Source organism: Rhizobium sp. BK650, assembly GCF_014195325.1.
Taxonomy (GTDB): Bacteria; Pseudomonadota; Alphaproteobacteria; order Rhizobiales; family Rhizobiaceae; genus Rhizobium.
In genome coordinates this window covers 1-57,671 of sequence record NZ_JACIBK010000009.1, presented here as the reverse complement: position 1 = coordinate 57,671, position 57,671 = coordinate 1, and the positions used below count along the sequence as shown (strand labels likewise).

Annotated in this window: 47 protein-coding genes and 1 pseudogene (1 of these 48 running past the window's edge); 12 read left to right on the top strand and 36 right to left on the bottom strand. The window is 59.8% G+C overall.

What is annotated here, in order from left to right:
* Positions 1 to 1,543: the 3' portion of a DHA2 family efflux MFS transporter permease subunit gene (locus tag FHX15_RS21010; RefSeq protein ID WP_184400298.1), read on the top strand. Its footprint begins 41 nt before the window's first position; 1,543 of the gene's 1,584 nt are visible here — the last part of the coding sequence; its start codon lies off the left edge, out of view; its stop codon occupies positions 1,541 to 1,543.
* A 140-nt stretch (positions 1,544 to 1,683) separates the two neighbouring features.
* On the opposite strand, the pseudogene FHX15_RS21005 reads toward FHX15_RS21010, so the two are convergent.
* The 6 genes and pseudogenes from FHX15_RS21005 to FHX15_RS20980 all read right to left on the bottom strand — a co-directional run.
* A pseudogene (locus FHX15_RS21005) lies at positions 1,684 to 2,748 on the bottom strand (LLM class flavin-dependent oxidoreductase); the annotation flags it as partial.
* Positions 2,749 to 2,836: 88 nt separating this feature from the next.
* A complete protein-coding gene (locus FHX15_RS21000; protein WP_184400297.1) occupies positions 2,837 to 4,213 on the bottom strand; it encodes an LLM class flavin-dependent oxidoreductase in 1,377 nt (458 codons plus the stop codon).
* A 20-nt stretch (positions 4,214 to 4,233) separates the two neighbouring features.
* The gene (locus FHX15_RS20995; protein ID WP_184400296.1) at positions 4,234 to 4,974 is read right to left on the bottom strand and encodes an ABC transporter ATP-binding protein; all 741 of its coding nucleotides are present in this window, start codon (positions 4,972 to 4,974) and stop codon (positions 4,234 to 4,236) included.
* Entirely contained in the window at positions 4,950 to 5,828 is an 879-nt protein-coding gene (locus tag FHX15_RS20990; protein WP_184400295.1) for an ABC transporter permease, read from the bottom strand. Before FHX15_RS20990 ends, FHX15_RS20995 begins: the two co-directional genes overlap by 25 nt.
* 37 nt (positions 5,829 to 5,865) lie before the next feature.
* Positions 5,866 to 6,891 carry an ABC transporter substrate-binding protein gene (locus FHX15_RS20985; protein ID WP_184400294.1) on the bottom strand — a complete coding sequence of 342 codons (1,026 nt, stop codon included), beginning with the start codon at positions 6,889 to 6,891 and terminating at the stop codon, positions 5,866 to 5,868.
* A gap of 338 nt (positions 6,892 to 7,229) precedes the next feature.
* The gene (locus FHX15_RS20980) at positions 7,230 to 8,129 is read right to left on the bottom strand and encodes a LysR substrate-binding domain-containing protein (RefSeq protein WP_184400293.1); all 900 of its coding nucleotides are present in this window, start codon (positions 8,127 to 8,129) and stop codon (positions 7,230 to 7,232) included.
* 144 nt (positions 8,130 to 8,273) lie between these two features.
* Between FHX15_RS20980 and FHX15_RS20975 the strand changes: the two genes are divergently transcribed.
* The gene (locus tag FHX15_RS20975; RefSeq protein WP_184400292.1) at positions 8,274 to 9,131 is read left to right on the top strand and encodes an urea carboxylase-associated family protein; all 858 of its coding nucleotides are present in this window, start codon (positions 8,274 to 8,276) and stop codon (positions 9,129 to 9,131) included.
* Between the two features lie 35 nt (positions 9,132 to 9,166).
* Here FHX15_RS20975 and FHX15_RS20970 read toward each other — a convergent pair whose 3' ends face one another.
* Entirely contained in the window at positions 9,167 to 10,432 is a 1,266-nt protein-coding gene (locus FHX15_RS20970; protein ID WP_184400291.1) for a glycerate kinase, read from the bottom strand.
* Between the two features lie 173 nt (positions 10,433 to 10,605).
* Here FHX15_RS20970 and FHX15_RS20965 point away from each other — a divergent pair, with 173 nt between their 5' ends.
* On the top strand, positions 10,606 to 11,895 hold the full coding sequence (locus tag FHX15_RS20965; protein ID WP_184400290.1) for an MFS transporter: 1,290 nt from the start codon (positions 10,606 to 10,608) through the stop codon (positions 11,893 to 11,895).
* A 202-nt stretch (positions 11,896 to 12,097) separates the two neighbouring features.
* On the opposite strand, the gene FHX15_RS20960 is transcribed toward FHX15_RS20965, so the two are convergent.
* The 3 genes from FHX15_RS20960 to FHX15_RS20950 form a co-directional block, all read right to left on the bottom strand.
* Positions 12,098 to 12,400, bottom strand: coding sequence for a hypothetical protein (locus tag FHX15_RS20960; RefSeq protein ID WP_184400289.1), 303 nt, complete (start codon positions 12,398 to 12,400; stop codon positions 12,098 to 12,100).
* A 163-nt stretch (positions 12,401 to 12,563) separates the two neighbouring features.
* Positions 12,564 to 14,459, bottom strand: coding sequence for an ABC transporter ATP-binding protein (locus tag FHX15_RS20955; protein WP_184400288.1), 1,896 nt, complete (start codon positions 14,457 to 14,459; stop codon positions 12,564 to 12,566).
* A 24-nt stretch (positions 14,460 to 14,483) separates the two neighbouring features.
* Positions 14,484 to 16,337 (bottom strand): ABC transporter ATP-binding protein, encoded by a 1,854-nt coding sequence (locus FHX15_RS20950; RefSeq protein WP_184400287.1) that lies wholly within the window; start codon positions 16,335 to 16,337, stop codon positions 14,484 to 14,486.
* A gap of 306 nt (positions 16,338 to 16,643) precedes the next feature.
* On the opposite strand from FHX15_RS20950, the gene FHX15_RS20945 reads away from it, so the two are divergent.
* Together FHX15_RS20945 and FHX15_RS20940 are read left to right on the top strand one after the other, a co-directional pair.
* The gene (locus tag FHX15_RS20945) at positions 16,644 to 17,513 is read left to right on the top strand and encodes an aldose 1-epimerase family protein (protein ID WP_184400286.1); all 870 of its coding nucleotides are present in this window, start codon (positions 16,644 to 16,646) and stop codon (positions 17,511 to 17,513) included.
* 270 nt (positions 17,514 to 17,783) lie between these two features.
* Positions 17,784 to 19,190 (top strand): FAD/NAD(P)-binding protein, encoded by a 1,407-nt coding sequence (locus FHX15_RS20940; RefSeq protein WP_184400285.1) that lies wholly within the window; start codon positions 17,784 to 17,786, stop codon positions 19,188 to 19,190.
* A gap of 61 nt (positions 19,191 to 19,251) precedes the next feature.
* On the opposite strand, the gene FHX15_RS20935 is transcribed toward FHX15_RS20940, so the two are convergent.
* From FHX15_RS20935 to cyoA, 5 genes are read right to left on the bottom strand one after another with little or no spacing between them, the layout of a single operon-like run.
* On the bottom strand, positions 19,252 to 20,013 hold the full coding sequence (locus tag FHX15_RS20935) for an SURF1 family protein (protein WP_184400284.1): 762 nt from the start codon (positions 20,011 to 20,013) through the stop codon (positions 19,252 to 19,254).
* A 44-nt stretch (positions 20,014 to 20,057) separates the two neighbouring features.
* The gene (gene cyoD / locus FHX15_RS20930; RefSeq protein WP_184400283.1) at positions 20,058 to 20,459 is read right to left on the bottom strand and encodes a cytochrome o ubiquinol oxidase subunit IV; all 402 of its coding nucleotides are present in this window, start codon (positions 20,457 to 20,459) and stop codon (positions 20,058 to 20,060) included.
* Positions 20,456 to 21,076, bottom strand: coding sequence for a cytochrome o ubiquinol oxidase subunit III (gene cyoC / locus FHX15_RS20925; RefSeq protein ID WP_184400282.1), 621 nt, complete (start codon positions 21,074 to 21,076; stop codon positions 20,456 to 20,458). The genes cyoD and cyoC overlap by 4 nt, the downstream gene beginning before the upstream one ends.
* A gap of 6 nt (positions 21,077 to 21,082) precedes the next feature.
* The gene (cyoB, locus tag FHX15_RS20920) at positions 21,083 to 23,086 is read right to left on the bottom strand and encodes a cytochrome o ubiquinol oxidase subunit I (protein ID WP_184400281.1); all 2,004 of its coding nucleotides are present in this window, start codon (positions 23,084 to 23,086) and stop codon (positions 21,083 to 21,085) included.
* A gap of 42 nt (positions 23,087 to 23,128) precedes the next feature.
* Positions 23,129 to 24,301, bottom strand: coding sequence for a ubiquinol oxidase subunit II (cyoA, locus tag FHX15_RS20915; protein ID WP_184400280.1), 1,173 nt, complete (start codon positions 24,299 to 24,301; stop codon positions 23,129 to 23,131).
* Positions 24,302 to 24,673: 372 nt separating this feature from the next.
* On the opposite strand from cyoA, the gene FHX15_RS20910 reads away from it, so the two are divergent.
* Complete coding sequence (locus tag FHX15_RS20910; protein ID WP_184400279.1) at positions 24,674 to 26,005, top strand: MFS transporter; 1,332 nt, start codon at positions 24,674 to 24,676, stop codon at positions 26,003 to 26,005.
* A gap of 75 nt (positions 26,006 to 26,080) precedes the next feature.
* On the opposite strand, the gene FHX15_RS20905 is transcribed toward FHX15_RS20910, so the two are convergent.
* From FHX15_RS20905 to FHX15_RS20860, 10 genes are all read right to left on the bottom strand, one after another.
* Positions 26,081 to 26,548 carry a cyclic nucleotide-binding domain-containing protein gene (locus FHX15_RS20905; RefSeq protein ID WP_184400278.1) on the bottom strand — a complete coding sequence of 156 codons (468 nt, stop codon included), beginning with the start codon at positions 26,546 to 26,548 and terminating at the stop codon, positions 26,081 to 26,083.
* A gap of 94 nt (positions 26,549 to 26,642) precedes the next feature.
* Positions 26,643 to 29,357 carry an ABC transporter transmembrane domain-containing protein gene (locus FHX15_RS20900; protein WP_184400277.1) on the bottom strand — a complete coding sequence of 905 codons (2,715 nt, stop codon included), beginning with the start codon at positions 29,355 to 29,357 and terminating at the stop codon, positions 26,643 to 26,645.
* A 194-nt stretch (positions 29,358 to 29,551) separates the two neighbouring features.
* Positions 29,552 to 30,682, bottom strand: a complete 1,131-nt coding sequence (locus FHX15_RS20895) for a glycosyltransferase family protein (protein ID WP_184400276.1) — start codon at positions 30,680 to 30,682, stop codon at positions 29,552 to 29,554.
* Complete coding sequence (locus FHX15_RS20890; protein ID WP_184400275.1) at positions 30,679 to 31,926, bottom strand: glycosyltransferase family 4 protein; 1,248 nt, start codon at positions 31,924 to 31,926, stop codon at positions 30,679 to 30,681. The genes FHX15_RS20895 and FHX15_RS20890 overlap by 4 nt, the downstream gene beginning before the upstream one ends.
* A gap of 11 nt (positions 31,927 to 31,937) precedes the next feature.
* Positions 31,938 to 33,146 carry a glycosyltransferase family protein gene (locus tag FHX15_RS20885; RefSeq protein ID WP_184400274.1) on the bottom strand — a complete coding sequence of 403 codons (1,209 nt, stop codon included), beginning with the start codon at positions 33,144 to 33,146 and terminating at the stop codon, positions 31,938 to 31,940.
* A gap of 95 nt (positions 33,147 to 33,241) precedes the next feature.
* Positions 33,242 to 34,417: an ABC transporter permease gene (locus tag FHX15_RS20880; protein WP_184400273.1), complete on the bottom strand. Its 1,176-nt coding sequence runs from the start codon at positions 34,415 to 34,417 to the stop codon at positions 33,242 to 33,244.
* On the bottom strand, positions 34,417 to 35,415 hold the full coding sequence (locus FHX15_RS20875) for an ABC transporter permease (protein WP_184400272.1): 999 nt from the start codon (positions 35,413 to 35,415) through the stop codon (positions 34,417 to 34,419). Before FHX15_RS20875 ends, FHX15_RS20880 begins: the two co-directional genes overlap by 1 nt.
* A 3-nt stretch (positions 35,416 to 35,418) precedes the next feature.
* Positions 35,419 to 37,323: an ABC transporter substrate-binding protein gene (locus tag FHX15_RS20870; protein WP_184400271.1), complete on the bottom strand. Its 1,905-nt coding sequence runs from the start codon at positions 37,321 to 37,323 to the stop codon at positions 35,419 to 35,421.
* Positions 37,323 to 39,212 (bottom strand): ABC transporter ATP-binding protein, encoded by a 1,890-nt coding sequence (locus FHX15_RS20865; RefSeq protein ID WP_184400270.1) that lies wholly within the window; start codon positions 39,210 to 39,212, stop codon positions 37,323 to 37,325. Before FHX15_RS20865 ends, FHX15_RS20870 begins: the two co-directional genes overlap by 1 nt.
* Positions 39,213 to 39,396: 184 nt before the next feature.
* Positions 39,397 to 40,737, bottom strand: coding sequence for an adenylate/guanylate cyclase domain-containing protein (locus tag FHX15_RS20860; protein ID WP_184400269.1), 1,341 nt, complete (start codon positions 40,735 to 40,737; stop codon positions 39,397 to 39,399).
* A gap of 425 nt (positions 40,738 to 41,162) precedes the next feature.
* Here FHX15_RS20860 and FHX15_RS20855 point away from each other — a divergent pair, with 425 nt between their 5' ends.
* Positions 41,163 to 42,506: a nucleotide sugar dehydrogenase gene (locus tag FHX15_RS20855; RefSeq protein WP_184400268.1), complete on the top strand. Its 1,344-nt coding sequence runs from the start codon at positions 41,163 to 41,165 to the stop codon at positions 42,504 to 42,506.
* On the opposite strand, the gene FHX15_RS20850 is transcribed toward FHX15_RS20855, so the two are convergent.
* Positions 42,496 to 43,671, bottom strand: a complete 1,176-nt coding sequence (locus FHX15_RS20850) for a DUF3095 domain-containing protein (protein ID WP_184400267.1) — start codon at positions 43,669 to 43,671, stop codon at positions 42,496 to 42,498. The genes FHX15_RS20855 and FHX15_RS20850 overlap by 11 nt on opposite strands.
* Positions 43,672 to 43,792: 121 nt before the next feature.
* Here FHX15_RS20850 and FHX15_RS20845 point away from each other — a divergent pair, with 121 nt between their 5' ends.
* Positions 43,793 to 44,272, top strand: coding sequence for a class I SAM-dependent methyltransferase (locus tag FHX15_RS20845; protein ID WP_184400266.1), 480 nt, complete (start codon positions 43,793 to 43,795; stop codon positions 44,270 to 44,272).
* 7 nt (positions 44,273 to 44,279) lie between these two features.
* Here FHX15_RS20845 and FHX15_RS20840 read toward each other — a convergent pair whose 3' ends face one another.
* Entirely contained in the window at positions 44,280 to 44,735 is a 456-nt protein-coding gene (locus tag FHX15_RS20840) for an Rrf2 family transcriptional regulator (RefSeq protein ID WP_184400265.1), read from the bottom strand.
* Between the two features lie 136 nt (positions 44,736 to 44,871).
* On the opposite strand from FHX15_RS20840, the gene FHX15_RS20835 reads away from it, so the two are divergent.
* Positions 44,872 to 45,813 carry an NAD(P)/FAD-dependent oxidoreductase gene (locus FHX15_RS20835; protein WP_184400264.1) on the top strand — a complete coding sequence of 314 codons (942 nt, stop codon included), beginning with the start codon at positions 44,872 to 44,874 and terminating at the stop codon, positions 45,811 to 45,813.
* Positions 45,814 to 45,846: 33 nt separating this feature from the next.
* Here FHX15_RS20835 and FHX15_RS20830 read toward each other — a convergent pair whose 3' ends face one another.
* Entirely contained in the window at positions 45,847 to 46,725 is an 879-nt protein-coding gene (locus FHX15_RS20830) for an FkbM family methyltransferase (RefSeq protein ID WP_184400263.1), read from the bottom strand.
* Positions 46,725 to 48,440 (bottom strand): adenylate/guanylate cyclase domain-containing protein, encoded by a 1,716-nt coding sequence (locus tag FHX15_RS20825; RefSeq protein ID WP_184400262.1) that lies wholly within the window; start codon positions 48,438 to 48,440, stop codon positions 46,725 to 46,727. The genes FHX15_RS20830 and FHX15_RS20825 overlap by 1 nt, the downstream gene beginning before the upstream one ends.
* A gap of 192 nt (positions 48,441 to 48,632) precedes the next feature.
* Between FHX15_RS20825 and FHX15_RS20820 the strand changes: the two genes are divergently transcribed.
* Positions 48,633 to 49,724: a glycosyltransferase family 4 protein gene (locus FHX15_RS20820; RefSeq protein WP_184400261.1), complete on the top strand. Its 1,092-nt coding sequence runs from the start codon at positions 48,633 to 48,635 to the stop codon at positions 49,722 to 49,724.
* Positions 49,717 to 50,484, top strand: a complete 768-nt coding sequence (locus tag FHX15_RS20815; RefSeq protein WP_184400260.1) for a polysaccharide deacetylase family protein — start codon at positions 49,717 to 49,719, stop codon at positions 50,482 to 50,484. Before FHX15_RS20820 ends, FHX15_RS20815 begins: the two co-directional genes overlap by 8 nt.
* On the opposite strand, the gene FHX15_RS20810 is transcribed toward FHX15_RS20815, so the two are convergent.
* The 7 genes from FHX15_RS20810 to pcaD form a co-directional block, all read right to left on the bottom strand.
* A complete protein-coding gene (locus FHX15_RS20810) occupies positions 50,466 to 51,296 on the bottom strand; it encodes an MBL fold metallo-hydrolase (protein WP_184400259.1) in 831 nt (276 codons plus the stop codon). The genes FHX15_RS20815 and FHX15_RS20810 overlap by 19 nt on opposite strands.
* Before the next feature lie 683 nt (positions 51,297 to 51,979).
* On the bottom strand, positions 51,980 to 52,747 hold the full coding sequence (locus tag FHX15_RS20805) for an SDR family oxidoreductase (protein WP_184400258.1): 768 nt from the start codon (positions 52,745 to 52,747) through the stop codon (positions 51,980 to 51,982).
* A 63-nt stretch (positions 52,748 to 52,810) separates the two neighbouring features.
* The gene (locus FHX15_RS20800) at positions 52,811 to 53,857 is read right to left on the bottom strand and encodes a 3-carboxy-cis,cis-muconate cycloisomerase (RefSeq protein WP_184400257.1); all 1,047 of its coding nucleotides are present in this window, start codon (positions 53,855 to 53,857) and stop codon (positions 52,811 to 52,813) included.
* Positions 53,858 to 53,979: 122 nt separating this feature from the next.
* A complete protein-coding gene (pcaG, locus tag FHX15_RS20795) occupies positions 53,980 to 54,591 on the bottom strand; it encodes a protocatechuate 3,4-dioxygenase subunit alpha (RefSeq protein WP_184400256.1) in 612 nt (203 codons plus the stop codon).
* 1 nt (position 54,592) lies between these two features.
* Positions 54,593 to 55,342 (bottom strand): protocatechuate 3,4-dioxygenase subunit beta, encoded by a 750-nt coding sequence (pcaH, locus tag FHX15_RS20790; protein ID WP_184400255.1) that lies wholly within the window; start codon positions 55,340 to 55,342, stop codon positions 54,593 to 54,595.
* 10 nt (positions 55,343 to 55,352) lie between these two features.
* A complete protein-coding gene (gene pcaC / locus FHX15_RS20785) occupies positions 55,353 to 55,751 on the bottom strand; it encodes a 4-carboxymuconolactone decarboxylase (RefSeq protein ID WP_184400254.1) in 399 nt (132 codons plus the stop codon).
* On the bottom strand, positions 55,748 to 56,551 hold the full coding sequence (gene pcaD / locus FHX15_RS20780) for a 3-oxoadipate enol-lactonase (protein WP_184400253.1): 804 nt from the start codon (positions 56,549 to 56,551) through the stop codon (positions 55,748 to 55,750). Before pcaD ends, pcaC begins: the two co-directional genes overlap by 4 nt.
* Positions 56,552 to 56,644: 93 nt before the next feature.
* Here pcaD and pcaQ point away from each other — a divergent pair, with 93 nt between their 5' ends.
* Positions 56,645 to 57,583, top strand: coding sequence for a pca operon transcription factor PcaQ (gene pcaQ, locus FHX15_RS20775; RefSeq protein ID WP_184400458.1), 939 nt, complete (start codon positions 56,645 to 56,647; stop codon positions 57,581 to 57,583).
* The last annotated feature ends 88 nt before the right edge of the window (positions 57,584 to 57,671 follow it).

Genomic DNA, 57,671 nt, shown 5'->3' with positions numbered 1-57,671 from the left:
CCGCGCCAGCGCGAAAGAATGGATCGCCGTTCTCGCCGGTATGATCGGCGCCTTCATGGCGATCCTCAATATCCAGATCACCAATGCTTCGCTTCTCGATATCGAGGGCGGCATCGGGACGGGCGTCGACAACGGCGCCTGGATTTCCACATCATACCTGATCGGCGAGATCGTCGTCATTCCGCTGACGGCCTATTTCAGCAACGTCTTCTCGTTCCGCCGTTACATCCTCGTCAATTCCATCCTCTTCCCACTCTTTTCGATGGCCTGTGCCTTTGCCCACGATCTCGGAACGATGATTCTGCTGCGCGGGCTGCAGGGCTTTGCCGGCGGCGTTTTGATCCCGATGGCCTTCACCATGGTGCTGACCAAGCTGCCGAAGGGCCAGCAGCCGCTCGGCCTTGCCATCTTCGCCCTGTCGGTCACCTTCGCTCCGGCCATCGGCCCGACGATCGGCGGTTACCTGACGGAAAACTACGGATGGCAGACGATATTCTTCATCAACACGATCCCGAGCCTCATCATGGCGGCAGCTCTTGCCCTGACGCTCGACAAGCAGCCGATGCAGCTTCACCTCTTGAAGGAGGGCGATTGGGCCGGCATCATCACCATGGCGATCGGGCTTTCGGCGCTGCAGACCGTGTTGGAAGAAGGCAATAAGGACGACTGGTTCTCCTCGCCCTTCATCGTCAAGCTCAGCATCGTCGCCTTCGTCTTCCTTGCCGCTTTCATCTGGATCGAGCTGGCGGTGAAGAAGCCGCTGGTGAAGCTGCAGCTGCTGACGCAGCGCAATTTCGGCATCGGCGTGCTGGTCAATGTGCTGGTGGGTGTCGCACTCTTCGGCACGGTCTATATCCTGCCGCAATACCTTGGCCAGGTGCAGCGCTATAATGCCGAGCAGATCGGCAATGTGCTTGCCTGGACTGGCCTGCCGCAGTTGTTGCTCATCCCGCTCGTGCCTGTTTTGATGAAGCGCTTCGACGCCCGGTATATCGGCTTCCTCGGTATCTCGATCTTTGCGATCAGCTGCTTCATGAACATCACGCTTTCGGCCAACAATGCCGGCGACCAGTTCTGGATCCCGAATATCGTGCGCGCCATCGGCCAGGCGCTGGTGCTGACGCCGATCACGGCCATCACCACGGCTGGCATTGCACCGGCCGACGCTGCCGCCGCCTCGGGGCTGACCAATATGCTGCGCAATCTCGGCGGTGCGGTCGGCACCGCTTCGCTCGGCACGATCCTGACGAAGCGCGAGCAGTTCCATTCGAACATCATCGGCCAGTCGATTACGCTGAGCCGCGATGAAGTCCGCGACCGCTTGACGCAGCTGTCAGGCTATTTCACGCAGCACGGTATCATCGATCCGGCTGTCGCATCACAGAAGGCGATCGTCGCGCTCGGTCAGATCGTCAAGCGACAGGCGCTGATCATGGGTTTCAGCGATACGTTTGCTGTCATCGGCGTCGTGCTTGCTCTGGCGGCAATTGCTCTGCTTTTCACCAAGAAGCCGCAGGCAGGCGGAGGTGCGGGCGCCCATTGAGGCGCCCATCTGAAACTGCCAGCTCCATAACCTGCTGCAGCCAACACCCGGTCGCAGACGACCGGGTGTTTTTATGCGCGCGCCTGGGCGACACCGGTTCTACGCCTGTCCTGAAGACCAGCAGCGGACGGCGCCGAACCCTTCAGCAAAGGCAGCAACTGGCTGCCCTGCCGCTTGATTTCGGAGAGATAGGGTGTGTCGGAGAGCACGAAATGGCTAATGCCGAGCGCCTGGTATTTCTGCAGCGAGCTGGCGACATCCTCGGCCGAACCCACGAGCCAGGTCGTGCCGGCGCCACCGCCGCCGAATTTACCGGGTGTGGTGTAAAGATTGTCGTCGAGTACCTCGCCGCGCTGATGAAGGTCGAGCAGGCGCTGCTGGCCGACGGCGACTGCCCGCTGGTGATCGTGCCAGCCGGCGCCGCTATTCTTTGCCATTTCGGCCACTTTCGCCTCGGCGTCGGCCCAGGCTTCTTCGGCGGTGTCGCGCACCAACGTCGTAATCCTCAGCCCGAACTGAAGCGGCGGCAGATCGCGGTCGAGATCGCGACTGAGCCTCTTCAGGCGCTCGATCCGCTCCCGGACGCCGTCGAGCGGTTCACCCCAGAAGAGCTGAACATCGGCTTCAGTGGCGGAGACGCGCTCGGCCGCTTCCGATGCGCCGCCGAAATAAAGCTTCGGATGCTGACGATCGCCGCGGATCTGGATACGGGGGACGACCGTGGATTCGTTGACCCCGAAATGCTCGCCGGAATAGGTGACGTTCTCTTCGGTCCATAGCCTGCGCACCAGTCGCATGAATTCCTTGGTACGGGCGTAGCGGTGCGCCTGGTCGCCCTCGCTGTCGCCATAGGCGGCAAGATTGTCCTTGCCGGAGACGACGTTGACGCGCACGCGTCCGCCAGTGAGGTGATCGAGCGAGGCAGCTGCCGAGGCGAAATTCGCTGGTCGCCAGTAGCCGGGACGGATTGCTATCAGCGGTTCGAAGGTTGTTGTGCGCGCCGCAAGCGCAGTGGCGAGCGTGAAGGTATCCGGACGGCCCCAGCCGGTGCCGATAAGTGCGCCCTTCCAGCCGTATTCTTCCAACGCCTTCGCATGGGCGGTTAGCGTTTCCAGGCTGTTATGGTCTTCGACCGCGGAATCGCCGCGGTGGCCAGGTTTGACGGCATTGGGAATATACCAGAGGAATTCCGGGTCGTTGCTCATGCGATGCGCCTGCTACTCTTTTGGGTACGAAGGATGGGTGACCGGGGGCATTCCCATGCCCAGTCTTCTGCATATTCGAGGTGAGGGACTATCCCGCTGCCCGGGCTGCTTCGCCCTGCCGGGCTCTGAGTGCGAGTGCATTTGCTGGACGCCGCAGCCCGAGATTCTCGCGTAGCGTCGCGCCTTCGTACTCTTGGCGGAAAAGACCGCGCTTGCGCAGGATCGGCACGACCTGATCAACGAAATCCATCAGTCCCGTCGGCAGGATTGGCGGCATGATGTTGAAGGCATCCGCCGCACCGTTGTCGAACCATTCCTGCATCGCGTCCGCCACCTGTTCCGGCGTGCCGACGACTGTGCGATGTCCGCGGGCGGTTGCGACCGCCAGGTAGAATTCGCGCAATGTCATATTGTTGCGCGAGACAAGGTCGGTGACCAGTTTGAGCCGGCTTTTGTTGAGCTCGGTATTGTCAGGCAGCGGCGGGGCCGGATCGTCGAGCGAATAGCCGGAGAGATCGACGCCTTTATAGTGGCGAGACAGTATGTTCCAGGCGACCGAGGGGTGAACTAGCGACTGGATATAGTCGTAATTCGCCTTGGCCTCGGCTTCGGTCCCGCCAAGAACTGGGAAAATTCCGGGACTGATCAGCAGTTCATCGGGGCTGCGCCCATAGCGCCCAAGCCGCCCCTTTACGTCCAAATAGAATTCTTGGGCGTCTTCAAGCGTCTGGTTGGCGGTAAAGATCATCTCGGCAGTACGTGCCGCAAGCTCGCGTCCGGGCTCGGATGCACCGGCCTGGACGATGACCGGATAGCCCTGCACCGGACGACCGACATTCAAGGGGCCGCTGACGGAGAAGAATTGGCCATTGTGATCGATCTGATGCACCTTGTCCGGATCGAGATAGACGCCGCTTTCCTTGTCACGGATGAAGGCGTCGTCCTCATAGGAATCCCACAGGCCCTTCACCAGATCGACGAATTCCTCGGCTCGGGCATAACGGTCGGCATGGGCCGGATGGCCGGGGATCGAAAAATTCTTGGAGACATCGGCGCCCGTGGTGACGACGTTCCAGGCCGCGCGCCCCTTGGAAATATAGTCGAGCGAGGCGAATTTGCGGGCAAGCAGATACGGATCTTCGTAGGTGGTGGAGGCGGTCGCGACAAAGCCGATATGGCTTGTCACCTGCGAAAGCGCCGCCCACAGGGTGACCGGCTCGAAATGGGCGCCCTGCGCGGTGCGGCGCAACGCTTCGGGGTCTTTCGCCCGCTCCCATCCGGCAGGGCTGTCGGCAACGAAGACCAGATCGAATTTGCCTCGCTCGGCGGTCTGCGCGAGATGACGATAGTGATCGATATTAAGGCCCGCATCGGCTTGGGCATCAGGGTGGCGCCAGGCGGCGACATGATGGCCCGTTGCCATGATGAATGCGCCAAGCCGCATCTGTCTTTTCTGACTGGTCATAGCAATAATCTCCGTTGAGGTCAGGCGGCGCGGCGGCCCGGGACATTTACCCCGAGCCGGTTCAAAAGTTGGGTCCGGATTTCTGAGAAATGCGGATCGCTGTGATCGCGCGGTGCCGCCAGGTCGATGCGCAGATCCTCGACGAAATGGCCCTCGTGGAGCACGAGGATTCGGTCGGCGAGCGAAATCGCCTCGTCGACATCATGGGTGACGAGGAGGACGGCCGGCCGGTGTCTGGCGCAGAGATCGCGCAAGAGATCGTGCATCTTCAGCCGGGTCAACGCATCGAGCGCGCCGAAGGGCTCGTCTGCCAGAAGCAGGGCCGGCTCGCGCACGAGCGAGCGGGCAAGCGCCACCCTCTGCTGCTCGCCGCCGGAAAGCTGGTTCGGCCATGCCGTTTCCCGGCCTTCGAGACCCACTTCCGCGAGGGCCTTCCTGCCGGCTTCCTGCCCGGCATCGTAGGGCAGGCCGAGCGTGACATTCTGGATCACCGTACGCCAGGGCAGCAGCCGGGCATCCTGAAACACCACTGAAAGTCTTTTCGGCGTTTCCAGGAGGCCAGTTCCCTCGACCTCGTGGTCGAGGCCGGCCAGCGCGCGCAGGAAGGTGCTTTTGCCCGAGCCGCTTTTCCCAAGCAGGGCGACAAACTCGCCCTCTTCGATGTCCAGATCGACGCCATCGAGGACCGTCTTCGCCGCGAAGCTGCGCACGAGGTTCACGACATGAACGGTAGGTTTCAGTTGGCCAGAGTGCGACGCCATGTAAGGGCCCTCCGTTCGATGAGCCGGACGATGCCGTCCGAGACAAGGCCGAGAAGCACGTAGACGACGAGGCCGACGAGGATAACGTCGGTCTGGCCATAGGTGCGGGCGAGATCGATCATGTAGCCGAGACCGCTGGTGGAATTGATCTGTTCGACCACGACGAGCGACACCCAGCAGAGGGTCACGGCAAAGCGCAAGCCGAGAAGGAAGCCGGGCAGGGCGCCGGGCAGCACGACCTGAAAGATGAAATCCTTCTGGCTCATGCGCAGCGTCTCTGCGAGCTCGACATAGCGGCTGTCGATGCTGCGCAGTGCGTTATGCGTGTGGATATAGATCGGGATGATGACGGCAAGCACGATGGTCGTGACCTTCATGCTTTCGCCAATCCCGAACCACAGGATGAAAAGCGGGATCAGCGCCAGCGTCGGAATGGCACGCTTGATCTGGATCGGCCCGTCGATCAGCGCCTCGCCTATACGAGACAGGCCGGCGATGATTGCAAGAGCGGTGCCGATGACGAGACCGATGCTGAGGCCTAGCAGTGCGCGGGTCGCAGACGTCAGGAAATTATCCTGCAGGCGACCCTCGGTGATCAACCTTCCGAAGGTCTCGACGACCGTCCAGGGGGCGGAGAGAATGCGCGGATCGATCCATCCGAGTGCCGATCCGGCAATCCATGCCAGTACCAGTAGAGCCGGGCCAATCTGCAGTCCGAAAGGTATCTCGCGTCCCGGGCCGAGCCTGCGGCGGGTGCGGGAGGCCGCGGGTTTTGCCACTGCTGCTGCGCCAGCCCTTTCGCGCGTCGATATCCGTGATGTCTTGACGCTACCTGCATCCCAGGTGGTTGCCATGCTTGCGACTCCTCTCTTCGTTGTGGAACATGTCCGATCACTGGCTTGCTGTCAGAGCGCCGGCAGCGATTTTCTCGAAGCGGTTGTCGAAGATCTGTTCGACGTCGAAAGGCTTGTAGCCAAGTTCGCCGGCCAGGAGGTTGATGGTTTCCTGATGGCGCTTCTTCACGTCTGCCCAGTTATCCGGGACCACTTGAGTGCCCGAGAGCTTGGTGAGAAAGTCGGCATCCTCTCGGCTCAGGCCCTGCTGACCGATGTAATATTCCTTTATCCAGATGTCGGGATTCTGGTCGACCCATGCGGTGGCGCGTGCCCAGAGGCGGACATATTCGGCAAGTGCAGCTGCCTTTGCCGGATCGTCTAGCACCCATTGCGGTGCATAGAGATGAGTGGGGTCGTCACGAAGTCCGTGCTCGATCAGGCTTGCACCATCGGAGCCGTACTGGGTGATATAGCGACGGATATTGACGCCGCCGAGCGGCGCGATATCGACCTGTTTGCTCGCGAGCGCCTTCGGGTAGACATCGCCGGTGCTCGGCAGCTCGACCAGCGTGGCGTCTTTCTTCGTCAGGCCCGCAGCATGAAGCGCGCGGAGCACGAGTGTACCCTGGGCCTGGCCGGGACTGAAGGCGATGCGTTTGCCGCGAAAATCCGCAAGCGACTTGACGTCGACACCAGGCGCAATGCCGAAACGGTAGATTGGATTGGCAATCGGGTCTTTCCGTTCCCGATAGGCGATGTTGCGGACAGGCAGGTTGTTCCAGGTTGCAAAGATCGAGGGTATCTCGGCCACAGAGCCGACATCAAGCGCGTGCGCGCGGAAGGCTTCGGAGGTCTGTGGACCACCGCTGAGATTTGCCCATTTGACCTCGAAGGTGAGTTCCTTAATAAGGCCGGAGACCTCGAGAGCCTTCTGCGTCACGGGATCACCGATTGTCAGAACCGTTCCTGGTGGCACCTTGTCGAGCAGCGGCGCATTCGTCTCCGCCGCTGCCACGTTGCCGAACATGCCAAGGGAGATGAGGCTGAGCACAGCCGTTGCCAATGTTTTCGCCAATGTCATCGTTGATGTTTCCCGTCTGAGGTTGCAATGTCAGGAAGCGATGACGGGAAGGGTGTCCAATTCTCTATTAAATCTATAGACTATTTATTTCTTTCGTTTGCGTGTTCATGAAAAATCGTACCAATCGGGCATGCTGGCAGGCGCGCGCGTTGCTTGTCGAACTCCGGGTCGCCTGGATAAGCGAGACGCCGCCGCTCTGGCTGTTCGCCTCGGCGTCAGCATCGCCATCGCCGTCGCAGACGGAGCGGATGGCGAGCGTTCGTACAGGAGGCTGACCGGGCGCTCCATCGTACCAAAGATGACGATGGCAACCTGGCGCATAACACCGCGGGATTTGCCTATTCCGGCGCGGGCCGGGCTCTGATCGACCCGTCGGCGCCCGGCCCTGTCGTAAGCAGCCAATCGCGAAGCGTTCTTGCCTCGCGCGAGAGGCCCTTTGCCTCGATGAGCCAGTAGCCCTTGTCGCTATCTGACGCCTTTTCGAAAAGGGAAATGAGCAAACCTGCCGCGATCTCGTCTGCGATCAGCGCGGTCGGGCAAAGGCCGACACCCTGGCCGCTGATCAAGGAGCCGATCATGAGATTGAAGTCGGCAAAAACAGGTCCAGCCTTCGGTGGGGAATGGATGCCAACGGCTGACAACCAGCGCGCCCAGGCATCGGTCGTCTCGTCGTGCAGGATGTCGCAGGCAAGCAGATCGGCGGGTTTATCAAACGGGCCATGATGGGCGAGGAATTCCGCCGAACAAGTTGGTCTGGTTTCGGCACTCAGGAGCTTGATGGCGCCGGCGCTCGGCCTGATGCCATGGCAGATCAGCAAATCCGCACCCGCCGCTTCCGGCGTCTTGGCGTCGAGCGCGTAGACGATGTTGATCCTGATATCCGGATAGGCGGCTCGCAATCTCGACAGCTGTGGGATGAGCCATCGCACTGCCATGGAAGGAATGCATGCGACGCTGACCGGGCGGCTATTTGCCTCCAGCCGCAATTGTCCGGCGGCGACTTCGATATGTGCCAGTGCATGTGTGACGACTGCGCCGAACTCCCTGCCGGCGGCAGTCAGCGTCACGCCGCGGCTATGGCGCAGAAATAAGGGAATGCGGAGCCAATTCTCCATTGCCTTGACATGCTGGCTTATGCCGGCGGGCTGCAGGTTCAGATCGGCAGCCGCCCTGACAAAGCTTTCATGGCGCGCGGCGGCTTCGAATGCCCGCAGTGATGCGAGGGGAAGGTTTCTCATAGCAGGATGACTAAGCAAAACTTAGCCAAAGGGCAAGGATCGTCTCGGTTGCCCAATGGCACAGCCTTGCTAAGAGTGCTCGGCGATTAATTTGTGTCACCGGGCGCAACACCCGGAGGCCGCCAGCACAGCGGAAATATCAGGATGTCGAAGCAATCGATCGTGCCAGTTCCTTCTGACGCAGCGAAGCGACGGTCAGCACCGCCCGTGGTCGTCTATCCTGTCGAGACGCTGCCATCCGCCGATCTCGGCCTCCTCAAGGCCGCCCGCCAGACGCTGACGAAGGTCAGTGAGGTGATCGTGCCGCCGCGCGAGGCGGGCAGCTTTCAGGTTCCGCAGGGGCATTTCTTCCGTATCGTCAGCATTGACGGACCGCAGGTCGGTGACCTCAACCTGTGGAACGCTGCTGATCTTACCGAACGGTTTTTCAGCGGCAAGACGCGGGCATTGCATGCGACCCATGTCGGTGTCGGCGATCGTCTCTGGAGTACGCTGCCCTACCTGCGCCCCATGGCGACCATCACCTATGACAGCCTTGGCTGGTATGGATGGGACGATGATGGAGCCGGTGTTCATGACGTCATCGGCACCCGCTGCGATCCCTATACCAATCGATTGCTGAAGGGCAGCGACTATCATCACTGCTGCCATTCGAACCTGACGCGGGCGCTTGCTGCCGAGACAGGCATGCCGCTCCAGCAGGCCGAAATGCACGTGCATGATGTCCTCAACGTTTTCATGTGCACCGGCTTCACCAGGGACACGCACCAGTATTTTATGAAGGCAAGCCCTGTGCGGCCGGGAGACTTCATCGAGTTCTTTGCAGAGATCGATCTTCTGGGCGCCTTGTCGGCATGCCCGGGTGGCGATTGTGGCACAGGCCATTCAAGCGATGCGGCCGCCTGCTATCCCTTGAAGGTCGAAATATGGAAGCCGGATCCCGCGGCGCTCGCCAACTGGACGCCGCCGAAGCCAAATGCATATCCGAGGACGCATCGATAATCGGCAGGTCTCGCAACTCCTTCATAGAGGAGTAGTTAGACAATCAGGATTGCCCTGAAATCGTTGACGTTGGTGCCGGTCGGGCCGGTTTCGAAGAGGTCGCCGATGGCCTTGAAGCCGGAGTAGCTGTCATTGGTGTCCAGCAGATAGCGGGGGCCAAAGCCTGCGGCGCGCAGCCGCTTGACTGTGCTGCCGTCGGTAAAGGCGCCGGCATTGTTTTCCGAGCCGTCGATGCCATCAGTGTCGGCTGCAAGCACGTGAATGCTGTCATAGCCGTCGATCGCCAACGCCACGGCTAATGCGAATTCGCTGTTGCGCCCGCCTTTGCCGCCCTTGACCCGCAAGCTCACCGTTGTTTCGCCGCCGGAGAGGATGACGACGGGCTTGCTGAACGGCCGGTCGCGTCCGGCGACTTCCCGGGCAATTGCCGCATGCACCAGTGCCACATCGCGCGATTCCCCTTCGATGGAATCCGACAGGATCGCCGCTGCAATGCCTTGCGCGCGGGCGAACTCGGCAGCAGCTTCGAGCGATACGCTGGCCGAGGCGATGATGTGACGTTCGTGACGGGCAAAGACCGGGTCGTCCGGCCGCGGCGCATCGGCCTTTGGGGAGTTCAGATGATCGATGGCCGCCTGCGGCAGCTTGAGACTGTATTGCTGGATGATCTGGAGCGCGTCATGCCGGGTTGAGCTGTCGGGAACGGTCGGACCCGAGGCGACATGGGCCGGGTTGTCGCCCGGAATATCGGAGACGATCAGGCTGACGACACGGGCTTTGGTCGCAGCGGCCAGTCGCCCGCCCTTGATGGTGGAAAGATGCTTGCGCACGACGTTCATGGCCGAGATCGGCGCGCCGGAGGCGAGCAGCAATTCGTTGACCAGGATTTCGTCCTCTAGTGTCAGGCCTTGGGGCGGGGAAGGCAGCAGTGCCGAGCCGCCGCCGCAGATCAGGGCTATGACGAGATCGTCCTCGCCCAGGCCTTCGACCGCTTCCATCAGTCGCCTGGAGGCGGCCAGGCCGGCTGCATCCGGAACAGGGTGGGCGGCTTCGATAATCTCGATGTGTCGTGTTTCGCAGCCATAGCCGTAGCGCGTGACGACCACGCCTTCGAGCTGCCCTTTCCATACGCTTTCCAGCGCCCGCGCCATCTGCGCAGCACCCTTGCCGGCGCCGACCACGACCGTCTTGCCTTTTGGTTTTTTCGGTAAATGCGCAGTGATGCCGGTCAGCGGATCGGCGGCGCGCACGGTTGCGGAAAACAGGCTGGCCAAGAAATCGCGGGAGGAAAACAGGGTCATATTGATCTCTCTGGAGATACGGCAGGAAGGGTGACTTCCGCTCTTTTAGGCATGACCGTCGAGATATCGCTTGTCAATGTAAGGGCGGCGCCTATCCGTTCGCCATGATTGATAATTGCCCCGACGCGGCTATCTATCAAAGGCAAAAGCAACAATCATTTGGAGAAATTGCAATGGTCAACGAACAGCAGTTGATCTCGAAGATCACCTGGCGGCTCATGCCATTCCTCGGAATCCTTTATCTCATTGCCTATATCGATCGCCAGAACGTCAGTTATGCCAAGCTGCAGATGGTCGATGCGCTCGGCATGAGCGAATATGCCTACGGACTTGGCGCCTCGCTTTTCTTTATCGGCTATTTCCTCTTCGAAGTGCCGAGCAACCTGTTCCTCGACAAATTCGGTGCGCGTGTCTGGTTCGCGCGCATCCTTGTCTCCTGGGGCATCGTTACGATCCTGCTCTCCTATACGCAGAACGCGACGATGTTCTACATCCTGCGCTTCCTGCTCGGCGTTTGCGAAGCTGGCTTTTTCCCGGGGGTCCTTTACCTTTTGACGCTCTGGTTCCCGGTGGATTACCGCGGCCGCATGGTGGGGCTCTTCATGATCTTCAGTGCGCTTGCCAATGCCGTTGGTGCGCCGGTTGGCGGCATGCTGCTCGACCTTGATGGCTTCCTTGGCCATGCCGGCTGGCAATGGGTTTTCCTGGCAACGGGCATTCCGGCCGTCGTCGCGGGCATCGTCACCTTCTTCTATCTCAACGGCCGGCCTGAAGATGCGGATTTCCTCAGTGACGAGGAGAAGAGCTGGCTCGAAAATCGGCTAGCATCCGAAAATTCGGGCATGGACCATAATGCCGAAAACGGCTTCAAGGCGCTGATCGATCCGCGCGTCCTGTTGATGGCGCTTTGCTACATTGCCTTCCCGCTGGCCGCCTATGGTCTCAGCTATTGGCTGCCGACTATCGTCAAGGCTTTCGGCGTCAGCAATACCGTAAACGGTTTCCTCAACATCATACCGTGGATGCTGGTGGCGATCGCGCTGTGGGCTGTCCCGGCTGCCGCAGACAAGGTGAAGGCGAAGACACCCTATATCGTCATTCCGGCCTTCATCGGTGCTGCCTGCCTGCTGCTCTCGGCGCTCGTCCCCAACAACACGCTGCAGTTCATCTTCCTCTGCATTGCCGCAGCCGGTATCTTTGCGCCGCAACCGGTTTTCTGGAGCCTGCCATCCCGCTTCCTGAAGGGTGCCGGCGCTGCAGCGGGTCTCGCCGCCATCAATTCCGTTGGCAATCTCGGCGGCTTCATCGCCCAGAACGTCGTGCCCTGGATCAAGGACGAGACGGGAAGCACGATTGCGCCGATGTTCTTTCTGGCTGCCTGCCTCGCTGCCGGTGCGTTGCTCGTCTTCGTCGTCGCCACTGTGATGAGCCGCAAGCACGATGCCGTGCCGCGCGGTGCGTGACGGACCCTGTGCAGGCGAATGATAGCGCAAGATTATTGGCATGGCCGAATGAGCCACGAGCAATATCGGCAGTTTTCGTCGGTATCGGGAGAGCATCGCCGGGATCGTCGATATCATCACGGCTGAGGGAGCAAAAAGTAGCGGCGATGACCACGAGGTCAGCGCCGCTTCAATGATTACCGGTAGCGGGTGTCTCGGGGCGTTAGTCGCAGACCCGCACAGTTTCGGTATGATAGCCGCCGTCGTAACGGTTGCCGACGTCACGATCTTCATACCAGCATCTTGGCCGCGGCGCTGGCTCGTAATAGCGAGGACCCTCGACATAGCGAGGACCGTTATTGGCAAGCGCACCACCGATCAGACCGCCAACGACACCTGCAGCAACACCACCGGCAATGATGCGGCCGGTATTGTTGTGATGGTGATGATCGCGAGCGGAAGCAGGCTGAATAGCCGAGCCCGCAAGGGCCGTCGCGATCAACAGACTGCTAACAATTCTCTTCATGACATTCTCCTTAGTCTCAGATCGCCCCTATCGAACATAAAATGCTCCACGGCGGCGTTTGTTCGTTCAAATCTTGCACCATTTGAGGCAAGGCGGTCAGGAAACGGTGCACAGCGCTTCAATTTATGTTTTGCACTGAAACGCGCGATCGCAACTGCGGGCATCAAGTGGCCGACTCCGTCACCGTTTCTTCCAGCACATCCTCCGGAATATCGTCGAAGGAAGCGTAGTTGAGGTTATAGAGTTTCGAGTAAAGTTTGCCGTTTTTCATGAGCTGTTGGTGATTACCGCTTTCGACGATCTCGCCATTCTGCAGCACGATGATACGATCGGCTTCCCGGATCGTCGCCAGCCGATGGGCAATGACGAGACCGGTACGGTTTTCCAACAGCTTGACGAGCGCCTTCTGGATCAGCATTTCAGTATAGCTGTCGATATTGGCCGTCGCCTCGTCGAGCACGAGGATTTTGGCGTCGGCCACCAATGCGCGAGCAAAGGAAAGAAGCTGGCGCTGGCCGAGCGATAGGTTGCCTCCGCGCTCGCCGAGCACGCTGTCATAGCCCTGGGGCAGGCGCATGATGAAGTCATGCGCGCCGACGGCCTTGGCAGCCTCGATCACCTGCTCACGGGTGGCTTCGGTCTTGTGATAGCGGATGTTTTCAAAAACCGTGCCCGTAAAGAGGAAGGGTTCCTGCAGCACCATGGCGATCTGCTGACCGAGAGAATCCTGTGTCAGTTCGCGCACGTCATGGCCGCCGACCACGACCTGTCCCTCCTGCACCTCATAGAAGCGGTGGATCAGCGACATGCAGCTTGACTTGCCCGAACCGGTTGGGCCGACGAGGGCGACCGTCTCGCCGGGATTGACCCTGAAGCTCACATGCTTGAGCACCGGGTGTTTGGGATTATAGCCGAAGACGACATCGCGGAATTCCACAGAGCCGTCCATGTCAGGCGACAGCACCTTCGCATCGGGTGCGTCCTTAATTTCGATCGGCACGTCGAGCACGTCGGTCAGCCGCTGGCCCGAGGCCATGGCGCGCTGCATGACCGAATACTGCAAGGTTAGGGAACGGATCGGGTCGAAGAAGCGCTGGATATAGAAGAGAAAGGCGACGAGCACACCGACGTCGAGTGCCTGGTTCAACACGCGCGCACCGCCGACGACGATGACGAGCGCCATGGCGATACCGGTCAGCGTATCGACGATCGGCACCATGATCTGCGCGTAGCGGGCTGCCGTCAGATGCGTCAGCAGGTTGGCATGCGCCTTGTCGTCGTAGAGCGTGAAGTTGACCTCCTGCCGATCCATACTTTGGACGGCGCGCACGCCATGGATCGCTTCGGCCAGAGCGCCGTTCGCCACCGAATTCGTCTCATGCGCCGCCATGAAGGACTTGCGGGCGAGCGGCAGCCAGAACAAGCGCACGACGAAGAGTACCGGCAGCACCGACAGCGTCAGCAGGCCGAGCTTAAAGTCGAGATAAAGCATCACGAAGACGATGCCGAAGAGCAGGAAGATATCGCCGACCGAAAGTACGCAGGTTTCGAGGAATTCCTGCATCGAGTTGACGTCGCCCTGCAGGCGCGACATCAGCCTGCCGACCTCGGTCTTGTCCATGAAGGAGAGCGACACGCGCTGGAGGTGGGAGAACATCGCCTTGCGGATATCGAAGAGCACGTTCTCCGCCACGCCGCCGACCAGCGTTTCCTGAAAATAGCTGGCCCCGTAGTTGACGAGGATGGCGATCAGGAAGGCGATGATCGAGAAAGTCAGCGCCGAGCCATTGTCGCCTTGCTGCATGCCGTGGTCGATCGCATAGCGGATGATCAGCGGAATGAGGAGTTGCATGCCGGTGAAGACGAGCACTGACATCACCGACAGGATGACATCGCGCCTATAGGGATGGACGAAGGCCCAGATGCGCTTGACGATGTTGGAATCGAACACCTTCCCGAAGATTTCCTCTTCGACGCGTTGCGATCCCACGACCGCCCTTGGCGGACGTCTGCCATCCTCGCGAACGTCCGGACGTTCGGTTTCCAGTTCCTCGGCCATGTCGTTTCCTCCTGCGCCGGTTTCTTACGCGCTCAAAGCGTCGTCGCCCGGTCGCACCTGCAAATCGTAAAGCGCCTTATATCGTCCGCCGAGCGCCAGAAGCTCGTCATGCGTTCCCTGTTCGACGATGCGGCCGTCCTCGATGAAGAAGATCTTGTCGGCATGCATCAGCGAGCTCAGGCGATGGGCGACGATGATCGTGATACGATCGGCAGCGTAGCGGCGCATCGCGCCGCGGATGCGTTGCTCGGTGGCAGCGTCGATTGCTGCAGTGGAATCGTCGAACACCATCACGGCGGGTTTGAGCATCAACGCGCGGGCGATCGAAAGCCTCTGGCGCTGGCCGCCCGAAAGCGAAACGCCGCGCTCGCCTACGACCGTGCCATAGCCGGTCGGCAGGCCGAGCACATAATTGTGGAGCTGCGCGCTTTCGCTCGCCCGTTCGATGCGGCTTTCCTTGGCCCAGGGATCGCCATAGGCGATATTGTTTTCGATCGTCGTCGTGAACAGGAAGGAATCCTGCTGCACGACGGCGACGGAGCGGCGCAGCGACTTCAGTGTCGCCTTTCGGATGTCCTGACCATCGAGAGTAATCTTACCGCCGGTTGGGTCATAGAAGCGCGGAATGAGGTGCGCAAGCGTCGACTTGCCGCTGCCGGGCGGCCCGACGATGCCGATCGTCTCGCCGCGTCTGGCCTCGAAACTCACGTCATGCAGCACTTCGTGCATCGGTGAACTCGGATAGGCGAAACTGACATTTTCGAAGCGCAGCGTTCCGTCGACAATCGTCAATTCCTTCGCATCGGGCGCATCGCGCACGGCGATTTCGAGGTCCAGCAGCTCGAAAAGGCGTGTGCCGCAGGTCGAAGCGCGGGCAAAGGCATTGACCATCAGGCCGAGCTGGCGCACCGGCATCTGCAGGATGGTCATGAAAGTCAGGAATGAGGCGAGCGTACCGACAGTGATCTCGCCGGAATGAACCTTGCCACCGCCGATCCATAGAACCAGGCCCATTGCTGCAAAGAAGGAGAAGGTCATGGCGCTGGTGTTGATGACACGAATGCCGACGCGCTGATGGGCAAGTTCCAGCGCGTTCTTCGAGGCAAGTTCAAACTTCGAAAGCTCATGGTCCTGCGCTGCAAAGGCGCGAACGACGCGAATACCGCCGAGATTTTCCTCCATAATGCGCGTCAGCACCGACAGCCTCTGCTGCAGGTCGAGCCAGGTGGCGCGCAGGCGAAGCTGGGTGACGGAGGAGCGCCAGCCGACGAAGGGCACGAAGGAAAGCGCCAGCAGGCCGAGCACGACGTCCGTGGTCAAAAGCATGTAGGCGCCGATACCGATCAGCATGGTAAGCAGGAAGACGCGCACCAGTGCTGTCGAGAAATACATGCGTACACCTTCCAGATCGAGAAGGCCGACGGTGATGAGGTCGCCCGAATGGACAGTGTCGTGGAAGGAGAAGGAGAGGCGCTGGATCTTCTCGTAACAGGCGAGACGCAGCTCATAGCCCATATGGTGACCGACCGCCTCGCTAAAATAGTTTTGGATCATCGTGAAGATACCGCGCAAAACGCTGGCGCCGAGCAGCAGCAGCGCCGTCGTCAGCAGCGCATCCTGCGCCTGCTGCCCGACCGTGCCGCCGTGGAGCGCCACCTGCGTGTGGTCAACTGCCCGCCCGAGCAGGCGGGGGATCAGAAGCTGGAATGTTGACGCGATCAGCGTTGCGCCGATGGCAAGGCCTGCTTGCCAGGGATGGCGAAAGGCCATGACGATGATGCGGAACAGTGTGTAGAGGCCCTTGCCCCATCCTGCCGCGGTTGCAAGCGCCAACGAAGCCGAAGGCTTCGGCGCGCGTATGGACGCATCGCTGCTCACGGTATTTTTCCAATAGATGTGTGCTCGGACCAAATGGCCCGGAAAGACGGCAAATCCATGAAGGGATTGATAGCACGCCCACATTTGCCGATTCCGAAAGCGGGTTCAAGTAAAGAATTCACCAAGTGGTTATTTTTACGTGAGGCTTCCTCGCTTCGAATGGCGACGTCTCCGTGCGGCTCACTCAACACGCAAAAGGCGCATTCTTCCGCGGAAACGAAAATTCCAGGACGCTGCGCCACCAGTGGAAATCCGGTTGCCGGGCATGTATGGTCCGCTCGCCAACCAGCATGAAGAGGGTGTCCGATGTCATCCACGGTCCGGATTGCAAATCAGTTTCTTACTGTCGATATTTCCTCGCTCGGCGCGGAAATGCAGTCGCTGACGTCGAGCGACGGCCGCTCCTGGGTGTGGAACGGCGATGCTGCCTTCTGGACCGGCCGCTCGCCCATTCTCTTTCCGATGGTTGGCAAGGCGCCGAACGATACGCTGAAGGTTGGCGGTCACAGCGCGCCGATGGCACAGCATGGCTTCGCCCGGCGTAGCGACTTTACGCTGGTTTCCTCGTCAGAGACGATTTGCCGCTACGAGCTCGCCCCTTCGCAAGCGACGAAAGCGGTCTATCCCTTCGATTTCCTGCTGGCCGTCATTCATAGCCTCGAAGGTAGGACGTTGACGGTCGCTGCCGAAGTCACCAACCGCGATGACTGTCCGATGCCCTTCGGTCTCGGCTTCCACACGGCTTTCCTCTGGCCGCTGCCAGGTGCCAGAGGAAAACCCCATACCGTCACGCTGGACAACGGCGCCGAGCCGGCGCTTGTCCGGCTCGACGGTGGACTGATCTCGCCGAAAAGACTTGCTTCACCGTTCAAGGCGGGCAGCCTGGTGCTCGACTATTCGATGTTCGAGCAGGATGCGATGATCTTTCCCGAGGGGGCAGGCCCAGGCCTGCGGTATGAGGCCGAAGGCGGTCCGGCCATGCATTTCAGCTTCGAAAATCTGCCCAATCTGGCGCTCTGGACCAAGCCAGGCGCGCCCTTCCTTTGCATCGAGCCCTGGCACGGGACGGCCGCTGAGAATGGCGGTCCGGATGATTTGGAAGGTCGTCCTTATACGAAGCTGCTTGGCGCGGGCGAAACGGCGCGCTTTTCCTTCAGCACCGAAATCCTCGCATAGGAAGGCCTCATTTTCCTTTTTATCTGTGCGGGTTAGGCGGGTGGTAAAATAAACCTCTTGCCACCTTGCGCTTTTTTCGCTTTCATACACGACTAGTTTAATAGACTATATGCCAGGCGAGGGTGCCATTCTTGCCTGTGATGGCTCCGGAACGGAGCGGCCTGGCGGCGAACGTTTTGCTTGCCGCATGAACCTGCCCAACGCATGAGTTAAAATCCTGCGTTGAAACCTCGATCGAGACACATGCGGATGAGCCGCAAGGGAGTTGAGATGACGGTTCAGGGATTGTTTTCAGGCAAGGCCAACGCGGCGGCACAAATATCCGCTGTGCCACGCATCGCGATCGTTGGCCGCGGCTTTTCTGGTATGATGATGGCGGTGGCGCTGATGCGCACGGTGCGCACGCCTTTCCACCTTCAGCTTTTCGATCCGAACTCGACAGTCAATGGCGGTCAGGCGTTGGCCTCGGCACGATCCTCGACCATTCTTAACACACGCGTACGTGATCTCTCCGTTTCACTTGGCGATCCTGACGATTTCAACGACTGGCTCTGTAGCAACGCCGAGTTTCGCGCCGCCGTCCCTGCAGCGATTCCTGGATTCCGGCAGATTTTCGTTCCCAGGGAAATCTTTAGCGACTACGTCTACCAGCGCTTTTCCGAGGCACTCGCTACTCGCCGGGATATCACCGTTCAGGTCTGCCATGATCCGGTCGTGGCAATCCGCAGGAGCCATGGCAGCCGGTTCCTGCTTGAAAGCACAAATCCCTCCAATCCGCTTTTCGATACCGTGATCCTTGCCACCGGCTACGGCCTGCCTCGGCCCGAAGTCGGGGAGCAGGAGGTTTCGCCGGTCAGGGCGCAGCGCCTCGTCGCGCGGCCTCACACGGTACTGCTTGGTAGCGGCATCCGCGTCGTGGACCAACTGCTGCAGCTTCGCGATGCTGGCTATAGCGGCCAGGTAACGATCATTTCGAGGCACGGCTTCCTGCCGCAGAGCCACACGCCGAATTCCGCCGATCCAGTGTTCCCCGCCGAGGCGCTACCGCAAAGTCTGCCTGCCATCGTCAGCTTTATCCGCCAGGCCTGTCGTGAAGCGGAAGAGGAGGGGCGAAGCTGGCAGTCGGTCATGAACGGCCTTCGCAGGCACGCGCGCTCGCTCTGGCGATCGCTGCCAGCGCGAGAGAAGCGGCAGTTCAACAGGCATTTGCGCGCCATTTATGACAGCCACCGCAACCGCCTGCCAGAAGTCATGCATCTGCGCCTCAAGCGGGAGCTTGCCGAGGGCCGTACCGTGCTCAGACGCGGACGCGCTGGGCGCCGGGGTCTCAGCGGCCTGTTCTTCACACCTGCCGGTTCATCCAGCCAGGAGATCATCCATGCCGAACGCATCATCGATTGCCGTTGTCATGCACCAGATCTTTCGGCTCCCCTGATTGAGAGCCTGTTTGCGGCGCGTCTTGCCATGCCGGATGAGCTTGCGCTTGGCCTGGCAGTCAATGCCTGCGGCGAGCCGTTCCTGGACGATGGCGCGTCCGTCGATGGCCTCTTTGCGGTTGGCCCGCTCGGCCTCGGCAGTCTGCCGGACATCGATCTCGTGCCTGAGATTGTCACACAGACCTATTCGGCGGCTGAACGAATTGCGGAACGCTTTTATCCGCAAAGCCAGGCCGTCTGAGGAATCCATCGTTTACGCAGGAGCCGGCTGAAACGATCGGCCGCTTCGCTCGATGTCTCTCCTAGAGCGCGGCTCGGCGTGCCTTGACCTCGTTTCGCGCGATATAGACGAACAACCCCGCCACCATGATCGCCAGAACGTACCAGGTAATTGCATAGACGAGGTGGTTGTTCGGGAAATCGAGCACAGTCAATCCGCCCACGGGAAATCCGCCTGCATTTGGCGTTGCGTCAGCGTCGATGAAGAATGGAGCTGCGTCAGTGATGCCTCGCTTTCGGGCGATCGCGGTAACATCCCGTGAATACCAGCGGTCGTCCACCGGATCGTTGGAGCGTAGCAGCATGCCTTTGGGCTCGCTCATCCGCATCAGCCCCGTGACGCTGACCGGTTCGTCGGTCTGACCTTCCTGGCGTGAAGCCGGCTCGCGGCGGTCGCTTGGCACGAAACCGCGATTGATGAGGATGGCGCTACCGTCCTCAAGCTTGAGCGGCGTCAGCACCCAATAGCCGGCACCAAGCGCAGTCGATGCCGCGACCAACGTCTCCTTGTCGTTTTCGAAGGTGCCTGATGTTGTTACCCGCCGGTATTCATCATCGACGGCGTTGACCTTGCTCCAGTCGGATCGTGCGGGCGGTGCGACGGGTTCGGCATGGACGCGCGCATCGATGCGGGCGATCAGATCCAGTTTCCAGGAGAGACGATGGACCTGCCAGGTGCCAAGCGCGATCAGGACGGCGATGAGGGCCAGAAGGCAGGAGCCGAAGACCATGAGGGCGATCGCGGAACGCGGCCTGTTCTGTGGGTCGGAAGAGATATCGGTCATGGATAAACCGCAACGGGCGACGTTGCCGCCGCCCGCTCCTGCCGTTACGGCATGTTCTTCATCATTTCCGGGCTCATCGGCATCATGTTTGTATTCAGGTGGTACATGACCCAAAGCGAACCAGAAAGAGCGATCGCAACGATGATGATCGTGAAGATCAGGGCCATGATCGTCCAGCCGCCTTCCGACTTCATGTTCATGTGCAGGAAGAAAATCATATGGACGACAATCTGCACGGCGCCGAGCGCCATTACGAAGAGGGCTGTCACGATGTGGCTTTCGAAGACGCCTGCCATGACCAGCCAGAAGGGAATGGCGGTCAGGATGACGGACAGAACGAAGCCGGTGACATAGCTCTTGAAAGTGCCGTGTCCGGCCTGATGCCCGTGGCTATGGCCGTGGTGAGCCTCGTGGGCATCCTCGTGTGCGGGTGCTTGCGAACTCATCCAAGAACTCCCATCAGGTAAACGAATGAAAAGACGCCGATCCAGACGACGTCGAGGAAGTGCCAGAACATCGAAAGGCACATCAGGCGACGGCGGTTGGCCTCGATCAGGCCGTGCATGGACACCTGCACCATAAGCGTAATCAGCCAGATGATGCCGAATGTGACGTGCAGACCGTGCGTGCCGACCAGCGTGAAGAAGGACGACAGGAAGGCGCTGCGCTGTGGCCCTGCGCCCTCATGGATAAGGTTCACGAACTCATAGAGTTCGAGGCCGATAAAGGCTGCGCCGAAGAGGCCGGTTACGGCCAGCCAGAACAGCGTTTCCGCCTTTGCGTTGCGCTCCATCTGCAGCATTGCAAACCCGTAGGTAATGGAGGAGAGCAACAGCATTGAGGTGTTGATTGCCACCAGCCTCAGATCGAAGAGATCGGCTGGCGACGGACCGGCCGCATAGCTGCGGCCGAGCACGGCGTGTGTGGCAAACAGCACCGAGAAGATCAGGCAGTCGCTCATCAGGTAGAGCCAGAAGCCGAGATTGGTGCTGTTTTCCGGGTGATGGTCTTCCGTGAGGTAGAATTCAGGCTTTTCGGCCGTGTCGACAGTATGATCGCTCATGGTCTCTTACACCTGCTCGGCAAGCAGCTTGGTACGCCTGCCTTCCGTTTTGGTCACTTCGTCGGCGGGAATGTAAAAGTCGCGCTTGTAGTTGAACGTATGACCGATCGTGACGACGAAGAGGGCGACGACGGAGAGGACGACCAGCCACCACATGTACCAGATCAGGCCGAAGGCGAGCGCCACGTTGATGGCTGCCAGGATCGCGCCGGTGCCGGTGTTCTTCGGCATGTGGATCGGTTTGAAGCCGCCGAGCGGACGCTCGTAGCCGCGGTTCTTCATGTCATACCAGCTGTCGTGGTCATGCACGACCGGCGTGAATGCAAAATTGTAGTCCGGCGGCGGCGACGAGGTCGACCATTCCAGTGTGCGGCCATTCCACGGATCGCCGCTGTCATCACGCAGCTCTTCGCGCTTCATGAAGGAGACGACGATCTGGATGAGGAAGGCGGCAATGCCAAGCGCAATCAGGCCGACGCCGAAGGCGGCGATGATGAACCAGATCTGCAGCGACGGGTCTTCGAACTGGCTCATACGGCGAGTGACGCCCATCAGGCCGAGCACGTAAAGCGGCATAAACGCGAACCAGAAGCCGATCTGCCAGAACCAGAAGCTCATCTTGCCCCAGAAGGGATCGAGCTTGAAGCCGAAGGCTTTCGGGAACCAGTAATTCACACCAGCGAACATGCCGAACAGAACGCCGCCGATAATTACGTTATGGAAGTGCGCGATCAGGAAGAGCGAGTTGTGCAGCACGAAATCGGCCGGTGGAACGGCAAGCATCACGCCGGTCATGCCGCCGATGACGAAGGTCACCATGAAACCGACGGTCCACAGCATCGGCACTTCGTAGCGGATACGACCGCGATACATGGTGAAGAGCCAGTTGAACATCTTCGCCCCGGTCGGGATCGAGATGATCATCGTGGTGATGCCGAAGAAGGAATTGACGGAAGCGCCCGAACCCATCGTGAAAAAGTGGTGCAGCCACACGAGATAGGACAGGATCATGATCACGCAGGTGGCGTAGACCATCGAAGCGTAGCCGAACAGGCGCTTGCCGCAAAAGGTCGCGACCACTTCCGAGAAGATGCCGAAGGCCGGCAGCACAAGGATATAGACTTCCGGGTGGCCCCAGATCCAGATGAGGTTGACATACATCATCGGATTGCCGCCGAGGTCGTTCGTGAAAAAGTTCGTACCGGCATAGCGGTCGAGCGACAGGAGAGCGAGCGTCGCCGTCAGGATCGGGAAGGAAGCAACGATCAGGATGTTGGTGCAGAGCGACGTCCAGGTGAAGACCGGCATCTTCATGAAGGTCATACCCGGAGCACGCATCTTTACGATCGTGGCAATCAGGTTGATACCCGACAACGTCGTTCCCACGCCGGCGACCTGCAGACCCCAGATATAATAGTCGACGCCGACACCGGGACTGTAGGCAGCACCGGAAAGCGGCGGATAGGCGAGCCAGCCGGTCTGGGCGAACTCACCGATGAAGAGCGAGATCATGATGATAATCGCCCCGGCCGTCGTCATCCAGAACGAGAAGTTGTTGAGGAACGGGAAGGAGACGTCGCGCGCGCCGATCTGCAGCGGCACCACGAAGTTCATCAGGCCGGTGACGAAGGGCATCGCCACGAAGAAGATCATGATAACGCCATGCGCCGTGAAGATCTGGTCGTAATGGTGCGGCGGGAGATAGCCTTCGTTGCCGTTGAAGGCGACCGCCTGCTGGCCACGCATCAGAAGGGCGTCGGAAAAGCCGCGCAACAGCATGATGACGGCCAGGATCACATACATGATGCCGATCTTCTTGTGATCGACGCTGCAGATCCAGTCGTTCCAGAGCGAACCCCAAAACTTGAAATAGGTGATGATGGCGAGCACCGCGATGGCGCCGATGACGACGCCGATGAAAGTCACGACCAAAATCGGTTCGTGATACGGGATCGCGTCGAGGGTCAACCGGCCGAAGATGAACTTCAGGAGGTCAGGATTGGAAAACATGGAACAACCCGTTCGTTATGTCTTGCGACGCAAAGCGCCAGGTTAATTGTTATTGTTGAGCTGCGCCGGCGCCGGATTTCCGCCGTCACCCACGCCGGGAGAATGGCCATCATGCTGCATGTCCATTCCGGGCATCTTCTGCATATCGTGCTGCCCCTCATTGCTACCGCCCTCGCGAGGAGGTTCGGCGCGGGAAGGAGCGCCGGTTGCGGGCACCGTCGCGCCGGGGGCGACAACGCCTTCCTTCGCATAGCGGTTGTCGTAGGTGAGTTTTTCCCGGTTTCCTTCGCTTTCCTTGCCGCCGCCACCCATCATGTCGATGTGCATCATCTCGTTCATGCACATCTTGCCGGGCGTGGCGCACATGTTGAGGATCGCGTTGTAAAGGTCGGCATCAGCGCCGGCATAATAGCGCACCGGCTCCTTCTCGCTCGGCTTTTCAAGCTTCAGATAGGCTTCGCGGTTCAACATCGTGCCCCGCTGCTTCACCTGCGCCACCCAGGCGTCAAAGCCCTGCTGGTTTAGGCCGTGGAATTTGAAGCGCATATTCGAGAAACCTGCGCCGCTGTAATTGGCAGAGAAGCCCTCATACTCGCCTTCTTTATTGATGACGGCATGCAGCCTCGTCTGCATGCCGGGCATGGCGTAGATTTGGCCGGCGAGCGCAGGGATGAAGAATGAGTTCATTACCGAGGAGGCCGTGATCTTGAAATCGATCGGGACATCGACCGGCGCTGCGAGTTCGTTAACGGTCGCGACGCCGAGATCTGGGTAGATGAACAGCCACTTCCAATCGAGCGCAACGACCTCGACGGTCAGCGGCTTGATATCTGCGGGAACGGCGCGATCGGCATCGATGCGGTCGAGCGGCCGGAACGGATCGAGCTTGTGCGTGGATATCCAGGTCACCGCGCCAAGCGCGATGATGATGGCGAGCGGTGCCGCCCAGATCACGATTTCGAGGCGCGTGGAGTGGTGCCATTCGGGCGCGTAGTTCGCAGCCGCGTTAGTGCGCCGGTAACGCCAAGCGAAAAACAGCGTGAGGAAGATCACCGGAATGATGATCAAAAGCATCAGCACCGTGGAGACGATGATGAGGTCGCGCTGTTGGACGGCGATATCGCCGGAGGGCGACAAGACCACCATGTTGCATCCTGCCAAAAAAAACAGCGGCAAGACTAATAGAAGGCGGGAAAACTTTGGCAGTTTTTGCACGTCTCTAAGCTCTTTTTGTTTCGTTCTATTGCCGACTAAAGCACTGGCACGAGCAGCGATATGAGGTCTTTGGTCGCAGTGCAACATGCTTTTTGCACTGCGGGAGAGCCAGCTGGCGCGACGCCTCTGAAATCCTGATGAAATCGTGAAGGAATCCCGTCGGCGCCGGCTTCTGTATATCCGAATTGGTGGACGTTGCCCAATAAAACTGTGGAATAGGTCGCGTGTTCCCGCGGTGCCGATTCAGGCCCATGGTTTTTGACGAGCGCAGATCACTATTTGCGCTGTCGGGACTTGATAAGCTGCAGATATGGAACAAGATCAGCTTGAGGTGCTTTGTCACAAGCACCTTGAACGAGGGAGGCGTTTCATATGGCTACTGCCACACATTTAGGACCATCATCTTCATCGCTGGAACGGGATGCGCGGCGCATCCATGATGACAAGCCAGTCTCGCCTGGCAGCATCGCAGTCGGCGTGGTGATCGGTCGCATGTCGGAGTTTTTTGATTTCTTCGTTTACGGCCTCGCATCCGTACTTGTCTTTCCACAGCTCATCTTTCCCTTCGCGCCGGACCGGTTGACAGGCACGCTCTATTCCTTTGCGATTTTTTCGCTGGCCTTCCTCGCCCGTCCCGTCGGATCCGTCGTCTTTATGACGATCGACCGCTTCTACGGACGTGGCACAAAGCTGACCATCGCCCTTTTCCTGCTCGGCGGCTCGACGGCATCGATCGCCTTCCTGCCGGGATTTGATGAAATCGGCTACTGGTCGATCGCGCTGCTGGCGCTCTTCCGGCTCGGCCAGGGCTTTGCACTTGGTGGTGCATGGGATGGTCTCGCCTCGCTTCTCGCCCTCAATGCACCGCCCAACCACCGCGGCTGGTATGCGATGATCCCGCAGCTCGGCGCGCCGATCGGCTTTGCGCTGGCGAGCATCCTGTTCGGTTACTTCGTCGCCAACCTTTCCTCGGAAGACTTCCTTTCATGGGGCTGGCGTTATCCGTTCTTCGTTGCCTTTGCGATCAACGTCGTTGCGCTCTTTGCGCGTCTTCGTCTCGTCATGACCAAGGAGTTCGGCACGCTGCTGGAACAGCATGAACTTGAAGCCGCGCCGATCCTGGACGTGCTGCGCGTCCACGGCCGCGATATCCTGATCGGCGCTTTCGTGCCGCTGGCGAGCTTTGCCATGTTCCACCTGGTGACGATCTTCCCGCTCGGCTGGGTGAGCCTGCACAGCGATCGGCCGGTCGGTGCCTTCATGGTGGTGCAGGTCATCGGTGCCATTGTCGGCATTATCGCCATCATAGCCTCGGGCTTGATTGCCGACCGCATCGGCCGCCGCGCTCAGCTCGCCATCTGTGCCGTCCTGATCGCAATCTTCAGCTTTGTCGGGCCGCTGCTGATCGGTGCCGGCAATAGCGGGCACGATGCCTATGTCATTATCGGCTTCGGCGTACTCGGACTTTCCTTCGGACAGGCGACTGGCTCGATCTCGTCGCGCTTCGGCCGAGGCTATCGCTACACCGGCGCGGCCTTCACCTCCGACCTTGCCTGGCTCGTTGGCGCCGGCTTCGCGCCGCTGGTGGCTCTCAGCCTGTCGAGCCGGTTCGGTCTCGCCTTCGCCGGATACTACCTGCTGTCGGGCGCGATCTGCACGCTGGCGGCTCTCGCCTTTAGCAAGGCGCTGGAGCAGCGCGAATAGCACGTATAAAGTCAATAGCGAGGGTCCGCCTGGAAAATCCTGGCGGACCTTTTGTCCGGGGTTGTTATTGAGACTCTACTGCGCCATCTGCGGCTGCTTGGCGGCGCGGGCGGCGGTCAATTCGGCGGTGGTGTGATTGAGACGGTCGGCAAGCACGCGCATGATCTCTACGGCCATTTCCGGGAAGTCGCTCAAAAGCTTGAGGAAATGTTCCTTGTTGATGCGTAGGACTTCGAGCGGCGAGGTGGCACGCACGGTCGCGGTACGCGAAACGTCGCAGAGAATGGCGATTTCGCCGACAATGGAATTGACCTCGACATCGGCGACCTTGATTTCGCCGGCAGGCGAGGAGACGAGGATATCAGCGGTTCCCGAAAGAACGACATAAGCGGCGTCGCCGACGTCGCCCTGGTGAAACAGGTTCTGGCCGGGGCGGTAGGTCATGCGATCGGAGGTGAAGGCCAAGAGCTTGAGTTTTGCTGGTGCAATCCTTGAGAAGATCGGCACCCGCCGCAGCATTTCGACTTCATCTCTTAACAGCATGAGCGTTACAACCTCCTGCCGCATGGTCCATGATCATGCGCTAAAATCAACCGATACGCCTTGCTGGCGCTGTCTCTGCCGCCCCAATAGAATATTACGATAACAGTTCCTTGAACATACCGTTTTTCTCGGAAAGTTCGGGATAGTTGCCCGCCTCGGCAAGATTGCCGCGATCGAAGAGCAAAACACGATCAAAGATTTCGGCAAGCTTGGCGTTAGACAGAACCCAGATGATAGCCGGGCGCTTGCCTTCCTCGTGCAGGCCTTCGATGATGTTACGGGTGATCTGGTCCTGGATGCGCTGGTCGAGTGCCGGGATCGGCCGGTTGAAGATGAAGTAGTCGGAGCGCTTGAGTAGTGTGCGGGCGAGATTGAGCTTCTGCCGCTGTACTCCTGTCAGTCGTTTGCCACCGGAGCCCACATCGAATTCCAGTCCGATCGACAATACGTCGTCATAAAGATCGAGCGCATCGAAGAGCTCACCCATGATGACGCGGATGCGGTCGGAGGCATCAGCCTGCTGATAGGCGATGCGGCCGAAGAGCACATTATCCATAAGGCTCGCGGAGGCCGTGAAGCGGCTGATGTCATAACGCTCGATCAGTTCGGCGAGGTCGCTTGGAATGTTCTCGTGAAACTGCTTGCGAGCGTCGACGATCTTGTCCATCAGCGCCTGGGTCAAGAGACCGAAGCGGTGCCGCGGTTCGATATAGGCGAAGCTCAGGCGAATGATGCTTGCCCTGTCTTCCGGCGTCGCATCCTCGAAACGTTTGCCCTGTAGCTTCTGCAGCAACGCCTGGTAGGTCGGAATGTCGTCCGCGGTCATGAAGGTCAGCTGCTGGAAGAAAGGGTGGTCCGGCGGCAGGTCGTGGAACAGTTCCACCGCATTCTCCGCAATCTCCAGGCCCATCGCGTAGAGATCGGTACTCAGTCCGGTGTCGCGGAAGAGTTGTTGGAAATAGGGATGGCCGGCAAGCCGGCGGTTGTTCATCAGCGGCCGCTTCATTGTGCCGAACAGTAGGTTTTCGCCGACGGTCGCCTGTGCGTTATAAGAGTCGAAATCGAATGGCACGACGATGGCGTCGAGATTCTCCTTGGCGAGCCGCTCGCGCAGTGATCTGCGAAGTTCCACGATATGACTGCCGAGTGCGGTATGAACCTCCGTATTGACGGTGGAGCGCAGCGCCAGATCCAGAATATCCTGCGACATCATTACCGCGTCGAGCACCGGCCGGATCGCCTTCAGCAGGTCTTCGGGTCCGTTGGCGCCGGCTGCCGTATAGTCCACCCAGTCGCTGTTGAGGTCGAGCGTCGGATTACCGGCCTTCTGCGATTCCGCGACGTACCATTTATATTCTTGAGCCGCCTTGCCGTCATATTCAGGTTCTTTCATCGGGGCATGTTTGAGCCCGTAGAGGAGGTTGTCGCGCAGCGTGCCGTGGAAGAAATAGCTTTCGGCAGATGCATAGGAGATGCGCCGTCCGGTGATCGATTCCGGCAGCTCCAGAAGATCTTGTCCGTCGATAGTGATGCGGCCGGAATCCGGCCATACGAGGCGCCCGAGCGCTTCTGCGAAAGCTTCCGCACCACTGCCGTTCGGCCCGACGATCGCGACTGTCTCGTTCGGCTTGATCTCGACCGAGACATGATCGACGAGGCGTGCGCCACTGTCGTCGCTGACTGAAAGGTTGGTAACGACGAGCGCGCTGGTCAGCGGCGCGATCGGCGTCCTGGCAAGCTCCTGAATGCGGCTGTCGATCAAGGGCTCGACATTGAACTGCTCGTAGACCTGCGCATACTTGACCTGTACGTCCTGGCGCATCTGGTCCCAGTCGATCAGTTCCTTCAATGGGCCGGGAAGATCCTTGTAGGCGGAAATGACGGCGACGAGCTGACCGATGTCGAGCCGGCCCTGGAGCGCCAGATAACCGCCGATTGCGTAGAACAGGAAGGGTGTGACCTGGGCAAGGAAGTTGTTGATGAACTTCACCAGGAACTTCCATTGATAAAGATCGTAGCGGATCGAGAAGATACGGCCGAGACGAGTGGCTATATCGGCTCGTTCGAGGTTCGACGTGTCGTTGCCATGGATCGTGCCGATACCTTCGACGATCTCGCCAACCCGGCCGGACAACTCGCGGGCGGTCAGCTGACGCTGGCGGCCGAGTTCAAGTAGGCGCTTGCGCATGCGGGGAATGACCACCGCCTGAACGCCGACGATTGCAGCCGCAATCATGCCCAGCCAGAAGTTCTGGATGATGATGAAGGCAAGCGCAGTGACCGCCTGGCCGCCGAGCAGGGCTGGCGAGACGAAGGCATCGCCCGTGAAGCCGCCCATCGGCTCCACCTCATCCTTGATCATGGTGGCGATCTCGGCGGATTTCACCCGCTTGAAATGGGCGGGCGGGAAGCGCAGCACGCGATCGATGAGCTCGAATCGAATACGGCGCAGCATGCGCTCGCCGAGCCGGCCCTTGTAGGTGTTGATGTAGAACTTGAAGAGGCCGTTCAGCACGACAAGCGCCAGGAAGACCAGGCTCAGCGCCATCAGCATCTGCAGGCGGTTAAGCTCCAGGCCCTTGAAGAGTTCGACATGCCCGATTAGCGGGATGTCGTAGGCTATGTGCATGAAAGTCTGTCTTGCGCCCGGTCCTTCGAAGCCGTCACCTTGAATAGGCCCGTTGACGATCTGCTTCGGCAGGTCGAATGACAGGAAGTAAGGCACCATGGAGGCTGCGACGACCAGCAAAATCCAGAGCTGCTGCAGCCGCGTGTTCTTCCAGATGTAGCGCGCGAGGCTTTTTTCCATGGTTAACCATCAGACTGTGGGAAAAGTCCGTACAGCGATCCTGATGCTGAGGAAGGGGGAATCTCCGAGTACAGGACCATGCAGTCAGACCGCCGATATCGCAACGAAAACAAGGCGGAGCGGACTCATGTCAAAACGCCGATTCTCGCCGGAAATTTTCTTATATCACATGAATTTTGGAATAGGCGAGGGTTTCAGCCGATCATTGAGCGAATGATGGCTGCAGTTTTTGCGGCTCCATCGAGATCGAGGCGAACGGCCGGACGCGGCGGGGCTGCAAGTGCCCGCTCGATAGCAGCTTTGACGTCATTGAGGGTCAGCCCTTTTTCCGGCAGGATTTCGGCAAGGCCTAGCGCCTGCAATCGTTCGGCGCGCACGGTCTGTTCCGTCTCCCCGTCCGCCACGAAGGGGATGAGGATTGAGCGGCATTGGGTGCGCAAGAGATCACCCACTGTGTTGTAGCCGGCCTGCGAGATCGAGACTTTCGCGCCGCGCAGCAGCGAGGGGAAATCCTTGCGGAACCGCACCACTGTGACGTTGGCAGGCGCGTCCGATAGCGCGGAAAAATCGGCGGCGGGAAGGTTAGGTCCGGCAATCAGCAGCCAGCGAAGATTGGCGGGCAGCAAGGCTGCCGCGTCGCGCGCGGCGCGGATCAGTTCCGCTCCGACAGCGCCGCCGCCCGCTGAAGCGATGATGTCGAATGTCTCTGGCGGTTCCGGCGCGGGCGGCGGAGCAACGAGACCGGTATAGCGCAGTCGGTCGGCGATCTCGGCCGTCAGGGGAAACGTATCTTCCAGACGTACAAACTCCGGATCGCCGTGGATAAGTACCGCGTCAAAGTGCTCCTTGACCAGCTTGACCGTTTCCTCGTCGCGGCCAGGCTTGCGGTTTTCCTGCAGGATGTCGCGCACCGAACTTAAAAGCTTCGGCCGGGGCTCGGCCTTCGCGATCGCACCGAGCAGCGGCAGCAGCTCGAAGCGCATCTGTCGGCGGCCGAAGGGGAAGGCCTCGATGATCACGACATCGGGCTTTGCCTCCTCAAAGGCCTGCAAAAGCAGGTCACGGCGCCGGGAAAGAAATTCTTCGCCTGCCGCCCGCCCGTCGGCGTCGGCGAGACCGGAGAAGCCGACATTGCTGGCGACGACAGCCGGTAGTTCGATAGTCTTCACACCTTCGCCTGGAAAGCCCGGCACGGGCAGGCCACCGGTGACGACGGTGACCGCGAAGCCGTCTTTGACCAACGCATTGGCGATGCGGCTGGCACGGGCGATATGGCCGATGCCGAGCAGATGCTGGACATAAAAGAAGATGCGGGGGGCCGTCATGACACCTTCTGCCATTCTGCTTCGAACAAACTGCTCAACTGCCGGATGCTGGAATGATAATCGAAATGGCCGCGAACGCGCTCCTCGGCCGCATCGCCCAGCCGTTTGCGCATATTCGGATTGCGGATTGCCGTCTCGAGCGCCTTTGCAAGGGCTGCCGGATCTTCCGGCGGCACGATGAGGCCGTTCTCGCCGTCGATGAGCAGCTCCGGCACGCCGGAGACGTTGGTAGAAAGACACATGAGCCGCTGGCTGGAAGCCTCGACTAGCACGTTCGGCAGACCATCGCGATCGCCATTGGCGGCGATGCGGCAAGCGAGCGCGAAGATGTCGGCGCGGCGATAGTGATCGAGCACATCTTCCTGCGCCAGCGCACCCTTCCAGGCGATGCGCTCGGCAAGCCCGAGTTCGCCAGCAAGTTCTTTTAGCTCGGAAAGCCCTTCGCCGCCGCCGATATGGTCCATGCGCCAGTTGATGTCCCCAGGCAGCAAGGCCAGCGCGCGCAGCAGCACGTCGTAGCCCTTCTTTTCCACCGCCCGACCAACGCTGAGGATGAAGGCGGGATCTGCAGGATCGCTGCCGTCGCGGTTCGAGCGTTCGTCGGCAAAATGGCCGAAGCGGGCAAGATCAAGGCCATGATAACTGAGATGCACCGCATCCTTGCGACCCGTCAGCGCCTTCATGTGCTCGTAGCCGGTGCGGGTACAAGTCACGGCCCATCGGGCACTGTCGAGCTTCTGGCTGAGGTCCCAATCGGGCGAGGTCCAGATATCCTTGGCATGGGCTGAGCATGTCCAGGGGGTGCCGGTCAATATGCTCGCATATTCGGTCACCGATGATGGCGTGTGAATGAAATGGGCATGCAGCCACTCGCCCTGATCAGGCCATTCGCGTGCCAGGACCAGCGCCTGGCCAAGCCGGCGGAAGCGGTTGCGCGAAATATCGCGCGGCAGATCGGCGAAGAAGCGCTTCATCAGGACCCCGAAACGCGGCTTGGAAAAGCCGGAAATGAGGCCTTTCAGCACGCGGATCGGCTCCTCGTGCAGATATTCTGGCAAGTAGACGACACGCGCCTTGATTTCGTCATGCACGGGATGACGCTTCTTGTCGGTCGGCCGGCGCATGGAAATCAACGTCAGGTCGAAGCCGGCTTTTTCGAGGCCTAGCAACTCCTGGGCGATAAAGGTTTCCGAAAGGCGGGGATAGCCTTTCAGCACGACGAGAATCTTGCGGCGTGGCGGCAAAGGACGGCTCTTTATTCTGCGCCGACGAGGGAAAGATGGCGCCCGTGGCCGTCGAGCCATGTGCCAACGGTGCGGGAGATATGATCCAGCCCCTCTAGGTGCATATTGCAGCCGCTCTTTGACGGCGGCAGCCGCGAAGGCAGGCGTTTCAGCGTTTCCGCCATGACGGAAGGGTCGGCCGATTGCTCGGGCAGCAGCATGTCGACGAGGCCGAGCTCGCTCGCGCGCCGGGCGCGCAGAAGCTGCTCCTCGCGTGGGGCAACGCGTGGCACGACGAGCGCCGGCTTGTCGAACGAAAGGATTTCGCAATAGGTGTTGTAACCCCCCATGGCGACAACGGCAGTGGCGCCGTCGATCAGTTCTTCCATATGATTGTCGAACTCGATCACCTCGATATAGGGAATCTTCTCGCCCTTCTTGACGAGTTTCGTCCGTTCGGCCACCGGCATATAGGGGCCGAGCACGACAAGCGCCTTTTGCGTCAGCGTCGGATCGGCTTCATAGGCGTTCATCACATCGTGAACGAGGTCGGAGCCGTCGCCACCGCCGCCCGTGGTGACGAGGATATAATCGTCCTTGCGGGCGTTCAGCGAATTCTTGCCCTTGGAGACACTGCGCTGCAGGAAGCCGACGAAATCCATTTTGCGACGAACGCCCGAGGGCACGTCGAGGCCGACAAGCGGATCGTAGAAATCCGGCGGTCCGTAGACCCAGATACTATCGTAATATTGGTCGATCTTCTGCATGACGCTGTTCTTTTTCCACTCGGCTTCGAGCAGATGCGGCGCGTCCATGATCTCGCGAAGGCCGAGCACGAGAACGGTGCCGCGCGCCTTCAGATAGGCAAGCGTATCCTCGACCTCGCCCTTCAGCCCCATCGGCTCCTTATCGACGATGAAGATATCCGGCTGGAAAGTCTCGGCAGTGTGGCGGATGCTCGACTCGCGCATCTTCAGCGTATCCTGAAGATCGATGTGGCTGGCAAGCGAGGTATATTCGCCGTTGCGGAGCTTGATGACGCTCGGGATCTTTACAAAATCGACGCGGGCACGGTAGTCGAAAGCCCCGGCGATCGTCGCACCTGAAATGATCAGGATGTTAAGGCCGCGATAATCCTCGACGAGGGCATGGGCGATTGCCCGACAGCGGCGCAGGTGGCCAAGGCCGAAAGTATCGTGGCTGTACATGAGGATGCGCGCATCTTCGAGACGTCTGGCCATAGGCGTGCCCCTTGAGGTGGACGACATACTTCTACCACCCCCGCGGTTCGGAGGCCATGAACGGGCGGATGCGAAGCGCTCCACCCGGCCCGACGCTATTTGTAGGGATCTGCCGCATCGCGCAAGCCGTCTCCCAGAAAATTGAACGCCAAAATTACGAACACTACCGGAATGATTGGAAACAGCAGCCATGGGTAGAAGGCGATGACACTGACGCTCTTGGCTTCGGTCAGCAGGATGCCCCAGCTGGTAATGGGCGGCCGCAAACCGAGGCCGAGGAAGGAGAGCGCCGTTTCCCCAAGGATCATGCCCGGAATGGAAATGGTGGCCGATGCAATGAGATGTGACATGAAGCCCGGCACCAGATGCCGGCCGATGATACGCGGCGTGCTGGCGCCCATGAGCTGGGCGGCCTGTACATAGTCTTCTTCGCGTAGCGCAAGAAGTTTGGAGCGCACAGCGCGGGCAAGCCCCGTCCAGTCGATGATGCCGAGAATGACGGTGATGCCGAAATAGATGACGATCGGGCTCCATGTCACCGGCATGATCGCGGCGAGCGCCATCCAGAGCGGCAGTGAGGGCAGGGATTGCAGCACTTCGATTAGGCGTTGCACGACAAGATCGAAAATACCGCCCCAGTAACCGGCGAGGCCGCCGATGACGATGCCGAGAACGAAACTGATGGCGATGCCGATCAGGCCGATGGTGAGCGAAATGCGCGCACCGTAAAGGATGCGTGACAACACGTCGCGACCGAGACGATCGGTGCCAAGCAGGAACATCTGTCCGCCGATTGCCGGGCAGACGAGATGGAAGTCGGAAGCGATGAGTCCCCAGAACTTGTAGCCATCGCCACGGCAGAAGAAGCGGATCGGCTGGATGTCGTTTTCGTTATTGGTGTAGAGGCGGTGCAGCGTGTTGATATCGAGCGTCATCTTCCGGCCATAGACGAAGGGGCCGACGAAATTGCCCTGGCTATCGAAGAGACGGACCCGCTGCGGCGGTGAATGGATGAAATCGACGTTGCGCGTATGCAGACCGTAGGGTGCCAGGAACTCGACGATCAGGATCATGAAGTAGATGGCGGCAAGGAAGATGCCGGATGCCAGCGCCAGCCTGTGGCGCTTGAACTTCCACCACATGAGCTGCTTTTGCGAGGCAAGGTGGATGCGCGACTGGGCCGAGGTCATCGTCTCCTTTGCGATCGGATCGAAGGGAGCCGTCGAGACGTAATGCGGCAGCGGCGCGCCAGGTGCGGGTAGGGGCGACATTATTTGGTGCTCCTGCCTTGCAGACGGATGCGGGGATCGAGGAAGCCGAGCGCGATATCGGAGATCAGCACGCCGATGACGTTCAGGAAGGCAAGGAACATCAGAAAGGAGCCGGCAAGATACATGTCCTGGCTCTGCAGCGCCTTGATCAGCATCGGCCCGGTCGTCTCGAGCGATAGAACGATAGCGACGATCTCGGCGCCCGAAATGATCGACGGCAGGATCGAGCCGATATCGGCGACGAAGAAATTAAGCGCCATGCGCAGCGGATATTTAACCAGTGCGCGCACCGGGTGCAGGCCCTTTGCACGCGCCGTCGTCACATACTGCTTCTGCATCTCATCGAGCAGGTTGGCGCGCAGGCGGCGGATCATGCCGGCCGTGCCGGCCGTGCCGACGATGATCACAGGAATCCAGAGATGCGCGAGGATCGATCTTGCCTTTTCCCAACTCATCGGCTGGTTCAGAAATTGCTGGTCCATCAGATGGCCGATGGAAAGTCCGAACCAGACATTGGCGAAATACATCAGGATCAGCGCCAGCATGAAGTTTGGAATGGCTATGCCGAGAAGGCCGAGGAAGGTCAGCCCGTAATCGCCCCAGCTATATTGATGGGTTGCGGAATAGATGCCGATCGGAAAGGCGATAAGCCAGGTGAGAAGGATGGTCGAGAAGGAGACGAGTATCGTCAGCCACAAGCGGTCGCCCACCACGTCGGAAACCGGCAGCTGATATTCGAAGGAATAGCCGAAATCACCGCGCAGCATGCCGCCGACCCAGTAGAAGTAGCGCACGATCTCCGGCTGGTCGAAGCCGTATTGATGGCGCAAGTCTTCGATTTCCTGTAGGTTTGCGGTCTCGCCCTGAGCGCGCAGTTCGGCGATCTGACTTTCGAAGAAATCGCCGGGCGGCAGCTCGATGATGACGAAGACAAGCGCCGATATCACGAGCAGGGTCGGCACCATAGCAGCTATGCGCCAGAGGATGTAACGGATCATCGCTCAGGCCTCCTTGAACCAGAATGTGTCCGGCATATAGACACCGAGGAAGGAGGTTGGATCGAAGCCATAGAGCGCGTGTTCCGGCACGTTCTGCATTCTGGCGGATCTGAGGATCGGCTGCAGCGTGCTATTGATGAGGCCGATCGAAAAGACCTGCTGAGTATAGAGGGATAGCATCTTGTGCCAGATAACTTCGCGCTCTTGCGTCGTTGCACTTCTGCCCCATTGGTTCAGGAGGTCCACAAGTTCGGCTGCTTCCGGCAGATCGGGCGCCTTGCCCTCCTGACCGGCGGAAAGATAGTACATGCCCCAGAGCGGCCATTGAAGCTGGTCGTCCAAGGTAGGGGCTAGTCCATAAGGAGACATGTCGGCGGTCGGTACGCCGTTATCGAGTCCGTACCAGATCGACATCATGATCGAGCCGCTCATGGCGCGGTTGCGGAAGACGTCGCGCTGCGAGGTGCGGGTGAAGAGCGCCAGGCCGATATTGGCCCAGTGATCGTGCACCAGTTCCAGAACGTCGGTGTCGAGGTTGCTTTCGCCGGCCGTCTCGACGGTGATCTCGCAGCGGCGCCCGTCGGGCAGCAGCCGAATGCCGTCGCTGTCGCGCTTGTCGAGGCCGAGTTCGTCGAGCAGCTTATTGGCGGTATCCGGGTCGAAATTCACAAAAGCGTCGGCATATTCCTGCCTGAAGAGCGGGCTTTCCGGCAGCACCGTATCGGCGCTCGCCTTGCCGAGGCCGTAGAAGGCGACCATGTTGATCTCATGCCGGTCAATCGCCAGTGACAAGGCCCGGCGGAAGCGCACGTCGCGGAAGATGATGCGCCAGGTTTCGTCGGCGACATTGAGGTTCGGCAGCAGTGTAATGCGCGAGCCACGGGCCATTTTCCAGAGTTCGACCTTCACAGGGAAGCGCTTCTCGGCCTCCCTCAGGAAGGTGTAGTCGTTGAAGTCGATGCCGGTGGCCTGCAGATCGGATTCGCCTGCACCCGCTTTGGCGGCGATGATCGAGGAGGATGAAACGTTGAGAATGAACTTGTCGAGATAGGGGAGCTGCCTGCCGTTCTCGTCGACCCGATGGAAGAAGGGATTGCGTTCGAAGACGAACTGGTCGGCCGGCGGGGCCGTCCGGTTCCGCCATGGATCGAGCGTCGGCAGATCAGGATTGTTCGGTCGGGACGCGAGCGCCATTTTGATGTGCAAGTCGGCCCATTTCTTGGCGCGGTTCTTCTTCATCAGCTCGTCGAGCTTGGCCTTGTCCTGATATCCCTTGTGGAACTGCTTCAGGTAGTGGCCGGGGCCGTAGATGACGAGCGGCAGAGGTCCGGCGAGCGACGCCAGGAAGACCGGATTGGGCTTTTCCCAGCTATAGCGCACCGTCAGTTCGTCGAGCATTTCGAATTTGGGCAGCGATCCGTGCGGGCGTAATTCCAGTGCACCACCGCCGGGCGTCAGCTCCTTGTTGAGGATGACGTCTTCCCACCAGTAGCGGAAGGCTTCCGCCGTGAAGGGATGGCCGTCCGACCATTTGTGCCCCTCGCGCAGGCGGAAGGTGAAAACCGTAGCATCCTCGGCAGTGAAATCGCGCAGGATATCGGGCTGGAACTGCAGTCTCATGTCGTAGCCGACCAGCCGCGAATAACCGTAGATGGTCATATAGCGGATATCGCGCGCGCCGCCGATGATGGTGCGCACGTCGCCGCCATAGGTGCCGGGCACGCGGCCCATGTCCTTGAGATTGACGACCCGCGGCTCGACCGGGATGCGCTGCGCCATCGGCGGCAGACTGCCATCGGCGAGCTTCGTCTTCAGGAATTCCGGTTCGGCGATCTGCTGGGCGCGAAGCACCGAAGGGGCAATCGCCGAGCCGATCAGGCCGCCGAGAAAGATGCGGCGTGTCACCATCAGACCAGCTCCTTCGCATCGGCGCCCTTGCGGGCACGGACCAGATGGCCGCCGCCAAGATCGGCAAAGGCGAGTTCGGAGGCATCATCGTGGTCCGCCCGGAAGACTCGCCCCCAGTTCTGCTTGTCGGCTGCGCCATTTTCCTGCAGCGCCTTGAAATCGAGCGGTCGGTCGAGATCCGGGAAGGGGACAGCGGCAAGCAGTGACTTCGTATAGGGGTGGACCGGGTTGCGCAGGATGATCTCGCGCGGCGCGATCTCGACGATACGGCCCTTGCACATGACGGCGATACGGTCTGCCATATAGTCCACGACGGCGAGGTTATGCGAAATGAAGAGGTAGGTGAGCCCGAGCTCCTTTTGCAGGTCCTTCAGGAGGTTGAGGATCTGCGCCTGAACCGATACGTCGAGAGCAGAGACAGGTTCGTCAAGAATGATAAGCTTTGGACCGAGGGCGAGTGCACGCGCGATGCCGATACGCTGGCGCTGGCCGCCGGAGAAACTGTGCGGATAGCGGTTGAGGTAGCGTCGGTCGAGGCCGATCGCCCCCATCAACGCCTCGACCTTGGCCTTGCGCTCGACGCTGTTGCCGCGGTCGTGGATTTCAAGGGGTTCGCTCAGGATATTGCGCACTGTCATGCGCGGCGAAAGCGAGGAGACCGGGTCCTGAAAGACCATCTGGATCTTGGTGCGCAACTCCTGCAGTTCCGAGCCTTTGACGGAGAGGACGTCGATGACTTCCTTTTCGTCGTTGAAGATGACCGCGCCGCCATCCGGCGTCACTGCGCGCATCAGGATCTTGCTGACCGTCGTTTTGCCGCAGCCGGATTCACCGACCAGCCCCAGACACTCGCCGCGACGGATGTCAAAGCTGACATCATCGACGGCGTGCACAACGGCTGCTTCCTGCCCGCCGAAGAAGCCGCGTTTGCGCGTCTTGTAAGTCTTGGAAAGATTGGTGACGGAAAGCAATATGCCGGGTGCCTCCTTCTCGACCAGCTTCTTCTTGCCAATCAGCGATTCCAGATTGACCGGAACGTCGCGAAGCGCTTTCAGCCGCTCGCCTGGCTTCATGTCGAAATGAGGAACCGCAGCCATCAGGGCCTTGAGATAGGGATGCTGAGGATTACGGAAGATCGCCTCGACCGGGCCGGCTTCCATGATCTCGCCGTGATAGATCACCACCACTTCATCGGCCATATTGGCGACGACTCCGAGATCGTGGGTGATGAGCAACATGGCCATGCCGAGCTTGGCCTGCAGGTCGCGCAGCAGTTCGAGAATCTGGGCCTGGATCGTCACGTCGAGCGCGGTCGTCGGCTCGTCGGCGATCAGCAGTGCCGGCTTGCAGATCAGCGCCATCGCGATCATGGCGCGCTGACGCATGCCGCCGGAAAGCTCGAAGGGATACATATCGTAGGTGCGCTTCGGATCGGAAAAACCGACGAGGCCGAGCATTTCCTCGGTGCGCTCGCGCGCCTCCTTCTTGTCGGCGTCCGTGTGGATCAGAAGCACTTCGCTGATCTGGTTGCCAATCGTGTGGAGCGGCGAGAGCGATGTCATCGGCTCCTGGAAGATGGTTGCCATACGGCGACCGCGCAGGTCGCGCATCTCAGCACTGTCACGCGATAGCGACAGGATATCCGTTGCCTTGCCATCCAGGGGATCGGTGAAAAGGATGCGGCCGCTCGCGTCTGCGGGTGCCGGCAGGATACCCATAATCGACTGGCTGATGACGGATTTGCCGGAGCCACTTTCGCCAACGAGGGCAGTCACTTTCCCCGGCAGAATGCGGAGATTGGCTTCCTTTACGACGCGCAGCCGGTCGCCGAAAACGGAGAAGGCGACATCCAAATTCTCAATACGCAACAGATCGGCCGCAGACGCCATACCAATGAAATTCCCCAGTCTTTATGTGTTCCCGTTAAGGCACACTACCGTACCGTAAACGGGGTGTCCAGTTGATGACAGGCATGGGGAAAAGCAACGCATCGCGCCTATTTTACGAGGCGCTCGATGCAAGTGTTGTCACGTCAGGCGCAACAGCTAGAGCGGCTGCAGTGTTCGCGTGTAGTTACTGAATGAATTTTTCGATCGGCGTTCGTTTTACCTGTTTCTTGTCGCGGTGAAGCATGATGACCTGTTCGGCTTCCGACAGGCTGTTCTGAACGGATTCGCGGAAACCTTCGTCGAGATGAACGGCAGATGCCGGCGCGCGCGGCTGCAGTACCGTCACTTTCTGGCGGATGCCGCGCAATTTTTCCTCCCCGAGCGTAATCCATTCGCCGCCGCAATAGCCGGCAAAAGCCTGGCTCGCGACGACCTCACGGCTGTATTTCTTCGTCAGCACCTGCAGGCGCTGTACTTCGTTGACCGCCGAACCGAAAGCGGAGAAAGTAAGGCGATCCTTCAGGCCGACATTGCCGAACATGACGTTGCCGACATGCAGGCCGATGCCGTAGCCGATCTTTGGAAGTCCCTTCGCATCGCGTTCTCTGTTGAGCTCGGCAACGCGGGCCTGGGCATGATGCACGGCGGAAAGTGCGGCCTCGCAGGCGATCTTAGACGGATCCTTGTGGCGGCCACAGGGATAGACTCCGAGAAAACCATCGCCGAGAAAGCTCAGGATTTCGCCGCCGTTGCGGTTGAACGGCGCGGCGATCGCATCGAAGAACTGGTTCAGCGTATCGATATAGGCCTGCCTTCCTTCCTTTTCGGCATACATGGTCGATTCACGCATGTCGGCCATGACGAGGGCCGCGCGGATCGTTTCGCCATCGCCGCGGCGCACTTGTCCGTTCAACACGCGTTTGCCGGCATCGCCGCCGAGATAGGTGGTCAGCATGTTGTTGGCGAGCTTGGCGAGCACCGCCATCTTGGCGGCGACCGCTAGATGGTTTTGCATGCGCAGCAGCGCCTCGATCATGTCGTCGGAAAAGCCGGCTGGACTGTCTGTCGACCACGAGCCCATCATACCCTGCACCGAGCCGTCGCCGAAGGGCTGCACGAAGGCAAGATAATCGGTGATCTTTTCCTGCCGCAGATCCTCGAAGATCGGAAATTCACTCGGGCCATCAGGCATGATACGGCGGCGAATATGCTGCAGATTGTTGTCGAGAAGATAGAAATAGGGACTCTGCAGGAAACGGTCCGGCTTTTGGCCGGACGGCATGCGGAAGCCTTGTATCGTCACGCCGCTCGAGCGCTTCCAGGTAAAGCTCAAAGCGTCATAGAGCGGATGCAGCATCGAGAAGGTCAGGTGCACGCGCGCAATCGGCAGACCGGCGGCGGCAATCCGCTCGCAGAAACCGCGCACGATGTTTTCAAGGTCGTCACCGGCCAACGAGGAATTTGTCAGCCACTCAGCAACACGGTCCAACAAAATGGAGGATACGCTGGATTCGATCGTGCTCATTCTAGGTATTATCCTCATGGCGCACGCCCATCCCGAAAGCAAAAACAGCCAGGACCTGCCCTTCATGATGGGCAGGTCGCAAAGAATTCAGGATGTACGAGCGGTACTATCGTGTCAACGATAGGCCGATGGCTCGGCCATGACACCCGCCGGCTTCCGACCTCCTAGAAGCGGGGCGAGCAATCTTCGCAAAGTGAGTTCATTATCGTCTGCCAAAATAGGCACGCTCTAGATGCGAAACAATAGGATTCAGATATTTTTGTGCGTGGCGGTTGTCGTGATTGGCCGGGCTCAGTCATTTTCGCCACATTCGGCCAACGGACCCAGCGCGCGGCAAAGACAACCCCGCGACAAGGCCGGGTTTAATTTGCCGCGATCATGCATTAGATCAGCCTTCGGATTCACTTTTCGCATGAGGCACGGCCTTGGACGCACGCTCTTCCACCTTCGAAACGCTTTCAAAGAGGATTGAGGCCCGCACGGCGCGCGCCGGCATCATCGGCCTTGGCTATGTCGGTTTGCCACTGGCGATGGCTGTGGCGCGCAGCGGCTTTGCAGTGACCGGCTTTGATATTGACCCGAAGAAGGTCGTCGCTCTGGATGCTTGCCGCTCTTATATCGATGCGGTCACCGATGAGGCTCTGACGGCTGAAATCGAGGCGGGGCGTTTCTCCTCGACCACCGATTTCGCCAGCCTTGCCGATTGCGACGTGATTGTTATCTGCGTGCCGACGCCGCTCACCAAGCATCGCGATCCAGACCTTTCCTTCGTAGAAGCGACGTCGCGGTCGATTGCCGCCCATTTGCGGTCGGGTCAGCTGATCGTGCTGGAATCAACCACCTATCCCGGCACCACCGACGATATCGTGAAGGTCATTCTCGAAGAGACCGGGCTGAAGTCCGGCTCCGACTTCTTCGTCGGCTTCTCGCCCGAGCGCGAGGATCCCGGGAACCAGCATTACCACACCGCAACCATTCCGAAGGTCGTTGCGGGGGATGGCAAAGAAGCCCTGTCGCTGATGAAATCCTTCTACGGGACAGCCGTCTCAACCGTCGTTCCCGTCTCCTCCAATGCGACGGCAGAGGCTGTGAAGCTCACCGAAAACATCTTCCGCTCGGTCAATATCGCACTCGTCAACGAGTTGAAGACGGTCTACGCGGCAATGGGCATCGATATCTGGGAAGTCATCGATGCAGCGAAGACCAAACCCTTCGGCTATATGCCCTTCTATCCCGGCCCCGGACTCGGCGGCCACTGCATCCCGATCGATCCCTTCTATCTTACCTGGAAGTCGCGCGAATACGAATTGCCGACCCGCTTCATCGAGTTGGCCGGCGAGATCAATTCTGCGATGCCGCGCTACGTTGTCGGCAAGCTGGCAGAGGCCTTGGATATCCGCGCCGGCAAGGCGCTCAGCCGCTCCCGTGTCCTCGTCCTCGGCCTCGCCTACAAGAAGAATGTCGCCGATATCAGGGAGAGCCCGTCACTGCGCCTGATCGAGATCATCGAGGAGCGCGGCGGCAGAGCGGCTTATCATGACCCCTTCGTGGCGGAGATTCCGCCCACCCGTGAATATCAGGCACTGAAGGGCCGCAAATCCATCGACCTGACGCCGGAAGCGATTGCGGAATACGACGCGGTTCTCATCGCGACCGATCACGACGTCATCGACTATGCGGCTCTCTCGAAGAGCGCCAAACTGATTGTCGATACCCGGAATGTCTTAAGCCGGCTCGGCCTTTCGGCCGATCACGTCATCAAGGCGTAACGAGCACGCCGGAAAGCTGCTTGCCAGTGATCTGGCTGGCCGCGACGGCGTAACCGCCGGCGGCGCCGTCGATGAAGTGCATATGATCGCGTGACAGGGGGGTCGGGACGAAGCAGGTCATCAGTGCCGACGACTGGCGGTGCAGGCCGAATCGCGCCACGCCTTTTTCCTGCGCTTGCTTCAACAGCGCCTCTATGCGGGCGAGATGAGCGGCATCCACGTCAATGGTCATCTTCAGTCCGTCGTCAAATTTGCGGAAATCCGAATTGCCTGAGACGTCCTTCTTATAGCGGCGCGCGTTGAAATGAGCGAAGGTGATTCCGAATTTATGCAGGAATACCACCAGACCGATCTGCAGGAGGATGAATAGCTTTTGCCGCAGCCGGTTGCCCTCGGGCGCTGTCGCCTTCGCCTCCCGATTGATGCCCTTCATTGAGAAGGCGAGTTCCGGCCCGTCTTCCGGCACCGGATGGCCATTGCGGTTCTGTTCGGCGGTAATCGAAACGATGCCGGCGACGAGCGCCTGAAATTCCGGCCCCGGGCCAGCTTCGCCCGGCACGGCGATGATCGAGACAATTTCGCCGTTATGCGCCTCGATCGGGCTCCAACGGCAGGAGAGGCCGGTCAAATCCGGCCGGGTACCCGGTGCAGCCTTCTCGACGCCGTAACGGCCCATCTTCATGTTCTTCTCGGCCCAGATCGTGCCGCCGCCGGAAAACATTGCATAGGTGACATAAGGGCTTGCCGAATATCGGGCGACGCGCACGTCAAGGCCTTCCTCACGAATATCGGCGATCGGCACGATTGCGATGCGGAGATCGAGGTCGAGATCTTCCTTCACCCAGACCTGTGTGGCGGCAAGCGCCTCCCGCGCTTCCTTCTCAAGCGAAACGGGCAATGCGATCAGCGCGCCGTCACCGGCAAAGACGAAAGGATAATCGCCCTTGCCGACCGCATTCAGCACCGCCGAAATGACGCTGGCGCCAGCCATGTTGACGTCCTTGTAGCGGCCGCCGGAAATCGCCTTGGTCGAGCCGACGATGTCGGCCATTGCCAGCACCCACCCTTCGGGCAGCGGCTGGTAATTGCTTTCGTCGGTCACGCCTTCGAAGTCGGTGAAGACAGGCACGTTGGCAAAGAATGTGTCGTTGGACATCTCGTTCATGGGAGTGAGTTTATCACAGACCCGTGTTACCGCTGCAACGGCAATTTATGGCGCCGGCAATCGACTTATACTGCATCGATATGGTAGCACCGCTGACATATTTTATGACGGACAGGACAAGATGAGCCGCCTCGACAGCTTCATTCGCCGATTGACGGCTCAACGCGATATTCTCAATGCCATCATGGACCTGATGGAGGACGTTGACGGGCCGGTGCTTGAATTCGGCCTCGGTAATGGCCGTACCTACGATCATCTGCGCGAGCATTTTCCCGAGCGGCGCATTATCGCCTTCGATTGGGAAATACGCTCCTATTCCACCTCCACGCCGGCTGCCGAAAACATGGTGACTGGCAATATTCGCGACACAGGCCAAGCGTTCCTCGGGATCAACGCAGCGCTCGCCCATGCCGATATTGGCACCGGCCATGACGAAATCGACGCGGTGACGCTGACCTGGCTGCCGCAGTTGATCGCTGGCGTGCTTGTCCATCACGGCATTGCCGTCAGCGGCTTGCCGCTGGAACATCCCGAGCTTTTGCCTTTGCCCCTGCCCGACGGTATCAAGGAAGGCCGTTATTTCCTCTACCGAAGGAAATAATCTGCGCTCATGAGGCGCAGGAAAAAGACGTAGCCACGTGAGCGGCAAGTTTTGTCTCGAAATCGGCCGCGATTGCATCCAGCGTCACGCTGCCCAGCCGTCGCAGGAGCAGCATCTCCGCCTCCTTCATCGCGCCCTCGAGGGCGGCATTCACGGCCTGTTCCACAAGGCATTTCGGCTGGTCGTCGGCTGGGCCGATGGCGAAAAGATGGGGTTTGCCGATGGCACGGTAGATATCGAGAAGGGTAATTTCCGACAGCGGCCGCACCAGCGTCCAGCCCCCGCCGTGTCCTTTTTCGGAACGGACATAGCCTTGTTCGCGAAGGCCGGCCATGGTGCGGCGGACGACGACGGGATTGGTATTCAGCATCTTTGCAATCATTTCGGAAGTTGCCGAATGCTCATGCCGGTCCATGTGGATCAGCACGTGCAGCATGCGGGAAAGGCGACTGTCGTTGCGCATAAAGCTCTATTCCTGGCGATCGAGTGCGCCATTATCCCAAGCGAATCGTAACAAGACAAGTGACATGATGCTTGACTTCATCATTTCATGTAACTTATGATGATTCATGATTGAGGCGACGTTAGAGGAGAGTTCCATGTCATTCGAGGTCATCGTCATCGGCGGAAATTTTGCCGGCTTGTCTGCAGCCATGCAGCTTGCCCGGGCGAGGCGCCGCGTTCTGCTGGTCGATGCGGGCGCGCCACGCAATCGTTTTTCGCAGGCATCACATGGGTTTCTTGGCCAGGACGGCCAGACGCCGGCGGCGATCATGCGAGAGGGGAAGCGGCAGCTTTCGCTTTACCCGACCGTCGCGATCCGTGACGGGAAAGTCATCCAGGCGGTCGCGGATGGCGGCGAATTTGCCGTTCGCATGGACGACGGCGGTGAAGAAAGGGCCGCGCGCATCGTCCTGGCGACCGGTATCAGCGACACACTGCCCGAGATCCCTGGCCTGCGGGAGCGATGGGGCCGTTCGGTGCTGCATTGCCCCTATTGCCACGGCTATGAAGTGAGCGGGGGTGCGCTTGGCGTTCTGGCAACCCTTCCGCTTTCGTCGCATGCGGCCCTGCTGCTTCCAGACTGGGGAGAAACGACCTACTTCACCCAGGCTCTGTTCGAGCCCGATAACGATCAGCTGACGCAGATGACCGCTCGCAGCGTCCGGATCGAGCGCAGCCCCATCGTGGAATTACTGGGCGATAATCCGAAGCTCGAGGCCGTCCGCCTGGCAGACGGCCGGGTCGTGCCATTGGACGCGGTTTTTGTCGCCGCGAAAACGGCCATGGCGAGCCCGATTGCCGAGCAGCTGGGCTGTGCCTTCGACGACGGCCCGCTCGGGCCGGTGATCCGGACCGGCGATAACAAGGAGACGACCGTTAAGGGTGTCTTTGCCGCAGGCGATGCGGCAAATGCCATGCATAACGCCACGCTCGCATCTGCCTCAGGCGTGCTTGCCGGCGTGCATTGCCATCAGTCACTGGTGATGCAGACCGCCCAGCAGGCTGTTCTGCCTCGGACATTTCGCCGACAAATCTAAGCGGCTTTCGATGACGTCAGCCTCTTCGTCAGCCTAAGGCAGGAACAGCACGTCATACTGATCGAATTCGCCTGGTAGATCACGAACCTTCATCTCCTTCTCGCAGTCCTCGAAGACCGCGAGGCAATTCTCGTAGAAGCCGGCGAGGGTGCGAATGAAGTCCTTGGTGCCATCAGGGCCGTAAAAAAGCGGCGTGAATTCCATATAGAGAGGCGCGCGGCGGGCAAGCAGAGGCAGCATTGAGCGGCAGGCAACCGGCTCGTAACCCTCGATATCCATCCAGACCAGGCCGATGGCTGTCTGGTCTATACCGAGTTGCTCGAGGATTCCGGTCACAGGCCGCACCGGCACGCTTATCTTCTGGTCGCTGGCGCTCTGGCGGATCGCGCTGCTCTTGCCATGATTGGCGCTGTTAAGAAAGAAGTCGATCTCGCCTCCACCTTCGCCGGCAGCGCAATTGACGAGGCGCACGATATCCGTAAGTCCATTCTGACGGATGTTGTGTTCCAGAAGGCGGAAATTGCGTGGATCCGGTTCAACGCTGACGATCCCGGAAAATGCCCGGGCAAGCGCAAAGTAGACGGTTTGTGTGCCGATATTGCCGCCGATTTCCAGCAACATGCTGTCTTTTTTCAGCATACCACGTTGGCGCAGGATCACGAGCAGCCGGTCGACTGCCTCGCGTTCGAAATGGCCCTTCCGGAACACCTTTCGGCCGATATAGTCGGCGGGCGAAAAACTCATCAGGTGATCGCCGGCATCGACTGTCATCGAGACGACGCGGGATCCGAGATTTTCGATCAGCAGGCGGCGGCCAAAACGGGTATCGAAGAAACGCGTGGCGAGCGCGTTGCGCGCCTTGCGTAAACGACGTTTCCAATATTTGCCAGTAAGCCATGCTTGGCCGGACATTATTGCGTTTCCTTGAGCGGTTTGGCTACCTTCTCTCTCGGAATGACATAAACTTTCAAGGGGAGCGCCCGGCCGCGCACATTGATTTCGCAGCTTTCGGCCGTTTCCGGATCTAGGCCGGCGCGCTGCGCGACCGGCTCGGAGATGACGATTGCGGCATCGAGGTCTTTCGCCGCCGTCTCCAGACGGCTAGCGACATTGACCGTGTCGCCGACGGCAGTGAGGCTTCGCACGCGCCCGTAACCCATGGTGCCGACGACGGCTGGGCCGGTGTGGATGCCAATGACGATCTGCAGTGGCAAAGGCAGTTCGTCCGAGAGTTCGACGGCAAGCTTTTCTACCTCGGCAACAATCGCAGTTGCGGCCGAAATCGCCTGCCGGCAGGCTTCCTCGGGTGTCGTGTTGAGGCCGAAGAGTGCCATGGCGCCGTCGCCGATGAATTTGTCGAGCCTCCCGCCAGCTTGTTCCACCGCTTTGCCGACGATGCCAAAATAGCGGTTGAGCAAGAAGACGACGTCAAAGGGGAGGCGGGTTTCGGTCAGGGTCGTGAAATGGCGCATGTCACAGAAGAGCACCGCGATCTCGCGCTCGCGGCCGGGACTGGTTTCCTGGCTGTTGGCGGGAAGAGCAGTCTCTGTTTGCGGCACGAGTAGCGGCGCAACGGTCAAATCCTTGTGCGGTCGGAGCTGACAGGCGAGACGAACGTCAGGCCCTGCATTGATGCGCTTGAGCGTCGTCTGCTCCAGCTTGTCGGGCGGCGACAGGGTCCAGTAGTCGCCGAGGATCTGCACGCGGCAGGTGGAGCACTGGCCTTTGCCGCCGCAGACCGAATAATGCGGCAGGCCGCCAAGCCTGCTTGCCTCCAGCACGGTGAAACCGCGAGGCACCCGCACGATTTCTCCGCCGGGATAATGAACAGCGACTTGGTTCGCCCGCTCTTTCAGCCTCCGGCGCGCCCGCGCCAGGATGACGAGACCAAGCGCTGCGGAGAAGCTTCCATAGAGCCCGGCACGGATAGTCGCAATTTGCTCGCGGGTCTCGGGATCGCTGTAATATCGGATATTCGCGGTTTCTTCGTGATGCCCGGCTTCGGCCTCTATATATGAAGGATCAGACAGCGTGCGGCCCATCTCCACGAAGCCAAGCAGCGCCAGCACCGGCAGGAGAATGGCGATGGCCAGAAGCGGCGACGACGACTTATCGTACCAAGGTCGATAGCGCAGCCAGAAATGTATACCGATACAGCCATGGATCCAGACGGCCAACAGTGCGAAACTCTGGCGCACTCCATTCTGCGGCTGGTTGATCCACAGCGTGCGAATGATCGCCTCATAGTTGTCGGTATAGCTGTAGAGCGTATGGGCAATACGAGTGCCGATGACATGGTCGATGAGCAGCAGCGGTATCAGTAGCCCAAGAACGATCTGCGCCATCTCGTTCTTTGGCATGACGAGGCTGCGGCGCATGTAGAGCCCACGCAGCACGAGCGTCATATGGACGATGACGGAGCCGTAGAAGAGCAGGGTGCCCAGCGGATTGCGCCAGATCGCCAGAAACAGCCGGCGCGCATCATCGGCGGCTGCCAGCGAAACGAGTCCCAGCGCATGGTTCGACATATGCAGGATAATGAAGACGAACATCACAAGGCCGGAACCGAGTCTGGCCTTCCTGATCGTCCGCTCTGAAAAAATCCTTTTAACCCAGTCCGTCGTCATCAAGTCCTGTTCTTGAAGCTGAAATCGCTCATTTACTAGAGAATAGGAAAAGGGCGTAATTGCCGCCTTGTCTCATCACGATCGCTTCGGTACGCCTGCCTTTTGTCGTTTAGCATAGTGACAATAGCGGAAATTTTTGCTTACGGCGTGAGCACCAATTGGAAACACACTGTCATACGCAGGGGCATACGGATGCTGGTCGCTTTCTATGCGCCGATGAAATCGCCTGAGCACCCGGTGCCTTCGGGCGATCGGCTGATGGCACGATTGTTAATGCGGGCTCTGGAGCTGGCGGGCCATTCTGTCGAGATCGTGTCTGAGTTTCGTGTCCATGCCAACAACCCGGAATCGGCGGCTGAGCTGCTGGTGAAGGCGGATGACGAGCGGGAACGGCTGCAACGCAAATGGCAGGAAGGGCCAAGGCCGGACCTCTGGTTCTGCTATCACCCGTATTACAAATCACCGGATCTTCTCGGCCCGGCCATCGCGGCGCAATTCGCCATTCCCTATGTCACCGCCGAAGCGTCGTATTCGCGCAGGCGCGACGCAATGGGCTGGGCCTTCTTCCAAAAACCGGTGGGTGACGCGATCCGTCAGGCGGCGATCAATATCGCGTTTACCGAACGCGACCGGAAAGGGCTCGAAGACGTCTTTCCAGAGGCGCGCATCGCCGCAATAAAGCCGTTTATCGACGCCGCGCTCTTCGAGGCGATAACGCCCACTCCCGATCCGCAGCGCTTGATGACCGTGGCAATGATGCGGGCCGGCGACAAGATGGACAGCTATAAGATGCTTGCCGCGGCACTCCACACAATCGAGGAGCGACCATGGACACTTGGCATCATCGGCGACGGCCCGCTGCGGGCTGAGGTAGAGGCGGTATTTGCCGGTTTTGCTCCCGGCCGTATCGACTGGCTCGGTCAAAGGAAGCCGGAGGAAATCGCCTTGCTGCTGGCGAAGGGCGATATCTATGTCTGGCCAGGTTGCGGCGAGGCCTATGGACTTGCCTATCTCGAGGCCCAGGCGGCGGGCCTGCCGGTCGTGGCGCAGAGGACAGCCGGTGTGCCTGAAGTTGTCGAAGCCGATGTGACGGGACTGTTGACGCCCGATGGCGATACGGGAGCCTATGCGCAGTCTATCGCCGGACTGCTGGATGATCGGGCGCGTCGTAACGTCCTCGCATCCGCCGCCCGCCGCTTCGTCATCGGCGAACGCTCGCTTGCCGGCGCGGCACGAGATTTGGATTTGATCCTACGCAGTTATGCAGGAGTAACGTATGATTGATAGCACCATCCGCGAGCCGTTGTATCGGGAGCTGGAGCGCTGGCAGGCAGCCGGGCGCGTGGCGCGGCTCTGGCTGCGGGATGACGACGCAATCGAGCCGACGGCAGCACTGGATCATTTGCTTTCCGAAACAAAGAGCTACGGCATTCCCGTCACGCTGGCGGTGATACCGGCATCGACTGGAGAGGCGCTGGCGGCACGGCTTGCGGACGACGCTCATGTCAGCGTGGCGGTTCATGGCTGGGCGCATCACAACCACGCCAAACCCGATGAAAAGAAGCAGGAGCTCGGCGGAGCACGTCTGGAAGAAACCATTCTCGGTGAGCTTTACGAAGGTTTCCTGAAGCTGCAGGGCCTTTACCCGACACGCTTTCTTGCCATGCTGGTTCCGCCGTGGAACCGGATCGACAAAGCTCTCGTTCCCAAGCTGCCAGCGCTCGGCTTTGAATCCCTTTCCATCTACGGGCGCGTCGAGAGAGAAGGCCCGCTCGCCATCATCAACACCCATGTCGATCTTATGGACTGGCACGGCACGCGCGGCGGGCGGCAGGCGGCGGAGCTGATCGGTGAAGTGGTCGCGGAACTGCAGGACAGGTTCGAGGGCCGCAACGAGCCGATCGGCGTGCTTGGGCATCATCTGGTCCATGATGCGGCGGCGTGGGATTTCCTTGCCGAGCTCTTCGAAGCGACGTCGGGCCATCCCGCAGTGGAATGGATCTCAGCAGCTGCGCTGGTGCAGGATCAGATGTCGACGACCTGATTGTCGCGGGCAGCGAAGGCGCCGGCAAAAGCGGCCTGAGCCTGACTTTCCATGAGGGCAAGCTGATCATCGGTGCGCGAGGGCGCGTGATGGAAGAGGGCGAAACGCTTGGCGCCGGCCATCTTTGCAAGCTCGGTGCCGTGCTGCCATGTCGAATGGCCAAAGCCCTTGAAGCGCTGCATCTCGTCTTCATTATACGTGCAGTCGTAGACGACGAGGTCGGCGTCCTTCATCATTTCCAGCGCCACTGGATCGTAGGTGCCCGGCGTGTGCTCGATGTCGTAGATCAGCGATATGATGCGCCCCTTCCAGTGAATGCGATAGCCGATCGCGCCGCCTGGGTGGTTTAGCATATAGGTCTGCATCTCCACGCCCTTATGCGGGGTCAGGGTCTGGCCGGCATGGAAATCACGGAAATTCATCGTCGCCTGACAGATGTCGGTTTTCACCGGAAACCAGGGCGGGCTGATAAACTGTTCGACCATTTCCCGTGTGTTCATCTTGCCGTCCAGATGGCCGGACCAGATGTTGACGTTGATCGACGGGTAGTAGATGGCCTTGAAGAAGGGCAGGCCGATGATGTGATCGTAGTGGCAGTGGCTGAAGAAGAGATCGACATCGTGCACGTCATCAGCAATGAGCGACAAGCCTGCCTCACGCAGGCCGGAGCCTGCGTCAAAGAGCATTCGGTGTCCGTCGCAGCGGATTTCAATGCAGGAGGTGTTGCCTCCATATCGGTCGAATTCTGGGCCTGACACGGGAATGCTTCCCCGTACGCCCCAAAATTTTACCTGAAACAGATCGTTGCTCATTTTCCTTCAAACCAGCTTTCCCGTTTCGCCATCGTAGTCACCATCGATCCCGATGCGAAGCTGCAGAATTCCACGGGTTTGCCTAAATCCCCTCGCACTCTTCCAACGGTTAGCCGAAGAAGAAGTAGATTTTCCTAAGCAATCGGCTTTTGGCTCAGAATGCAAGCCGGTATGGTTCGTTTTCTGTAAACGTTCCGGCATCAGCGAGGTCGCGACATTTCCGCGGATCATGCATCTTAAATGGTTGCACGCGACCGAAAATGCAAATCTCCGTGCTTTGTCGGTGCTCGGGCCACAAACGGCAAAGTAACCGCGTCGGAGATGGCCGGTAGCAAAGCACGCTCGCGACAGCAAAGCTCGTCTTTGTCATATCGTCGCGGATTTGAGGTGCGCTCAAAATTGAGATGTCCTTGTTTCCCGTCAAAATTACTGAGATGACTTTCTTGAGCAACCTTTGGAGTGAACATGTCTCCAGTCACGGAGATCCTGATAGGCCTCTCTGCCGTTTCCATCCTTATTGTCGGATTTGCCGTATTCTTGTCTTGGAACCCTCCGTGGTGGGCGCACCTTCGTTTTCGAGGTCGTTCCGTTCGTCGCCAAGCTGAAGGCGGCTTCGAGATGAGTTTTGAACTCGATGATGGAGGCGATGGCGATGGTGATGGTGACGGAGGAGGCGATTAACCTCAGAGCGATGCCGTAATCCCACCATCGACCATCAGCATATGGCCGTTGACGAAGGACGATGCGTCCGACGCCAGGAAAACGGCCCCACCCACCAACTCTTCCACGTTGCCCCAGCGGCCAGCCGGTGTGCGGGTTTCAAGCCACGCGGCAAATTTCGGATCGTCGACAAGCGCCTGATTGAGCGGGGTCTTAAAATAGCCTGGCGCGATGGCGTTTACTTGCAGACCATGCTTCGCCCAGTCGGTCGCCATGCCGCGGGTCAGGTTGCGAACGGCGCCTTTGGTTGCCGTATAGGGTGCGATTCCCGGGCGGGCAAGTTCCGCCTGCACTGACGCTATGTTGATGATCTTGCCGCGGCCGCGGCCAATCATTGCCTGTGCCACTGGTTGGCTGACGTAGAAGATGCTGGAGACATTGGTGCGGAGCAGCTCGTCCCATTTTTCGACCGGAAAATTCTCCAGCGGCGTGCGGAACTGCATGCCGGCATTGTTGATGAGGATATCGATCGGACCGATTTCCGCCTCGATATAAGCTATTGCGGTTTTGCTGGCCTCCGCATCTGTCACATCGAAAGCGGCACTGACGGCGTGGCGTTTCTTTTCGCGGATCGTCTCGGCAGCCACCTCCGCTTTCTGGGCGTTTCGACCATTGATAATGACGGAGGCGCCATGCTCGGCAAGCCCGAGCGCCAGCGCATAACCGATGCCCTGGCTGGAGCCTGTCACGAGCGCGCGGCGGCCGGAAAGATCGAAGAGGGGAAAGGTCACGGGATCACTCCTGAAAATCAACTGCTCTGCATAGCCGGTTTTGCCGCCCTCATGCAAAAGCGATCAGCCTGTCCCTAGACGCTTGATATTGCCAATCAGTTCCGCCGCCAGCCGCAACGAGGCAGCGGTTGCCATGACCATCTGTGGCAGCACCAGCCATTCCAGAGTCCAGGCCGCCCCCGAGCGTTCCTGCTCATGAACGAGGGAATGGTGGATGGCCGAAAGCTGCGTGGCATTGAAGCGGGCGAGCGCAACAAGCGTTTCTGCGGCGACCGGATTCTGTTTGTGCGCCATCGCCGAGGAGGCGCCGCCACCTGCCAATTCGATCTCGCTGCCGGCTTCGGCGAGCAGCGCGATATCCTGCCCGAACTTACCGAGGCTGCCTGCGATCAGCGAATAGAGACTGGCGATATCGGCAATGCGGTTGCGGCGGCTCTGCCATTGCGGCTGGTCGGTCAGCCCCAGTTCCTGTGCAAGCGAACTGCGCACGGATGCTGCTTCGGGGCCGAGTTTTTCAAGTGTGCCGGCAGCCCCGCCGAACTGAACCGGGAAAGTCTGCTCCGTCAGCCGGTCGAGATAGGTCTCCAGCGGCATCCGCCAGGCTGTGATGCGGTCGGCGGCGGTGATGGGGATCGCGGCCTGCATGCGGGTATGGCCCATCAGGCGGTTGCTTCCGAATTGCCGCTCAAGCGCCGTCATTCCTGTAATGACAGATTGCAGCCGTTCGCCAAAGAGAAAGGTGACGGATTTCAAGCGCAACATCAGGCTGGTGTCGATGACGTCCTGGCTGGTCGCGCCGAAATGGAGATGTTGAGCCGCTTGATCGCCGACCGCCTTCTTGAGCTGCTTGATGAGATCAGGGATGACGACGCCGTCTCTTGCGGTCTCAGTGCGCAAACTGTCGATGTCCGGGGCAAGGGCGGCACAGGCTTCGCCGATCGCTCGTGCCGCTTCAGCCGGAACGATGCCATGTGTCGCCTCAGCGCGCGCCAGGGCGGCCTCGAAAGAGAGCATCGCCCTTACGTCGGCCTCGGCCGAGAGGTAGGCGGCAATTTCAGTGTCGCCAAGCAAGCCGGAAAGGAAGGGATGGTCGAAGGGGGACGTGGTCATGTGGCATCTCGTTTCATGGCAACCCCGTTCACTGTCGGCATCATCTCTCCCCGAGGATACGGCAGGACGATGCCGACGCTACTTGCCCGATGGATTGCCGGCAAGCCGTCATGCGATATGGCTCAAATATCGAGGAACACCGTTTCCTTTGGTCCTTGCAGGCAGATATCGAAGCTCAGCGTCGCGCCATCGCGGGCAGCGATGAGTGTTGCCACGCGCTCGCGATGCTCGATACGCGCCAGAACCGGATCCACTGCGTTGGCCTCCTGCTCTTCCGGAAAGTACATGCGCGTATGCAGGCCGATATTGATGCCGCGGGCAACAATCCAGAAGGTGATGTGCGGCGCCATCTTGCGGCCGTCCTTGAACGGCACCTTTCCGGGCTTGATGGTCTCGAAACTGTAGAGGCCGTCTTCGGCGCGGGTGGGGCAGCGGCCCCAGCCGGCGAAATTCGGATCGGCAGTGCCGCGCATTTCCGAGGGGCTGTTATAGAGGCCGGTGCTGTCGGCCTGCCAGATCTCGATGACGGCATCGCGAACGAGCGCGCCGGCGCCATCGAAGATGCGGCCGCTGACGGTGATGCGCTCGCCGAGCGTCTTGTCATTGACCATCTGCGTGCCGAGGTCGGTATCATAGACGCCGGTAATGTCGCAGAAATTTGGTGTCAAGCCGATGTGCACATAGGGGCCGGCAGTCTGGGACGGAGTTTCCTTGAGGTAGCCGAGTTCCTGCATATCAGTTCCCCTCCAGCTTGTTTTCGAACATGGTCGAGCGGCGGCCGCGCAGCACGATATCGAACTTGTAGGCACGGCTGTTCATCGGGACCGTATTGCCCCAGTCGAGCGGCGCAATGAGCTGCTCGATTGCCGCCTTATCCGGAATGGTGCCGACGATCGGACATTTCCAGATCATCGGATCGCCTTCGAAATACATCTGGGTGATCAAGCGCTGCGAGAAGCCGTGGCCGAAGATCGAAAAATGAATATGCGCCGGGCGCCAGTCGTTGACGCCGTTCGGCCAGGGATAGGCCCCGGGACGCACCGTACGGAAGAAATAACCGCCATCTTCGTCGGTCACGAAGCGGCCGCAGCCGCCGAAATTCGGGTCGATGGCGGCAAGATAGGTTTCTTTCTTGTGGCGGTAGCGGCCGCCGGCATTGGCCTGCCAGAATTCGACGAGAACGCCGGCCTGCGGACGGCTCTGCTCATCCAGCACCCGGCCGTGGACGATGATACGCTCGCCGATCGCGCTCTCGCCGGGCTTTGCAAAATTGTGGATCAGGTCGTTATCCATCTCGCCGATCATCGAATGGCCGAAGACGGGACCAGTGATCTCGGAGATCGTGCCGTCGAGCGATAGCAGCGCGCGCTGCGGTGAGCGCAGAACTGATGTCTTGTAGCCCGGCGTATAGGCCGGCGGATGCCAGGTGCGGTCGCGGGCGAAGAAAGCCCCGGTTTCTGGCTTGCGGTTCGGTAAGTCGGACATTCTCTCCCCCTCAGGCCGCCTCACCGGCGTCCATCTGCTCGAAAACCTGTTTTGCGATCTTGATTGCGTGATTGGCCGCTGGCACGCCGGCATAGATTGCCACATGCAGCAGCGCCTCGCGAATATCCTCCCGGGAGGCACCGGTATTGACGGTAGCGCGCACATGCATCGCCACCTCGTCATCCTGGCCGAGTGCCGCAAGCAGAGCGATCGTGATCATCGAGCGCTCGCGCTTTGTCAGCTCCGGGCGCGACCAGACATGGCCCCAGGCGGCCTCGGTGATCAGTTCCTGGAACGGCTTGTCGAATTCGGTCGAAGCGGCTTGGGCGCGGTCGACATGGGCATTGCCGAGCACGGAGCGGCGGGTCGCCAAACCCTGGTGAAAGCGTTCGGACGCGGTGTCGCTCATGGGTTCTTTTCTCCGATGGATGAGAGGAAGGCGCGGATAATTGCGGTGAGCGCCTCTGGCTGCTCGACGGGCGGAATATGGGCGCAGTCTTTGATGACTTCGTAGCGCGCGTCCGGGATCAGCTTGGCCGTCGACAGCACCAGATCCGGCGGTGTCGAGCCGTCCTGATCGCCGACGATGCAAATCGTCGGCACCTTGATCCTGCCAGCGGCTTCTGTGAAATCAGCGTCGCGGATTGCTGCACAGGTCGCGTTATAACCTGCAACAGGCTGACGGATCAGCATATTACAATAGCCGGAATAGGCGACATTCTCGGGTCTGCGGAACGCCGGCGTGAACCATCGTTCCATGACCATGTCGACGATGCTGGCGATGCCATTCTTTTCGACGGCGCCGATACGGCTGTTCCAGCTGTCGGCGGTGCCGATCTTGTGGGCTGTGTCACAGAGGATGAGTGCCTTTACCAGATCCGGGCGACGCTGGTAGAGCGACTGGGCGATCAGGCCGCCGACCGAGAGCCCGCAGATGACGGCATCCTTGACTGAGAGCAGATCGAGCAGTCCGGCAAGATCGGTGGCATGGTCTTCCATAGCGTAGGGCACCTGGCCAATGTCGGAGAGGCCGTGGCCCCGCTTGTCATAGAGGATGATGCCAAAATCGCCGGCAAGCCGCACGATCACATCGCGCCAGATACGGAAGTCCGTACCGAGCGAATTGGCAAAAACGATAACCGGTCGGTCCGCCGGCCCACTAATGAGCTGGTAATGGATCGTTACGTCGTTGATACTGGCAAACTGCACTTCAAATCTCCTCGACGTCCAGTCTGCTGAGTTGATCCGGTTAAGTAAAATGATATTTTGCGGCTTTCCGATAACCCGGGGGTTATGAAAGCAGTGATCGATAGCCGCATCAAGTTTCGTCATCTGCAGACCTTTGTCGAGGTGGCGCGGCAGAAAAGCGTCATGAAGGCGGCCGAACTTCTCAATGTCAGCCAGCCGGCGGTGACCAAGACGATCCGCGAGCTGGAACAGGCGCTCGGCGTCGGCGTCTTCGAGCGTGAAGGGCGCGGAATTCGGATCACCCGTTATGGAGAGGTCTTCCTGCGTTATGCAGGTGCTGCGCTGACAGCGCTCCGGCAAGGGCTCGATTCCGTCTCTCAGGAAAAGTTCGGCGATGCCCCGCCCATCCGTATCGGCGCGCTGCCAACCGTATCCACGCGCATCATGCCGCGGGCGATGGAGCTGTTCTTGACGGAAAATACCTGGAGCCGTGTGAAGATCGTCACAGGCGATAATGCCGTGCTCCTGGAGCAGCTGCGTGTTGGCGATCTCGATCTGGTCGTCGGTCGGCTGGCGGGAGCCGAAAGGATGACCGGCTTTTCCTTCGAGCATCTCTATTCTGAACAGGTTGTCTTCGCCGTGCGGGCGGGCCATCCGCTGCTTGACGCCGGCAAATCACTCTTCGCCGACCTTGGCCGCTATACGCTGCTGATGCCGACCCGCAGTTCGATCATCCGGCCTGTCGTTGAGAATTTCCTGATCGCCAATGGCGTCGCCAGCCTGCCGAGCCAGATCGAAACCGTCTCCGATGCCTTCGGCCGCGCCTTCGTGCGCGACAGCAATGCGGTCTGGATCATTTCCAATGGCGTGGTTGCGCGGGATATCGTCGATGGCGTGCTTGCCTCCCTGTCGGTCGATACGAGCGAGACGAAGGGTCCCGTCGGGCTGACGATGCGCACCGATTCGGTTCCCTCCCCGCCGCTTTCCATCCTCATGCAGACGATCCGTGAGGCGGCGCGGGAAATTTCCGGCGAGCCTGCGCCTGAGCACTAGGGTCGAAACCCAATCAACATATTGATTAAAATATCTCCGTATGATTCACTTTGGTAATAACAGGAGTTTGAATCATGGCAGGAGAATT

Bases quoted from the DNA above. Each gene is read 5' to 3' on its own strand.
- FHX15_RS21000 (WP_184400297.1), bottom strand. From the start codon at position 4,213: ATGACCAGTCAGAAAAGACAGATGCGGCTTGGCGCATTCATCATGGCA.
- FHX15_RS20995 (WP_184400296.1), bottom strand. From the start codon at position 4,974: ATGGCGTCGCACTCTGGCCAACTGAAACCTACCGTTCATGTCGTGAAC.
- FHX15_RS20990 (WP_184400295.1), bottom strand. From the start codon at position 5,828: ATGGCAACCACCTGGGATGCAGGTAGCGTCAAGACATCACGGATATCG.
- FHX15_RS20985 (WP_184400294.1), bottom strand. From the start codon at position 6,891: ATGACATTGGCGAAAACATTGGCAACGGCTGTGCTCAGCCTCATCTCC.
- FHX15_RS20980 (WP_184400293.1), bottom strand. From the start codon at position 8,129: ATGAGAAACCTTCCCCTCGCATCACTGCGGGCATTCGAAGCCGCCGCG.
- FHX15_RS20975 (WP_184400292.1), top strand. From the start codon at position 8,274: ATGTCGAAGCAATCGATCGTGCCAGTTCCTTCTGACGCAGCGAAGCGA.
- FHX15_RS20970 (WP_184400291.1), bottom strand. From the start codon at position 10,432: ATGACCCTGTTTTCCTCCCGCGATTTCTTGGCCAGCCTGTTTTCCGCA.
- FHX15_RS20965 (WP_184400290.1), top strand. From the start codon at position 10,606: ATGGTCAACGAACAGCAGTTGATCTCGAAGATCACCTGGCGGCTCATG.
- FHX15_RS20960 (WP_184400289.1), bottom strand. From the start codon at position 12,400: ATGAAGAGAATTGTTAGCAGTCTGTTGATCGCGACGGCCCTTGCGGGC.
- FHX15_RS20955 (WP_184400288.1), bottom strand. From the start codon at position 14,459: ATGGCCGAGGAACTGGAAACCGAACGTCCGGACGTTCGCGAGGATGGC.
- FHX15_RS20945 (WP_184400286.1), top strand. From the start codon at position 16,644: ATGTCATCCACGGTCCGGATTGCAAATCAGTTTCTTACTGTCGATATT.
- FHX15_RS20940 (WP_184400285.1), top strand. From the start codon at position 17,784: ATGACGGTTCAGGGATTGTTTTCAGGCAAGGCCAACGCGGCGGCACAA.
- FHX15_RS20935 (WP_184400284.1), bottom strand. From the start codon at position 20,013: ATGACCGATATCTCTTCCGACCCACAGAACAGGCCGCGTTCCGCGATC.
- cyoD (WP_184400283.1), bottom strand. From the start codon at position 20,459: ATGAGTTCGCAAGCACCCGCACACGAGGATGCCCACGAGGCTCACCAC.
- cyoC (WP_184400282.1), bottom strand. From the start codon at position 21,076: ATGAGCGATCATACTGTCGACACGGCCGAAAAGCCTGAATTCTACCTC.
- cyoB (WP_184400281.1), bottom strand. From the start codon at position 23,086: ATGTTTTCCAATCCTGACCTCCTGAAGTTCATCTTCGGCCGGTTGACC.
- FHX15_RS20910 (WP_184400279.1), top strand. From the start codon at position 24,674: ATGGCTACTGCCACACATTTAGGACCATCATCTTCATCGCTGGAACGG.
- FHX15_RS20905 (WP_184400278.1), bottom strand. From the start codon at position 26,548: ATGCTGTTAAGAGATGAAGTCGAAATGCTGCGGCGGGTGCCGATCTTC.
- FHX15_RS20900 (WP_184400277.1), bottom strand. From the start codon at position 29,357: ATGGAAAAAAGCCTCGCGCGCTACATCTGGAAGAACACGCGGCTGCAG.
- FHX15_RS20895 (WP_184400276.1), bottom strand. From the start codon at position 30,682: ATGACGGCCCCCCGCATCTTCTTTTATGTCCAGCATCTGCTCGGCATC.
- FHX15_RS20885 (WP_184400274.1), bottom strand. From the start codon at position 33,146: ATGGCCAGACGTCTCGAAGATGCGCGCATCCTCATGTACAGCCACGAT.
- FHX15_RS20880 (WP_184400273.1), bottom strand. From the start codon at position 34,417: ATGTCGCCCCTACCCGCACCTGGCGCGCCGCTGCCGCATTACGTCTCG.
- FHX15_RS20875 (WP_184400272.1), bottom strand. From the start codon at position 35,415: ATGATCCGTTACATCCTCTGGCGCATAGCTGCTATGGTGCCGACCCTG.
- FHX15_RS20870 (WP_184400271.1), bottom strand. From the start codon at position 37,323: ATGGTGACACGCCGCATCTTTCTCGGCGGCCTGATCGGCTCGGCGATT.
- FHX15_RS20865 (WP_184400270.1), bottom strand. From the start codon at position 39,212: ATGGCGTCTGCGGCCGATCTGTTGCGTATTGAGAATTTGGATGTCGCC.
- FHX15_RS20860 (WP_184400269.1), bottom strand. From the start codon at position 40,737: ATGAGCACGATCGAATCCAGCGTATCCTCCATTTTGTTGGACCGTGTT.
- FHX15_RS20850 (WP_184400267.1), bottom strand. From the start codon at position 43,671: ATGAACGAGATGTCCAACGACACATTCTTTGCCAACGTGCCTGTCTTC.
- FHX15_RS20845 (WP_184400266.1), top strand. From the start codon at position 43,793: ATGAGCCGCCTCGACAGCTTCATTCGCCGATTGACGGCTCAACGCGAT.
- FHX15_RS20840 (WP_184400265.1), bottom strand. From the start codon at position 44,735: ATGCGCAACGACAGTCGCCTTTCCCGCATGCTGCACGTGCTGATCCAC.
- FHX15_RS20835 (WP_184400264.1), top strand. From the start codon at position 44,872: ATGTCATTCGAGGTCATCGTCATCGGCGGAAATTTTGCCGGCTTGTCT.
- FHX15_RS20830 (WP_184400263.1), bottom strand. From the start codon at position 46,725: ATGTCCGGCCAAGCATGGCTTACTGGCAAATATTGGAAACGTCGTTTA.
- FHX15_RS20825 (WP_184400262.1), bottom strand. From the start codon at position 48,440: ATGACGACGGACTGGGTTAAAAGGATTTTTTCAGAGCGGACGATCAGG.
- FHX15_RS20820 (WP_184400261.1), top strand. From the start codon at position 48,633: ATGCTGGTCGCTTTCTATGCGCCGATGAAATCGCCTGAGCACCCGGTG.
- FHX15_RS20815 (WP_184400260.1), top strand. From the start codon at position 49,717: ATGATTGATAGCACCATCCGCGAGCCGTTGTATCGGGAGCTGGAGCGC.
- FHX15_RS20810 (WP_184400259.1), bottom strand. From the start codon at position 51,296: ATGAGCAACGATCTGTTTCAGGTAAAATTTTGGGGCGTACGGGGAAGC.
- FHX15_RS20800 (WP_184400257.1), bottom strand. From the start codon at position 53,857: ATGACCACGTCCCCCTTCGACCATCCCTTCCTTTCCGGCTTGCTTGGC.
- pcaG (WP_184400256.1), bottom strand. From the start codon at position 54,591: ATGCAGGAACTCGGCTACCTCAAGGAAACTCCGTCCCAGACTGCCGGC.
- pcaH (WP_184400255.1), bottom strand. From the start codon at position 55,342: ATGTCCGACTTACCGAACCGCAAGCCAGAAACCGGGGCTTTCTTCGCC.
- pcaC (WP_184400254.1), bottom strand. From the start codon at position 55,751: ATGAGCGACACCGCGTCCGAACGCTTTCACCAGGGTTTGGCGACCCGC.